51 protein-coding genes and 1 other RNA gene (2 of these 52 cut by a window edge) are annotated in these 57,671 nt (G+C 42.0%); 23 read left to right on the forward strand and 29 right to left on the reverse strand.

The window, feature by feature from the left end; all coding sequences use genetic code 11:
• Positions 1–1,085: the 5' portion of a LysM peptidoglycan-binding domain-containing protein gene (locus tag QTA56_RS10630; protein WP_267980930.1), read on the reverse strand. Its footprint begins 2,191 nt before the window's first position; only the first 1,085 of its 3,276 coding nucleotides appear in the window; it begins with the start codon at positions 1,083–1,085; the stop codon falls past the left edge of the window.
• Positions 1,086–1,404: 319 nt separating this feature from the next.
• Between QTA56_RS10630 and dnaQ the strand changes: the two genes are divergently transcribed.
• The 3 genes from dnaQ (at position 1,405) to nudC (ending at position 5,293) form a co-directional block, all read left to right on the forward strand.
• A complete protein-coding gene (dnaQ, locus tag QTA56_RS10635; protein ID WP_267980931.1) occupies positions 1,405–2,763 on the forward strand; it encodes a DNA polymerase III subunit epsilon in 1,359 nt (452 codons plus the stop codon).
• A gap of 128 nt (positions 2,764–2,891) precedes the next feature.
• Positions 2,892–4,538 (forward strand): chemotaxis protein, encoded by a 1,647-nt coding sequence (locus QTA56_RS10640; RefSeq protein ID WP_267980932.1) that lies wholly within the window; start codon positions 2,892–2,894, stop codon positions 4,536–4,538.
• Positions 4,538–5,293 (forward strand): NAD(+) diphosphatase, encoded by a 756-nt coding sequence (nudC, locus tag QTA56_RS10645; protein WP_267980933.1) that lies wholly within the window; start codon positions 4,538–4,540, stop codon positions 5,291–5,293. The genes QTA56_RS10640 and nudC overlap by 1 nt, the downstream gene beginning before the upstream one ends.
• An 18-nt stretch (positions 5,294–5,311) precedes the next feature.
• Here the strand turns inward: nudC and QTA56_RS10650 are convergent, their stop codons facing one another.
• The 4 genes from QTA56_RS10650 to QTA56_RS10665 all read right to left on the reverse strand — a co-directional run bounded on the left by QTA56_RS10650 (position 5,312) and on the right by QTA56_RS10665 (position 8,317).
• Complete coding sequence (locus QTA56_RS10650; RefSeq protein WP_267980934.1) at positions 5,312–6,184, reverse strand: alpha/beta hydrolase; 873 nt, start codon at positions 6,182–6,184, stop codon at positions 5,312–5,314.
• Between the two features lie 3 nt (positions 6,185–6,187).
• Complete coding sequence (locus QTA56_RS10655) at positions 6,188–6,877, reverse strand: BON domain-containing protein (protein WP_411956101.1); 690 nt, start codon at positions 6,875–6,877, stop codon at positions 6,188–6,190.
• 87 nt (positions 6,878–6,964) lie between these two features.
• A complete protein-coding gene (locus QTA56_RS10660; RefSeq protein WP_004678091.1) occupies positions 6,965–7,369 on the reverse strand; it encodes a YraN family protein in 405 nt (134 codons plus the stop codon).
• A gap of 12 nt (positions 7,370–7,381) precedes the next feature.
• Positions 7,382–8,317, reverse strand: a complete 936-nt coding sequence (locus tag QTA56_RS10665; protein WP_267980936.1) for a penicillin-binding protein activator — start codon at positions 8,315–8,317, stop codon at positions 7,382–7,384.
• Between the two features lie 16 nt (positions 8,318–8,333).
• Here QTA56_RS10665 and rsmI point away from each other — a divergent pair, with 16 nt between their 5' ends.
• Positions 8,334–9,176, forward strand: a complete 843-nt coding sequence (gene rsmI, locus QTA56_RS10670) for a 16S rRNA (cytidine(1402)-2'-O)-methyltransferase (protein ID WP_267980937.1) — start codon at positions 8,334–8,336, stop codon at positions 9,174–9,176.
• A 64-nt stretch (positions 9,177–9,240) separates the two neighbouring features.
• Here the strand turns inward: rsmI and QTA56_RS10675 are convergent, their stop codons facing one another.
• Positions 9,241–9,882 carry a cation efflux transmembrane domain-containing protein gene (locus tag QTA56_RS10675; RefSeq protein ID WP_267980938.1) on the reverse strand — a complete coding sequence of 214 codons (642 nt, stop codon included), beginning with the start codon at positions 9,880–9,882 and terminating at the stop codon, positions 9,241–9,243.
• Positions 9,883–9,943: 61 nt separating this feature from the next.
• Here QTA56_RS10675 and QTA56_RS10680 point away from each other — a divergent pair, with 61 nt between their 5' ends.
• Positions 9,944–10,393, forward strand: coding sequence for a MerR family transcriptional regulator (locus QTA56_RS10680; RefSeq protein ID WP_267980939.1), 450 nt, complete (start codon positions 9,944–9,946; stop codon positions 10,391–10,393).
• A 24-nt stretch (positions 10,394–10,417) separates the two neighbouring features.
• Here QTA56_RS10680 and QTA56_RS10685 read toward each other — a convergent pair whose 3' ends face one another.
• The 6 genes from QTA56_RS10685 to QTA56_RS10710 form a co-directional block, all read right to left on the reverse strand.
• On the reverse strand, positions 10,418–10,666 hold the full coding sequence (locus tag QTA56_RS10685; protein WP_004652618.1) for a hypothetical protein: 249 nt from the start codon (positions 10,664–10,666) through the stop codon (positions 10,418–10,420).
• A 173-nt stretch (positions 10,667–10,839) separates the two neighbouring features.
• Positions 10,840–12,072, reverse strand: coding sequence for an FAD-dependent monooxygenase (locus QTA56_RS10690; RefSeq protein WP_267980940.1), 1,233 nt, complete (start codon positions 12,070–12,072; stop codon positions 10,840–10,842).
• Positions 12,069–13,280 (reverse strand): 2-octaprenyl-6-methoxyphenyl hydroxylase, encoded by a 1,212-nt coding sequence (ubiH, locus tag QTA56_RS10695; RefSeq protein ID WP_267980941.1) that lies wholly within the window; start codon positions 13,278–13,280, stop codon positions 12,069–12,071. Before ubiH ends, QTA56_RS10690 begins: the two co-directional genes overlap by 4 nt.
• 111 nt (positions 13,281–13,391) lie before the next feature.
• Positions 13,392–13,865 carry a hypothetical protein gene (locus QTA56_RS10700; protein WP_267980942.1) on the reverse strand — a complete coding sequence of 158 codons (474 nt, stop codon included), beginning with the start codon at positions 13,863–13,865 and terminating at the stop codon, positions 13,392–13,394.
• Positions 13,866–13,921: 56 nt separating this feature from the next.
• Entirely contained in the window at positions 13,922–15,244 is a 1,323-nt protein-coding gene (gene pepP, locus QTA56_RS10705; RefSeq protein ID WP_267980943.1) for a Xaa-Pro aminopeptidase, read from the reverse strand.
• A gap of 69 nt (positions 15,245–15,313) precedes the next feature.
• On the reverse strand, positions 15,314–15,946 hold the full coding sequence (locus QTA56_RS10710; protein ID WP_267980944.1) for a UPF0149 family protein: 633 nt from the start codon (positions 15,944–15,946) through the stop codon (positions 15,314–15,316).
• Between the two features lie 66 nt (positions 15,947–16,012).
• On the opposite strand from QTA56_RS10710, the gene QTA56_RS10715 reads away from it, so the two are divergent.
• From QTA56_RS10715 to ssrS, 3 genes are all read left to right on the forward strand, one after another.
• Positions 16,013–16,567 (forward strand): hypothetical protein, encoded by a 555-nt coding sequence (locus tag QTA56_RS10715; protein WP_267980945.1) that lies wholly within the window; start codon positions 16,013–16,015, stop codon positions 16,565–16,567.
• 2 nt (positions 16,568–16,569) lie between these two features.
• Positions 16,570–16,854, forward strand: a complete 285-nt coding sequence (locus tag QTA56_RS10720; RefSeq protein WP_267980946.1) for a cell division protein ZapA — start codon at positions 16,570–16,572, stop codon at positions 16,852–16,854.
• A 113-nt stretch (positions 16,855–16,967) separates the two neighbouring features.
• Positions 16,968–17,149: non-coding RNA, 6S RNA (gene ssrS / locus QTA56_RS10725), on the forward strand.
• 15 nt (positions 17,150–17,164) lie between these two features.
• Here ssrS and QTA56_RS10730 read toward each other — a convergent pair.
• The 3 genes from QTA56_RS10730 to QTA56_RS10740 all read right to left on the reverse strand — a co-directional run bounded on the left by QTA56_RS10730 (position 17,165) and on the right by QTA56_RS10740 (position 22,118).
• A complete protein-coding gene (locus QTA56_RS10730) occupies positions 17,165–17,914 on the reverse strand; it encodes an NAD-dependent epimerase/dehydratase family protein (protein WP_267980947.1) in 750 nt (249 codons plus the stop codon).
• Positions 17,915–17,999: 85 nt separating this feature from the next.
• Positions 18,000–19,238 carry a putative solute-binding protein gene (locus tag QTA56_RS10735; protein ID WP_267980948.1) on the reverse strand — a complete coding sequence of 413 codons (1,239 nt, stop codon included), beginning with the start codon at positions 19,236–19,238 and terminating at the stop codon, positions 18,000–18,002.
• A 156-nt stretch (positions 19,239–19,394) separates the two neighbouring features.
• The gene (locus QTA56_RS10740; RefSeq protein WP_267980949.1) at positions 19,395–22,118 is read right to left on the reverse strand and encodes a heavy metal translocating P-type ATPase; all 2,724 of its coding nucleotides are present in this window, start codon (positions 22,116–22,118) and stop codon (positions 19,395–19,397) included.
• Positions 22,119–22,217: 99 nt separating this feature from the next.
• Between QTA56_RS10740 and QTA56_RS10745 the strand changes: the two genes are divergently transcribed.
• Together QTA56_RS10745 and QTA56_RS10750 are read left to right on the forward strand one after the other, a co-directional pair.
• Positions 22,218–22,601: a MerR family transcriptional regulator gene (locus QTA56_RS10745; protein ID WP_267980950.1), complete on the forward strand. Its 384-nt coding sequence runs from the start codon at positions 22,218–22,220 to the stop codon at positions 22,599–22,601.
• Between the two features lie 91 nt (positions 22,602–22,692).
• On the forward strand, positions 22,693–24,312 hold the full coding sequence (locus tag QTA56_RS10750; RefSeq protein ID WP_267980951.1) for a hypothetical protein: 1,620 nt from the start codon (positions 22,693–22,695) through the stop codon (positions 24,310–24,312).
• Positions 24,313–24,369: 57 nt separating this feature from the next.
• Here the strand turns inward: QTA56_RS10750 and QTA56_RS10755 are convergent, their stop codons facing one another.
• From QTA56_RS10755 to QTA56_RS10780, 6 genes are all read right to left on the reverse strand, one after another.
• Positions 24,370–24,570 carry a hypothetical protein gene (locus QTA56_RS10755; RefSeq protein ID WP_267980952.1) on the reverse strand — a complete coding sequence of 67 codons (201 nt, stop codon included), beginning with the start codon at positions 24,568–24,570 and terminating at the stop codon, positions 24,370–24,372.
• A gap of 250 nt (positions 24,571–24,820) precedes the next feature.
• Positions 24,821–26,968 carry a hypothetical protein gene (locus QTA56_RS10760; protein WP_267980953.1) on the reverse strand — a complete coding sequence of 716 codons (2,148 nt, stop codon included), beginning with the start codon at positions 26,966–26,968 and terminating at the stop codon, positions 24,821–24,823.
• Positions 26,965–28,101, reverse strand: a complete 1,137-nt coding sequence (locus QTA56_RS10765; protein ID WP_267980954.1) for a VWA domain-containing protein — start codon at positions 28,099–28,101, stop codon at positions 26,965–26,967. The genes QTA56_RS10760 and QTA56_RS10765 overlap by 4 nt, the downstream gene beginning before the upstream one ends.
• Complete coding sequence (locus QTA56_RS10770) at positions 28,101–30,596, reverse strand: DUF5682 family protein (RefSeq protein WP_267980955.1); 2,496 nt, start codon at positions 30,594–30,596, stop codon at positions 28,101–28,103. The genes QTA56_RS10765 and QTA56_RS10770 overlap by 1 nt, the downstream gene beginning before the upstream one ends.
• The gene (locus QTA56_RS10775) at positions 30,593–31,684 is read right to left on the reverse strand and encodes an ATP-binding protein (protein WP_267981088.1); all 1,092 of its coding nucleotides are present in this window, start codon (positions 31,682–31,684) and stop codon (positions 30,593–30,595) included. Before QTA56_RS10775 ends, QTA56_RS10770 begins: the two co-directional genes overlap by 4 nt.
• 14 nt (positions 31,685–31,698) lie before the next feature.
• The gene (locus QTA56_RS10780) at positions 31,699–35,469 is read right to left on the reverse strand and encodes a DUF4132 domain-containing protein (RefSeq protein WP_267980956.1); all 3,771 of its coding nucleotides are present in this window, start codon (positions 35,467–35,469) and stop codon (positions 31,699–31,701) included.
• 387 nt (positions 35,470–35,856) lie between these two features.
• Here QTA56_RS10780 and QTA56_RS10785 point away from each other — a divergent pair, with 387 nt between their 5' ends.
• The 5 genes from QTA56_RS10785 to QTA56_RS10805 all read left to right on the forward strand — a co-directional run bounded on the left by QTA56_RS10785 (position 35,857) and on the right by QTA56_RS10805 (position 41,972).
• Positions 35,857–36,444: a 5-formyltetrahydrofolate cyclo-ligase gene (locus tag QTA56_RS10785; protein ID WP_267980957.1), complete on the forward strand. Its 588-nt coding sequence runs from the start codon at positions 35,857–35,859 to the stop codon at positions 36,442–36,444.
• Positions 36,445–36,589: 145 nt separating this feature from the next.
• Positions 36,590–39,019: an endopeptidase La gene (gene lon, locus QTA56_RS10790; RefSeq protein ID WP_267980958.1), complete on the forward strand. Its 2,430-nt coding sequence runs from the start codon at positions 36,590–36,592 to the stop codon at positions 39,017–39,019.
• Between the two features lie 317 nt (positions 39,020–39,336).
• Entirely contained in the window at positions 39,337–39,816 is a 480-nt protein-coding gene (gene rlmH, locus QTA56_RS10795; RefSeq protein WP_267980959.1) for a 23S rRNA (pseudouridine(1915)-N(3))-methyltransferase RlmH, read from the forward strand.
• A gap of 106 nt (positions 39,817–39,922) precedes the next feature.
• The gene (locus QTA56_RS10800) at positions 39,923–40,696 is read left to right on the forward strand and encodes a DODA-type extradiol aromatic ring-opening family dioxygenase (protein ID WP_267980960.1); all 774 of its coding nucleotides are present in this window, start codon (positions 39,923–39,925) and stop codon (positions 40,694–40,696) included.
• Positions 40,697–40,868: 172 nt separating this feature from the next.
• Positions 40,869–41,972: an META and DUF4377 domain-containing protein gene (locus tag QTA56_RS10805; RefSeq protein WP_267980961.1), complete on the forward strand. Its 1,104-nt coding sequence runs from the start codon at positions 40,869–40,871 to the stop codon at positions 41,970–41,972.
• A gap of 81 nt (positions 41,973–42,053) precedes the next feature.
• Here the strand turns inward: QTA56_RS10805 and gdhA are convergent, their stop codons facing one another.
• A complete protein-coding gene (gene gdhA, locus QTA56_RS10810; RefSeq protein WP_392389552.1) occupies positions 42,054–43,421 on the reverse strand; it encodes an NADP-specific glutamate dehydrogenase in 1,368 nt (455 codons plus the stop codon).
• A gap of 382 nt (positions 43,422–43,803) precedes the next feature.
• Here gdhA and QTA56_RS10815 point away from each other — a divergent pair, with 382 nt between their 5' ends.
• Together QTA56_RS10815 and nth are read left to right on the forward strand one after the other, a co-directional pair.
• Positions 43,804–44,601 carry an RnfABCDGE type electron transport complex subunit B gene (locus QTA56_RS10815; RefSeq protein WP_411956099.1) on the forward strand — a complete coding sequence of 266 codons (798 nt, stop codon included), beginning with the start codon at positions 43,804–43,806 and terminating at the stop codon, positions 44,599–44,601.
• On the forward strand, positions 44,602–45,288 hold the full coding sequence (nth, locus tag QTA56_RS10820; protein WP_267980962.1) for an endonuclease III: 687 nt from the start codon (positions 44,602–44,604) through the stop codon (positions 45,286–45,288). It begins immediately after the preceding gene.
• Here nth and QTA56_RS10825 read toward each other — a convergent pair.
• The 4 genes from QTA56_RS10825 to QTA56_RS10840 all read right to left on the reverse strand — a co-directional run bounded on the left by QTA56_RS10825 (position 45,285) and on the right by QTA56_RS10840 (position 48,156).
• The gene (locus QTA56_RS10825) at positions 45,285–45,467 is read right to left on the reverse strand and encodes a hypothetical protein (RefSeq protein ID WP_004681311.1); all 183 of its coding nucleotides are present in this window, start codon (positions 45,465–45,467) and stop codon (positions 45,285–45,287) included. The two genes, nth and QTA56_RS10825, sit on opposite strands and share 4 nt — an antisense overlap.
• Positions 45,468–45,527: 60 nt before the next feature.
• Complete coding sequence (adk, locus tag QTA56_RS10830; RefSeq protein WP_267980963.1) at positions 45,528–46,181, reverse strand: adenylate kinase; 654 nt, start codon at positions 46,179–46,181, stop codon at positions 45,528–45,530.
• 82 nt (positions 46,182–46,263) lie between these two features.
• Positions 46,264–47,577: a DUF445 domain-containing protein gene (locus QTA56_RS10835; RefSeq protein ID WP_267980964.1), complete on the reverse strand. Its 1,314-nt coding sequence runs from the start codon at positions 47,575–47,577 to the stop codon at positions 46,264–46,266.
• A gap of 60 nt (positions 47,578–47,637) precedes the next feature.
• Positions 47,638–48,156 (reverse strand): hypothetical protein, encoded by a 519-nt coding sequence (locus QTA56_RS10840; protein WP_267980965.1) that lies wholly within the window; start codon positions 48,154–48,156, stop codon positions 47,638–47,640.
• Positions 48,157–48,385: 229 nt separating this feature from the next.
• Between QTA56_RS10840 and mrdA the strand changes: the two genes are divergently transcribed.
• Positions 48,386–50,410, forward strand: a complete 2,025-nt coding sequence (mrdA, locus tag QTA56_RS10845) for a penicillin-binding protein 2 (RefSeq protein WP_267980966.1) — start codon at positions 48,386–48,388, stop codon at positions 50,408–50,410.
• A complete protein-coding gene (rsmD, locus tag QTA56_RS10850) occupies positions 50,410–50,958 on the forward strand; it encodes a 16S rRNA (guanine(966)-N(2))-methyltransferase RsmD (RefSeq protein ID WP_267980967.1) in 549 nt (182 codons plus the stop codon). The genes mrdA and rsmD overlap by 1 nt, the downstream gene beginning before the upstream one ends.
• Here rsmD and QTA56_RS10855 read toward each other — a convergent pair.
• Positions 50,955–51,362, reverse strand: coding sequence for a hypothetical protein (locus QTA56_RS10855; protein ID WP_267980968.1), 408 nt, complete (start codon positions 51,360–51,362; stop codon positions 50,955–50,957). The two genes, rsmD and QTA56_RS10855, sit on opposite strands and share 4 nt — an antisense overlap.
• Positions 51,363–51,429: 67 nt before the next feature.
• Positions 51,430–52,074: a GNAT family N-acetyltransferase gene (locus QTA56_RS10860; protein WP_267980969.1), complete on the reverse strand. Its 645-nt coding sequence runs from the start codon at positions 52,072–52,074 to the stop codon at positions 51,430–51,432.
• Between the two features lie 190 nt (positions 52,075–52,264).
• Between QTA56_RS10860 and QTA56_RS10865 the strand changes: the two genes are divergently transcribed.
• Both QTA56_RS10865 and QTA56_RS10870 read left to right on the forward strand, forming a co-directional pair.
• On the forward strand, positions 52,265–52,612 hold the full coding sequence (locus QTA56_RS10865; protein WP_267980970.1) for a hypothetical protein: 348 nt from the start codon (positions 52,265–52,267) through the stop codon (positions 52,610–52,612).
• Positions 52,613–52,653: 41 nt separating this feature from the next.
• Positions 52,654–53,289, forward strand: a complete 636-nt coding sequence (locus QTA56_RS10870) for a DUF2238 domain-containing protein (protein ID WP_267980971.1) — start codon at positions 52,654–52,656, stop codon at positions 53,287–53,289.
• Between the two features lie 32 nt (positions 53,290–53,321).
• Here QTA56_RS10870 and sohB read toward each other — a convergent pair whose 3' ends face one another.
• On the reverse strand, positions 53,322–54,284 hold the full coding sequence (gene sohB, locus QTA56_RS10875) for a protease SohB (RefSeq protein WP_004675876.1): 963 nt from the start codon (positions 54,282–54,284) through the stop codon (positions 53,322–53,324).
• 224 nt (positions 54,285–54,508) lie between these two features.
• Here sohB and QTA56_RS10880 point away from each other — a divergent pair, with 224 nt between their 5' ends.
• Positions 54,509–57,334, forward strand: coding sequence for a DUF6493 family protein (locus QTA56_RS10880; protein WP_267980972.1), 2,826 nt, complete (start codon positions 54,509–54,511; stop codon positions 57,332–57,334).
• Position 57,335: 1 nt separating this feature from the next.
• Positions 57,336–57,671, forward strand: partial view of an SWIM zinc finger family protein gene (locus QTA56_RS10885; RefSeq protein WP_267980973.1) — the 5' portion only. Its footprint extends 1,002 nt past the window's final position; 336 of the gene's 1,338 nt are visible here — the first part of the coding sequence; the start codon lies at positions 57,336–57,338; the stop codon falls past the right edge of the window.

Genomic DNA, 57,671 nt, shown 5'->3' on the forward strand with positions numbered 1-57,671 from the left:
CTACTTGCCCAGAATCCACCAGAACCTGCCTTGCCAGAACGTAATTTTGCATCAATCGATGGACTTAAATCCGCAGGAATCAAGATGCGCATTGGACTCATCGGGTCAACCATCTCACCACGGTAGGCGGGGTTCAATGTATACAGTTCAGCACGGCTTAGCCCCGTAATTGAAGCAATCTGGTTTAACTCAAGCGGCGCGGACAAGGCAACTTCACGAAAGTGAGGTCGGTTGGCAATTGGAGGTAATGCCACACCATAAGCGCCTGGATTTTTAATAATTTGTGCAACTGCCAGAAAACGCGGAACATAGTTCATGGTTTCCTGTGGCAATTTCAAGGACCAGTAGTCGGTTGGCAACCCTGCCGCCTTATTACGGTTAATTGCCTGCTGGATTCGGCCTGGCCCTGCATTATAGGCAGCCAGTGCCAGTTCCCATGAACCAAATTGATTATATAAGCTGCCTAAAAACTCATAAGCGGCACGTGTGGACTCGACCACATCACGGCGGCCATCATATAAACTGGTTTGCTGCAAACCGTAGATACGTCCCGTACTTGGAATAAACTGCCACAAACCCGCGGCTGCCGCACTACTGGTTGCCGCTGGGTCATAAGAGCTTTCAATTACGGGCAAAAGTGCCAATTCAGTCGGCATACCACGGCGTTCAGCCTCTTTTACAGTGTGGTATAAATAACGGCTGGCACGCGCACTTAAACGGTCCAGATAAGGTTGACGGGAAATAAACCAGCTACGCTGTGCCTCGATACGCGAATCCCAATGGTTTAAGTCCATCTTGAAACCCACAGTCATCCGTTTCCAGACATCACCATGTTTCAAGACTAAAAGACGGTCACCCTCCACCGCACGCATATCGGTTGCGGAAAGCAGGTCTTCCAGAGAATCCAGACTGCTTGCATCCAAAAAGCCTGAACCCACTTGTTTTGAAGATGAAACCTTGCTTGTCTGAGGGGTTGATGAACAACCTGTGGTAATTCCCAACGCGGCTAGAGCGGAAGTGAGTACAGTAATTTTGAATAATGATGTTGCAGATGTTTGCCACACCAATGTGCTCGATTTATACATAAAAACTTCCAGTCAACTCACGCTAGTTCTTTTTCAATTAGCCATTGTAGTAAAGCATGCCGCTTAGACAAGGCAATAATTTAGCGTGATTTGCATGGAAATGTTACAAGAAATTAAAAAATATGTGTTTTGTAACGTCCAGAGGAAGCATTTCACCTTACAATACAAGAAATAGGATGGAAATGCTAAAATCTTCCATCCATACGGGCAAACTATAGTGTTGCTCCAATTCCTCAAGGTCACAGCAGAATATTTGTCTAACCCGATTTAGATGGCAATGCTGGAAACTTTTTATTCCATTTATGATTTAGGTTCAAATATGTCACAAACAATCACACTCTATGTTGATGGCGCATGCAAGGGCAACCCAGGTTTAGGGGGTTGGGGTGCATACATCATTACCGAACAGGGTGAACACAAGCTGTGTGGTGGCGAACCAGAAACAACCAATAACCGCATGGAACTGACTGCTGCAATTGAGGGAATTGCCTTTTGCCCAACTGATGCACGCCTGATCATCTGGACAGACTCCAATTATGTCAAGCAAGGCATCACTGAATGGATTCATGGCTGGAAAAAGAAAAACTGGAAAGATGTCAAGAATCCAGACCTCTGGCAAAAACTTGATGCAACCTGTGTTAACCGTGAGATTGAGTGGAACTGGATCAAGGGCCATGCAGGTCATGCTGGCAATGAGATGGCGGATCAACTGGCCAATCTGGGTGCGGAACAGACTGCCAAGCAACTAAAATCCACAACACAGGCTAACGCTGATACAAAAAAGCCTGAACCAGATTGGCTTCTGGATGACCCTTTTGGTTTGGATATGATGGCAGATCAGGATGAAACCGAGGAAGAACTTGAAATAGAACTAAACGTTCAGGACAGTACGACTGAAATGAAGATATTGCCCGACACCTCAGCAACACCAGCAGGCAGGCTACATCCACAGATTGTTGTGACTGAAGCCAAGTTAAGTCTTCAAGGTCCCCGCCAGTTGATTCTGGATACCGAAACCACAGGTTTTTATTATCAGGATGGCGACCGCATTATTGAGGTGGGCGCGATTGAAATGATTAACCGCAAACTGACAGGCAGCTCGATTCATATTTATATCAATCCTGAAAAACCTGTTGGTGACTCAGAGGCAATCCACGGCATCACCGACGATTTTCTACAAGACAAGCCCAAATATGCAGAAATTGCCGATACGCTGTTTGATTATTTAAAAGGTGCCGAGATCATTGCACACAATGCAACTTTCGATATGAACTTCCTCGATATGGAGTTCAAGCGTGCTGGCCTGCCCTTACTTTCCGACGTGTGTGAAGTGACCGACACATTGGCACTGGCAAAAAATAAGCATCCTGGCCAGAAGAACTCTTTGGATGCCTTGGTGAGGCGTTACGAAATTCCTGCGCGGGACCGTACTTTCCACGGTGCGTTACTGGATGCCGAGATTCTGGCAGATGTCTACCTTGCCATGACAGGTGGACAGGTTTCCTTTGATATGGATGCCCTGTCACAAACGGAACAAAGTCAAAATAAAACCACCCGTCAACGTGTCCAAATTGAGCTTCCTGTCATTTATGCATCAGGCGATGAATTGGCTCAACATGAGACATGGGTCAAACAATTTGAACAGAAACATGGAAAGCCTTGCTTTTTTGCAAAATAAATTTGCTGATCAATGTTATTTTTTGTATTTCAAGCTTTCAAAGTTACGCTATATTAGCCTATAGAAGATTTAAACCTCCTGTTGCAGGAGGTTCATGGATATAACAACTCAGGAAAGGTGTAGGTCATATGTCTTACCAAACCTCGATTCATTTCGACCCAACGGCATTACTAATAATAAAAAATGAAATCGACAATTCGATTAAATTGGTGGAGACAGCGGTTAATACGCTTGCTGAAGAACAAGCCTTACCTTTTGGTATTGATGACGCACTCAATCAGTTTGAGCAATGCACACAGGTGCTTGCCCTGATTGATATGCCGCATTTGTCACAGATCACCCAGTATTCAGCTGAGTTGATGCGCAAGATCATGGCTCAACCGCAGCAAATCAAGACCAGTGATGTGGTTGCCCTCAGTGAAGGCACCACCATGCTGAAGCGCTATATTGAGTTTATCTGCCTGCGTGAAGTCAAGGTTCCCCAGTTCCTGCTTGATACCCTGAACCGTTTGGAAAAAGCGCTGGGCAAACCAATCACCAAAGAAGGCCAGACCATTCAGCCTTTGCTGGACTGCATCACACCAAACTTTAACCTGCCACAGGCGCCAAGTCTGGAACAATCCCAATATATTCACCAGCTTTACAAGCTATGCCTAAACAAACTGATCAAGCAGGCGGAAACGCCGCTGGACTTGCAGGGCATCAAGCTTGTTGGTGTCTACCTTGCGGGCATGGCTTCAAATCTTCCAAGTCAGCAATACTGGCAACTGGTCAATGTTGGTTTAAGCCACATTGAAGAACTGCTGATCACCGAAGCGCGTTTACGCACCCTGATTCAGGTTGAAACCAATATTGGCAAATTCCTGGCACAGCAGTCTGCCTACCAAAGCAACCTGAGCGATCTTGCAGATATTCTCAGCATCTGCATTAGTCAGGAAGATGATGTTTCCCAGCATATCCGTGAACAACTCAACATTGGCGATGAGTTATTAAGCGATACCCAGTTGCAGGTGCTCAGCCGTCATTTGTATGGCCCTGACTATGAAACCATTCATACCATCAGCCAGTTGATGACCAATGAAATGGCGCAGATTCGTAATGAAATTGAATACAATCATCAAAATATGTCAACTGAGAAAACTCAGGAGCTACAACTGAAGCTGAACCAGCTTGCGAATGTGTTCAAGGTGCTTAACCTGAATGAGGCGGCAAAAGAGCTGATCCAGCAGGCTGAAAAACTCAGTCAATCCAATACACTAACGGATGTGGCTTCAGTACAGCAGTTGATGAACAGTATTTTAGCGTCGATGAACTCAATCGGCATTTTGGAGCGTAACTACACCTCTAGCCGTTTGCAGTTGCGTGTCAACAACATGCATATCTCACTAGACCGTTTAGATGAAGCACATAAGGCGTTGTTGACTGAGACAAAAACACTGATTGAGACACTGACCCAAACCCTAAGCCTGTATGTTCAGGATCCAGCCGCACATAGTCTGGAGGCATTGCCAGAGTATCTTAAGGAGCTATCTGGCGCTGCCCTGTTCCTTGGCAGTTCTGCTCAACAGACAGCATTGTTGACTGCGGCGAACTTTGCCCAGAATCGCTTAAACCAGAATCTGGCTTTGGACGCAGAGCAGGTGAACTGCATTTTAAATGTGGTTGCAGGTCTGGATTTACTGGTGGATAACCTTAAGAATAAACAACCTGTATTGCAATCCATGTTTGATGTGGCATTATCAAGCAGTCAGCAATTACAAAGCATCGCCGCATAATGACTCAGCTCTCACTTGCTTATATTTTTCAACACCAGAAACTGTTAGTTGATGAAAACCTGCAACTGCCAAAGGTTGAAAAGTTAGCAAGTGACCTTCCCATCCATCACAATGATCATGTCATTGCACGTGATCTGCTTGAACATGAATCTGTTCCCGATGGCTATCAACTGATTCCAATTCGGGAACTGATCCAGTTATGGTCCACAACAGAATTCCTACAGGCCAGCCGTGCGGTGCAACTGCTTGAATGGCGGCGTAACCATAAATTCTGTAGCCACTGTGGACATGCCACGGAAATCCATCCCAAAGAATATGCTATGGTTTGCCCTGCCTGTGGCTATCATCAATACCCACGTGTGCAGCCCTGTGTCATTACCATTATCACCAAAGGCAATGATGAAGTGTTGCTGGCAAAATCAGCGCATAAGCATTATGGCAATATGTATGGATTGATTGCGGGATTTGTTGAGGTTGGTGAAACACTGGAGGAGGCGGTGCAACGGGAAACGTTGGAGGAAGTTGGTGTCAAGCTTAAAAATATCCGCTATATGTCAAGTCAGCCGTGGCCATTTCCAAGCAACCTGATGATCGCCTTTCATGCAGAATATGATTCAGGTGACATTCAGCTCCAGCTTGAAGAAATTAGTGACGCACAATTCTTTAAGTTTGACCAATTGCCTGAAATTCCTTTTAAAGGCAGTATTGCCCACAGTATGATCATGCAGGTCATAGAAAGTAAAAAAGCATCCTAAAAGATGCTTTTTTAGTCTTTAGGGTTCTAAAGCTTCTTCGAGAAAATGCAGAATGGTACGCTTGGTCTTGAAATAATGACTCATCAGACTGGCAAGTGTTGCCACAATGGTAATATGACCTGTCTTTGGAATCACGGCGATATGGCTGTGGTTGCCCTTTTGTCTCAAGGCAATATCCAGATCAAGTGTATTTTTTCTTTCCACCAACTGATCCTGTTCCGCCACAAGCAAATAATGCTTGATTCGATTCGGTTCAATAAAGTAATAAGGCATCACCTGCTGATAGGAAATCTTGTGGTCAAAGGCATGTTCGGATAAAGGATCGCCCACATAGTCAAAATGGTAAGGTCCAGCCAGACCCACAATTGCCTTGATCTGGTCTTTATATTTGAAGTTTTGTGACTGGGCTGAATAGACAACCGACATCACGTTAAAGGCCCCTGCCGAATGTCCCATCAGAATCATGTTGTCAGTTGAGATATTCAGCTTGTTTTGATTTTGGGTCAAATAATGAATGGCCTGCGCAAGGTCATCAATAAAGGCTGGAAAGATATGTTCAGGCGCAAGATGATAGTTGATCACCGCAACATCATAGCCCTCACGTGCGAATGTCTCACCAATAAACAAATAATCACGTTTATTGCCATGCTGCCATGAACCGCCATGTACAAAGACAATCAATGGCCTTTGCTTTTTGGCATTTTTACTGCGATATAAATCCAGACGCTGTCTTGCTTTTAAACCGTAAGCCAAATGCTCTTCTTTTTCAAAAGTGTCCTTTGGCGTCAAATAATTGATTGAATAGCTGGCAAAATCATACAGGCGAAATTCCTGATATAAGTTTTTCGCCCGTATCACGTTTTCTTGTACTTGCTGAATAAGTTGCTTCATAAATTAAGGTGCGGTTGGTGTCGTCGTCACGGGTTCATCTTGATCAGGATCAATTGCAACTGGTGTTTCAACTAAAGGCTGTGTTGTCGCTGCACCGACCATTGGCGTGGCAGCAGATGAGTTCATCGTCCCTGAAGATTGATCAATGTTGTCAATCATCGTGACAATTTTACTCACATTACCCACTTTTTGTAAGACATCATCCAAATCTTTCACTTCAGCGGTATTAAGGCGCCCCATCACATACAGCACACCATTTTCAGTATGCACCAGTACCTTACTGTCAGAAACAACAGGCGCTTTCATCAATAAGCCACGCGTGTTCGCCGTTACTGTTGCATCCTGCATGATGGTGCTATAGCTTACTTTATCTCCTACAGTAATGTAGTTATGAACCGCCTTAACATCGCTCATGGCGCGCAGGTTATCTTCCGCCAACTGTTTTAAGTAAGGATCAGGAACCTGGCCAGTCAACAAAACATTACTGTGGAAACTTTCAATATTGATACGTGACTGCTTAAAGCGGTGGTCTAATTTGTATAGGTTAATATTTGCAGTACGCTTGATTGAAGAATCAATAAAAACCTGCCCTAAACTACGTTCACCACTGCTTGTACCAACAGGCGCCGATCCTGTTCCACCAGAAATAAAGCTCGCACATCCCGATAAACTTGCAACGCAAACCAACGTCATCGTTAAACGTTTCAACACTTGGCAAGACTCCCTATCCACTAACTTGTTCAATCTACTGCACTTGTCTTGAAATGACTCAACCGTATCTCAATCCAAAGTAAACGCGTGTTTAATCCATTGCTGATCATACTGCAATTTTGAAAAATCTGGTTGTACTGTTTTTGCAAGTTTCTGTGGAAAATCAAAACAGATCACATCAAAACGACAGTCAAAATTGTAATAATTGGGGTATCTTTGTAAAAAGAACTGCGCCGTCTTAATAATCTTACGTTGCTGTGAATACGAAATCACTTCACAGGCCTCTGCATAACTGCCTGCGGAACGGGCTTTCACCTCCACAAAAACCAGCTCATTGTCGCGTTTGACAATCAGGTCAATTTCTCCAAAACGTGAATGGTAATTTTTATTGACATATTGATACTGCTGGGACTGTAAAAATAGCAATGCCGTTTGTTCTGCCCACTGTCCCAAAAGATGTTTCTGCTGTTCCATTGTGCCCATATCTTATTTTAAAATTTCAATGCTATTTTTTTGCTGCCTGTAACAATAAGGCTGCCTAGAGATTTTATGGTCTTTTAGCTCAATTGCACCTGTGCGTCCAACAAAAGAGAACTGCATCTGTCCAGTTTGCTCCAAGAACTGTTGGCTTATGCTCCATGCATCCCCCCCAAAAGCCAGCAAACGTTGAAATGCCATATTTTCAGGCTGTTCCTTGTAGGCTTCAATCAAGTCTGCCCATTGACCATTATATAGTGCGGGGACATCGCAGAAACTCAGTCCCAAAGGTATGGACTGCCCCTGTTCAATACTCAGGGGTGTCGCATAAATATTTTTCTCAGGTAATGATCCCAGTTGCTCCATCCATTGATGGTCACCCAATAGCAACACGCCCTCTTTTCTGGAGATTTTTTTCGGTAACTGATTGACCATTTCAATATCTGAACCAAACTCAGCCATCAATGCCACTAAAAAAAGCTCAGTGGCTGACTCAGTTCCTGTCTGGCGTAAAACAAATAGTTTTTTCACCCCATCTTTTTTCAGCAGTTGGTTGAGGGCAACCGCATCATCCTGCTTAGCCAGACTATATTGCCAGACGTTGGCTGACTGTGTGTTGACATCATTGAGGGCCAGTACGGGAATTTTGGGACTAAGCTGTATAACGTTTTCAATTTCAGGTCTTGCCAATGGCCCAACAATCAGTCTGGTCTTATTGGTGACTTTTTTCTTAAAAATTGAGTCGATGCTATTTTTTGCGGAATCTACAAAAATAATTTTTTCTTTACTGCCAGATGCTGTATAAGCACTCAGGAAACCACGTTTGATGCTCTGGCCTGCTCGCGCCATCGTGCCAGATTCAGGTAAAATCACCAGTACGTCCGCATAGGCTGGACTCATACATGCTGCCAAACAAAGTAGCAGCCAATATTTTTTGTAAGACATGAGGGAGTTACCTTTTATGAGTGCTCAATTATTTGTTGTAGCAACCCCGATTGGGCACTTAGATGACATGACCTTTCGTGCAATTGATATTTTAAAGTCTGTATCGGTGGTTGCAGCAGAAGACACTCGTCAATCTGCTCAATTATTCAAGCACTATAATATCTCAACTCCGCTAACAGCGTGTCATGATCACAACGAAAGTAACAAAATTGATCAACTTCTCCAAAAAATGCTAAATGGTGAAAATGTTGCCTTAATTAGCGATGCTGGTACGCCCCTGATTAGTGACCCAGGTTTTAAACTGGTTCGTGCCGCTCAAGAACATGGCATCCGTGTGATTCCAGTGCCTGGTGCTTGTGCAGCAATCGCGGCATTGAGTGCCGTTGGCCTGCCAAGTGATCGTTTTAGTTTTGAGGGATTTTTACCTTCAAAATCATCGCAACGAATCAGCCAGCTTGAAAAATTGAAAGATGAAACGCAAACACTGATTTTCTACGAAGCACCACATCGTATTCTAGCGAGCATCCAAGATATGGCTCAGGTTTTTGGTGAAGACCGACCTGTTGGCTTCGCCCGTGAAATTACCAAGACCTTTGAGACCATTAAGAAGATGACCTTAAAGGAATTAGTTACTTTTATCGAAAATGATCACAATCAAGAAAAGGGTGAAATTGTGGTCGTGGTTGGTGGTGCATCTGCGGAAAAAGATATGGAACAGGATAAATTGGATGAGTTGTTAAAACGCTTATTACAGGATTTATCGGTAAAAGTAGCATCACAATTGGCTGCTGATTTGACGGGTATTAAAAAGAAAGTGGCTTATCAACGCGCTTTGGAATTGACTCAACACGATGAATAAAACCTAAGGGGAGATTTTTTTAATCTCCCCTTATCATCTCAAGATGAAATAACAACAATGTATCTTAGGCCTTAGTCATGATATTCGCTTGATCTAGTTTTCGTTCCGTTCTCGCCTGCTTAATCACAACCAAACCAGAAGAAACACCAAGATAAGCAATCACAAAAGCCACCAATAAATCAGGGAACATGGTTCCTGTTCCAAATACTCCTACCGCAGCAATGATGACGGCGATATTGGCGATTGCATCATTGCGGCTACAAAGCCACACAGAACGCATATTGGCATCACCATCACGGAATGCATACAGCATCAATGCCACAACCACATTAACCGCAAGCGCAAGCACACCAATTGCCCCCATAAGCATTGGTTCTGGGGTTACCCCTAGCCACCATGACCAAAATACTTTAACAATCACAAAAATACCAAATGCAGCCATGGTGATTCCTTTGACTAAGGCTGCGGTCGCTCGCCAGTATAGGGTCATGGACAATACAGCCAAAGAGATGGCATAGTTTGCAGCATCACCCGCAAAGTCCAAGGCATCCGCCCAGAGCGACACAGAACGTGCATGTGATCCCCCGATAATTTCGACAAAGAACATCAATGCATTTAAAACTAAAGCAATCCATAAAGCCTTTCTAAACTTTGGACTAATTTTTTGTGTTGGCGAACACGTTGTGTTGCATCCACATCCTGCCATGACTTTTCTCACATAATCTTTTATAGTGATTTAAAACCCTAGAGTAACTCCAGAGTCAAGCATGATCAGTTTTAGCATTGGACAATTGGCAAAAAAATCAGGTGTATCTGTGGATACCATTCGGTATTACGAAAAAATTGGGTTGCTGGACAAAGCCCAACGAACGGCAGGAAATTACCGTCATTATTCGGAACAAATGCTTTCAGAATTGTTATTTTTAAAACACTGCCGAGAACTGGGCATCACCATACAAGATATTCAAAAGCTTAAGGGTCTAGCCGAAGATCCGAATCAAACCTGCATGGAAGTCGATCATCTGATTGATCAATATCTTGCCGAGGTTTCACAGAAGATTAAAAATCTGGAACATCTCAAACAAGATCTGAGCCATCTAAAGCAGCAATGCTCTCAGCATCGCACCATTGAACAATGTGGCATTCTAAAAGAACTGCATCAGCCACTTGAATGTAGCCATGAGTCGCATCAACACAAAAAAGCACCACAATCGTGATGCTTTTTCTATGTCATAACTGACTTAATCTTGATGCTCACCTGGCGGAACTTCAGTAATACGTCCACCACGAGCAAGAAACGCGGCAACCTCATCTTCTAAAGCTTGGCGTTGTTTCTGCTTCGCAGTCACGGTTAAAGTTTCAGCTTCGGCTAGATCAGCGTCATTGGCGCTCGATTCTTCACTCTCTGCACCACTTTCTGCCGCTTTCGCCTCTTCGTCGTCTACAGCAGCGTCTTCTGTATTTTCGTCGTAATCATTCATTTCCGTCATCTTCATCTCCCCACAATGACTCAACTCTCATCATCGCTATTTGGCCATCAGAACTAGGTGGAATTTAGCAAGCTCTTCACATTTAGCAAAGTACAATATTTGTTGAAACGTACTTTTTATGACCAAATTCACTCTGATTTATAAATGATTGTTTAAAAAATATCTACTATTTTTTAACACGCATATTGTGTGTGTTTCAACGCACCTAATCCATTGGCTTGTTGCATAAAACGATCTTTAAACCAATCGAACTGTTCAACCTGTTTCAGACCAAAATTTCTTGCCCAAACAAAGGGAAATAATTCTGAACTTTCAATCCATCCAATCGCAGACATGCTATGCATCATTGCATCATTCTGACCTTTCCGTAAGTGTTCATAACGCAATAAGGTCTGCCCATTCGCCCATGCACCACGTTTTAGATCGTGCAGTAATACATCGCATAATACAGCAGCATCTAAACAACCAATATTCACACCTTGCCCAGCCAAAGGATGAATCACGTGTGCGGCATCACCAATCAGTGCTAAGCCTGATTTGATATAACGCTGAGCGGCACGTGCTTTTAATGGGAATTGTGCTCTGGAACGGACCTCGACCACGTCCCCCAGCATGTGTAGGCTTTCTTGCGTCAATAGTTGCATAAACGCTTGATCGCTGAGTGCTGAATATTCATCCGCACAATCATCTGGTAAAGTCCAAACAATCGACTGCCAATAGCCATTCTCTTGTGAATCAAGACTCGCCATCGGCAAATAAGCCAGTGGACCCGTTGGTAGGAAAATCTGTCGTGCCACATATTGATTTGGTCGTGTGGTTTTAATCGCACAACTGATCGCGGCTTGCTTATAATCCAATACATCTAGATCAATATACGCCTGCTCACGTACAAAAGAATTCGCACCATCTGCACCAATGAGCAACTTGGTTTTTAGTGTTGTGCCATCCGCCAATTGAATTGACCAGCCTTGTGGAATCTGTTCAATCCGAATGACTTTGACTTGAGTTCGATAGTCTTTGAGTTGTTGCAGCATTTTTTGTTGAATCGCAACATTCAAAACACTAGGTTCGACCATTGAACCTAAAGCCTGATCTAGCTGAGGTTGCTGTTCAGAGCTATGTCCAAAATTGATTTCGCCATAGCCATTTTTATTCCAGACCTGCATGCCTGAATAGGGCATTTGACGCACTAAATCATCCCAGACATTGACTGTTTTGAGTAAGTGAATCGTTGCTTGACTGAGTGCCAATACTCGAGGATTCATGACTGCTAAAGTTTTGTCTTGATCAAGTACAGGTGCGGCATCCAATACCGTCGCTTGGACACCGCCTTGCGCGAGTAATAAAGCGGTCAGACCACCAACTAGACCACCGCCCACGATGACCACATCTAACAATTCACTCATGCTTTTAGTCCCATCGCATAATTGGCAACCAAAGGCTTAATTCCTGGAATTACATCAAATGCGATCAAACCTGTATTGCGTAATAATTTAAGAATTGGATTCTGATTACTAAAACCACGCACCACCGAATCACAGAACTTGATCACCCGTTGCTGATCCTTTAAACGTGCTTGCTCATAGGCTAGTAAATTTTCAGGCGCGCCAATATCATCTGATTTTGCCAGTTGTTCCATTAAGAAACGAACCAGTACATCTGCATCACGCAAGCACAGGTTAAAACCTTGCCCTGCGACTGGGTGAATGGTATGTGCTGCATTCCCCATCAGTACCACACGTCCAACGGCTTGCTTATCGGCCAAGACTTGCGACAATGGATAGCTAAAACGCTTACCCGTTTTTTCAAATTTACCAGCACGATCACCATAGGTATGCTGTAAAGCATCAAGGAAATGTTGATCATTGTCTTCACCTAACCATTCTGCTTCAGTGCCTTTTTTTACAGGCCAAACCACTGAGCGACGGTATTCACCCGGTAATGGTAACAATGCCAATGGTCCCAACGCACTAAAACGTTCAAAGCCGACGTGCTGGTGCGGCTTAGAGGTCTGCACTGTGGTCACAATCGCGACTTGGTCATAATCATATTCATCGACACCCACGCCAATGGCTTGGCGGCAGAAAGAGTCGCGACCATCGGCAGCAATCACTAACTTGGACTTTAAGGAATGAATATATTCGCCATTACGCATGGCTTCGATTTGTACCTGATCTGCATCTTGGGTCAGTGACGTTACTTGCACACCATCAATCAATTCAATCAGAGGCTGCTGACGAACTTGGGTCAGCAATACTCGACCTAACCAAGCATTTTCAATCACCTGCCCAAAGCTTTCTACTTTTTCTTGTTCTGCAACTAAACGCGCCTTACCAAAACTCCCTTGTTCTGTAATATGCACTTGCAGAATTGGGGTGGCATGTTGCTGTAAGGCTTCCCACAAACCTAACTTTTGGTAAATCTGTACGCTGCGGCGCGACAATGCGGTGTTCCGTGCATCAAAGCTGGAATGATAAGGCGCAACATTTTCATCGTCATAATTCGGATATTTCACAGCTTCTAATAGCTTTACTGCGATATTAGATTTTGCCAACATTAAAGCAAGGCTGAGTCCAACCATACCTCCACCGACAATGATGACTTGTTGCTGCATAATATTATTCCTTATCAGTTTTTCATGACTTGATGTTTGGAGACTATCTTACTCTAACTTAAATCAGCAATGGAATTTGTACTTTGTTTGGTCTATGTGGTTAAAATTACCCTACATTTTGGAAACATTACATTCTTTCTGTTGAATTTGTTCCAACCTTTTTGGATCAACAAGACTGGTCTGTTTTACTGCTGTAAAATAACCAAATACAGTAAAAGCAAGTACACCCACACACCAGATTAAAAAGAAATAACAACGCCAAGTCGCCCTAAAACCATACACATACTTTGTTTTATTCATTACTTTTTTATTGGGTAAAGGATATTGTTTTAATCTATAAATTTTTAACATATCCCTCCCTTGTATCAAAATACCAACGAGAAGCATAAATAGAGGGGCAAATACCCCCATTCCATACCAAAGCATATGCCAACCATATGGATGGCATAGAATCCAATTGCTTTCGTTTAGCCATGGAAAAAAGATTCGATCTAAAACCAGAAATAGAGGTATTGCCCATAAGCAATGTAAAGCAATAATTTTTATTCGTTCTTTAAATGTATACTGTGGTGCATACTTACTCATTTTATTATTCTCTTTATATTTCAAAAGGCTTAAATCCATTTAAGCCTTTTGATTTTTTATTCTGCCTGAGCCATTAATTGCTCAATTTCTTCAACCGTTTTCACTACATCCTTGGTCAGAACTAACGGTCCATTTTCAGTCACAACAATATCATCCTCGATACGAATTCCGATACCACGCCATTTTGCATCGACGGTTTCATCATCGGGTGCGACATATAAACCAGGCTCTACCGTCACAACCATCCCCGCTTCATAAGCACGCCAGTCTTCACCAATTTTATAGGCACCAACATCATGTACATCCATACCTAGCCAATGCCCTGTACCATGCATAAAGAATTGACGGAATGCTTCGCTTTCAACCAATTCATCCATATTACCGCTCAATAAACCGAGATCAACCAGACCTTGGGTTAAAATTTTAACAGCCACTTCATGCGGATATTTATAGTGATTGCCAATACGGGTTGCATCAATTGCAGCAAGTTGTGCTTCAAGAACCACGTTATATAACGCTTTTTGCTCAGGGTTGAATTTGCCATTGACAGGAAAAGTTCGAGTAATATCCGACGCATAGAACTCATATTCACACGCCGCATCAATCAGGACTAAATCACCATCTTTTAGCGGCTTGTTATTTTCAACATAATGAAGAATACAGGCATTTTCACCACCACCAACAATACTGTTATACGATGGAACACAGCCATTTTTACCAAAGATATAATTCAGTTCCGCTTCAAGCGCGTATTCCATCATCTCTGGTTTTACGCTTTGCATGGCACGGGTATGCGCTTCAGCACTGATATTGGAAGCAATCTGCATCAGCTCAATTTCTTGCGCCGATTTTTTTAAACGCATCTCATCAACAATACGATCCAATTGAACCACTTCTGCGGGTGCAGCGCCACCACGACGTTGTTGTGCATCCGCTTTTTGAATCCACTGGCTTACACGCGCATCAAATTCAGCATTCTGCCCAATACGATAATAAAGACGCTGTTTATTTAAAAGCTTGTCGATGATTTCTTCATCCAACAAATCAATTGCATAAGCCTCATCTGCATCATAAATTTCAATCGCACCATCCATACCCGCACGATAACCATTCCAGATTTCCATCTCACGATTACGTTCGCGGCAGAATAAGCTATAGCTATATTCCTCTCCCTCCGCAAAGGTTTCGATCACAGCAACGGCTTCTGGTTCTGCAAATCCAGTCAGATAATAAAAACTACTGTCTGCACGATATTTATAATCCGCATCGCGGTTACGATACATTTCTGCTCGCGTTGCAATAATGGCAATGCTATTGCTGCCTATGTGTTGAGCAAGAAGATCACGGCGTTGTTTAAAATCGGCTTGACTTAATTTCATATTGTCCTTCTGATGAAGATGAATGACTGTAAGTATCTTTATTTATAAGCTGTTAAGGCACCGCCCGAGTTAACTCGGACGATGTGGGGTAAACATTTCAACGACATTTTGTGCGTCGCCAATATCACCCTGATTCTTACTTTTTGCATGGAAGTTTTGTAGTAATGAGCTTTCGGCTACAGCAATCTTTTTACGGCCAATCGACAGACTCACAGGAATCAGGCGTACAAACTCATACAGTTCCTGATAGCTTTCCTCACCCTCTTCATCATTGTCTGAATCTTCAAACTCAACAGCTGCAACATCTTGTAAATGTTCAATCAGCTCTTGTTCTTCTGCACGAATATGACCAGAAGCCAGACCAAAACCAAGAACCACACCAGCACACCAATCCGCCAATGCCTGAACACGGTCTGCAAGCAAATGAGTGTCGTCTGGCAATAATGGTAGATAATCCAGTTCATCATCCGATAAAGCATGGGAAACATCTTCCGCTTCATCTGTCAGGCTTTCCAGCGCCTCTGGCTGTAAAGCAGGCACATTCAGGGTGTTTAATATTTGTGACCATTCATCGGAGGTCGGCGCCTGTGTCACACAAACTATACCTGTGAGTAAACCATGTAACTCACTTGGGCTTGAAATTTCCTCAATCCCATCAAAATGGGTATTCCATTCCGTCCAACCTGAAATATCGTCTTGCATTCGTTTATCCAATCTCTATACTGCTGTATATATTACCTTTGATTGCAACTCTGTGCGACCTTCGTTATGTTAGAACAATTACAGCGTCTACAAGCGCATATTGGTGTTTTAAAAACACGCTTACATCATTTAGAGCGAGAAAATGTATCGCTCACTGAAGCCAAGCAACTCGCTGAAACTGATCATCATGCACAAGTTGTGCAGAAAAATAGCATCATCACGCAAAAGCAGGAAGAAGTTGATAACTTAACTGAACAACTGACTCAGTTACAAGATCAATTTAAACAACTGAATACTGATGCAACAACTTTGGCTGAACGCTACGGGCGTTTAGAGAAAAGTACCACTGATCTTAAAAATCGCTTTCAGGAAATTCTTGCGGAACGTAATGATCTACGTGTCACCAAGGAAAAACTACAGGCACAGCAACGTCATAGCCAACAAGAAATTCAGGACTTGCAGCAGGACCGTGATCGTTTGTTGCAGAAAAATGAGTTGGCAAAGTCTAAAGTTGAGGCGATTATCCAGCGCCTAGCTGTTCTTGGTACAGCCCAGGATCAACATGCACAAGAAATCCAGCAACTTGCCCACCCAAATGCTGAAACACAAGAGGAGACCTGATCATGAGTGAACCGATTGTTGTCGAACTTCGCCTAATTGAACAGACATTTCGGCTGAACACGACTGAAGAAAAGCGTGAGGAACTGGAGCGTGCTGCTGAATTACTGAACCAGAAATTTCATGATATGCGCCGTAATGCCCCACGTGTTGAACATAACAAACTTGTGATTATGGTTGCGCTGCAAATGGCTCAGGAAGTGTTTAGCCTGAATAAGTCTTTGCAGGAATATGCACATTGTGAACATCTACTTCAGACCATTTTGGAAGATGTGGAACAGACTGTGTAGAAAAATATCTAAATGTTAAGATTATTTGCACAAAGCCCCATCAATTGGTAAGTATCTTTACAGATAATTGATCTGCAAGGATTGTCATCGTGTAAAGATCAGTTATACTAAAACTGTCTCTAGGGTGTTCGCCAGTACGTCTAGTCCCCTGCCGATACTTAAATTTATGGATGTGTTCTGTGTATTTTGAGTGTATGCCTGCCTTGAGTAGGAAACCCATTAAGTATACGTCACCTCCACCTTGAACTCATCGGGTTCAGGGTAACGACCATGCAGCGGCACCTCTGGAGCATTTTATTTTTAAATAAAATTATAATTTAAACCGATAGTCTGGATTAAAACCCAGTTCCTGTTTGGCTTTTATATTTCGATAAATTAAATCATCTTCAACAACTTGATAAATCCCTTGCCCATTTTCAATTGCCAGATATGCAGCATAGGCAGCCGCATCCACATGAATCCTACACGATTCAGCGGCCAAACAACCTGTCGCATTTCCATAGAGTTTTCCATATCTCAAAATGACGGCATCCACATCACTTTGCATGACCTGTTGTTCCAATGCATAAATACCCTCTGCATTTAGCTTTAGTACAGGATGACTGGAATTCAAGTCAAGCGCTGAACTTTCATCATAAAATGGCTGATCGGGAACATAGGCAAATGCGATACTTTGCGCGATAAATCGGCATTGAAGTTTACTTAAGGCTTGAAGCAGATGACGTGTACCGAGTTTACGAATCCTTGCATTATTCAATCTTGCCTGTTCCATTAAAGCGGGATTCAGGCCATAAGGTAGGTCAGTCAGTTGATGGATCACCACATCTGGAGCAATTTTTTCTATAATTTCCTTAATCTGCTGATCATTAAAAATATCAGCAATTACGGGTATAACCCCGATAGCCTCCAGAAATTGTGCTTTCTCAATTGAACGGGTCATACCATAAACAACATAACCCTTTTGTTTCAGGATTAGGCAAAGTTTATAACCTATGGCACCTGTAGCTCCAGCAATAAAAATAATCGGCTGTTTATCGAATGGCTGAGTCGGTTTTTTCATCATCATATCCACATAAAAAAGCGATAGATTAAGTCCGTATTAAAACTATTATTCTATCGCTGATGTTTCTAATCCAGATTATCTATTATTCATCACTTGTTGCACATTCATAATTGCTTGGCTCTTGTGAGCAACGTACCTGCTTCAGCAACTTCATCATATCCTTGTCGTAAAAACCCTCTTTGGTCATTTGAATACGTGCTTCACGCATCAATCTGACATAGCCAGGCTTATCACTCTCATTCAGGCTTAGCCAATATTGATTAGGAATGTCTGCTTCGATCTTATCGACAAATTGAAACGCTGGTGTGAGCTGTTTAGAGATAATTTCCCGTGCAATACTGCCCATGCCTGCTGGAAACTTGTTACGCTGCATAATAAGCGTGCCTGTCACCTGAATCACAGGAAACCTGATAATTCCACCGACCACCTTGCCTGATTTATCGGTCATGCCTTTCCTGAGTTCAAGCGGTTCAAACAAAATGGCTGGCCCTGCCATAATATCCACTTCTTTATTATTAAATTTCCCACCCACACTGATTAAATCCACAGATACAGGCTGCGCCCCGACATTTTGTACCAGTTTCTTTTGTGTTTCATCGAATTGGAAAACGGCAACTTTCTTGCCCGCCGCCTTAGCCAAGGTATTGATATTACGGTCAGTTACGATGATATAGGCCGCACCAAGTGGAACAATACCCACCACCTCATAATCCTTGTTTATCATCTTGTCATCAAATTTTGGATTGGCCAAAACCTGAATCACGGCACTGAGCTGCTTATAGGTTTGCAACGCACCAATTGCATCAATACTGCCTACAAACTTGTTGAACTGTTTGGCGCGTAAATTACTGATTCCTGCGCCATCACAGCGTTTGCTACGGAAATCTTCGGTGAGTACCGCCTCATTGGTATAAACTTTTAAATTCACTAAAGTTGAAGCTGACTTTTTAAGCTTTGGATAATCAAAATCCAGCTTGAATTGCAGATGCGATGGTCGAGTCACATTCATATTCACGCCAAACTGCTTGGCTACGCGGACCATTCTCGGAATTTCAGTAATATAGCTGGTGGCCTGCTCGAAAGCCTCACTGTGCTCACCATTGGGCGAAAATACACATAAGGTGACCTGTTGTGGAATCTGTTGCCATGTTTTTGGATCATTTAACAGTTGCTTGATTTTATTTTGTGAGTGCGCTGAAAGGGTTAAGTCCAGTTTTCCCTCAGGGGCAGCATGGCTGCTATTCATCATCAATGGTGAAAATACCATCACATTTGAGATGAGAAATGATTTCATAAACTTGGTGAATTTATTGTTTTGCATACGTTCCATCCTTAGCTATTTCCCAATAGTTTTATTCAAGTTACGGTTAAAGCATAAAAATAGAATTGACTGTATTTATTTGGATGATGTCAGTTGAGTCAAAAATAAAACCCTATTCTCAGCTTATGAGAATAGGGTTTTATTTAAGGGAATTGACTAAGATTTATTTAATCGTAGCGCATTGACCACCACAGACAATGAGCTGAGTGACATCGCCACGGCTGCAAACATTGGCGTAAGTAATAAACCCGTCAGTGGATAGAATAATCCTGCTGCGACAGGTACACCCAATCCATTATAGACAAAGGAGAAAGCAAGGTTCTGCTTCATATTCTTCACGCCCAGTTTGGCCATATGAACAGCTTGGGCAATGCCCTGAATATCACCTTTAACCAAAGTCACCTGCGCCGTTTGTTTAGCAATATCTGTGCCCGTACCCATAGCAATGCCCACATTGGCCTGTGCCAGTGCGGGTGCATCATTAATACCGTCACCCGCCATTGCCACAATCCTACCCTGAGCCTGTGCCTGTTTCACAATCTCAAGTTTTTGTTTTGGATCAAGGTTGCCATAGACCTTTTTGATACCTAATACTTCCGCCACCATCTGCGCATTTTTTTCATGGTCACCTGTTGCCATGATCACATCAATTCCATCAGCATGTAGTTGGTCAATCACAGCTTTGGCATTGTCCTTAATTGCATCATGAATCGAAACATAGGCAATCACCTCTTGCTCTGACATCAGGAAGCTAATGACATCACCTTGTGAACGTTTTTGATCAAGCTGCTTACTTAAGGCATCACCTAATATTAAGCCTAACTGCTCAATCAGTTTCTGACTGCCAATATATAAGGTCTTGCCCTCAATATTGCCTTTCACACCAAAACCTGTGACATCTCCAAAATCAGTAACATTCAATAACTGGCTTGCATCCACCAACTTGGTCAGGGTCTGTGCAATCGGATGCGTCGAATACTGCTCAATGGAGGCAATCCACAACTCAATTTGCGTCTGGGTAAAGGTTTGAGAGAGTGGCTGAATTTCTTTCAGGCTTGGCTTGCCCTCAGTCAGTGTTCCTGTCTTATCAATAATCAGGGTATTGACCTTACTTAAAGCTTCGATCGCTTCCGCATCTTTAAACAACACCCCTTTCTGTGCCGCACGGCCTGTGGTCGCCATCACTGACATTGGCGTTGCCAAGCCTAGAGCACATGGACAAGCAATGATCAGCACCGCAACCGCACACATCAACGCCAGATCAAACTGTGCCTGGCCAAAAACCATCCATGCAATAAAAGTCAGAGCACTAATACTGAGTACCGCAATCACAAAATACTTTGCTACCACATCAGCAATCCGTTGTAATGGTGCCTTGGAACGCTGTGCATCGGCAACCGTCTGAATCATTTTTGCCAATGTGGTATTGGTCCCCACCGCAGTGGTCTGGATACGGATAGAACCTTGTTGATTAATGGTTCCACCAATCACTCGGTCATCCTTTTCCTTTTTCACAGGAACTGGCTCACCTGTCATCATGGACTCATCGACATAGGTTTTTCCATCCACCACCACGCCATCAAGGGGAATTTGCTCACCCGATGAAATTTGTAAAATATCACCTTGTTTGACCATGGCAATATCGACATCCACGACCTGATCATGTTGAACCAACTTAGCCTTGCTTGGCTGTAAACGTAACAAGGCTTTTAGGGAATTGGCAGTTTGTGAACGTGCTTTCAGTTCCAGAATCTGTCCCAACAAACTCAGCGAAACAATCATACAGGCTGCTTCAAAATACACTGCCACGCCATGCCCTGTTTTGGCTTCAACAGGAATCAGTGACGGGAAAATGGTTGCAATCACACTATAAATAAATGCGGCAAGCACCCCAACCCCGATTAGACTCCACATATTCAGATGGCCTGTTTTATAGGACACCAAACAACGTTGTAGAATTGGATAACCCGCCCATAGCACCACAGGCAGGCTTAACACCAGTTCAATCCAGGGCTGGATATGTGGTGAGATAAAGGCATGGATATGCGAACCCATTGCCAGAATCATCACCAATAAACTAAGTGGCAAGGTTGTCCAGAAACGCTTGCTAAAATCCACCAGTTCAGGGTTTGGTCCCTCATCCAAAGTGGGTTGCATCGGTTCAAGTGCCATGCCGCAGATTGGGCAAGTGCCTGGGCCTTTTTGTACAATCTCAGGGTCCATCGGACAGGTATAATCCATATCCATTGCTCCCTCGGGAACTGGACGCTGATCAGCGGGAGTTAAATAAAATTCAGGGTCATGTTTAAATTTATCCAGACAGGATGGATTACAGAAATAATAGGTTTTCCCTTGATAGTCTGTTTTTAAATCAGTTGTAGTTTTAACTGACATCCCACACACAGGGTCAATCTCGGTTTGAAGATTATCTGCTTCATGCTGGTGTTGATGCTGCCCTCCACCACAGCATGAGGAATTTTTTACCTCTTCTTTAACAGGTGATATTTCTGGTTTAGCACCGCAACATGAATTACTTTTTTGCTCAGTCAGTTTTGGTGCACAACAGGATAAGTTTTCGACAGGCTCATCTTTCTGTTCCAATTCAGTTCCACCACAACACGACGTTTGCTTGACTGGCTTTTCCTTGGAACAACATGATGAAGCTGCCTGCTGCTCTTTTTTGAGGCTTAGATAATTTTCAGGCTGCGTACTAAACTTTTGCTGACAGCCCGCTGAACAAAATAAATAACGAATATCCTGATAATCAAAATAATGCTTCGACGTTTCAGCCACCTGCATTCCACATACAGGATCAGTATATTCATAAACAATTGCTGTTTTCTGACCTGAACAGCATGATGAAGCTTGTTGCTGAGTCATCACTACACCTATCTTTTATTTTTTGATGGTTATAGGATAAAGTCTGTACCCAGGTACAGAGTCAAGCATTTTTTCAGGCTATTTTTAAGGAACAGGCACATGAACCTGACCATTGGTAAACTGGCAAAGTCCTGCAACATCAACATCGAAACCATTCGTTATTATCAGCGTATAGGTTTAATGCGTGTACCTGAGAGCACACACAGCTATCGTTACTACCATCAACAGGATGTGGAAACCTTAAGCTTTATTCAGAAAGCCAAAGATGCTGGCCTACAACTGAATGAAATTAAGGAGTTACTGACCTTAAATCTGGAAGACCGTATTCAGGTAAGGCATGTGGTTGAACAACGCTTAAGCAAGATAGATGAGCGGATACAGGAATTACAGGGATTGAAACAAAGGCTTTCAAGCTGGCTAGATGAGTGTAAAACCACAGAAAATGATTGCTGCCCGATATTGATGGAATTGAAACAGAAATAAAATATATATTTTCGGCATCCAGCATTTAACTATTTGAATATTATTATTTTCATAGTATTTTATCAAAATTTCCATCGCGATGATAATTAAAATGACTTCTTCTTTAATTGTAAAAAAATTAGAAAACCTCAATTCGACTGAGTTTATGCAGAGTTACCGTACACGCTTTAAATCAGCAGACCGAAATCAACATTTTTACATTGCCTCTGCCCTGGATACTGTCAACTTTGATGGCAGTTTTGAATCCTTTCAACGTCTGGATCAAATGCTCTATGCATTTCGCCAAAAGGTGGGTGTACCAGATTTAGATTTTTTAAATCATCAAAATAATTTGAATACTATTATGCTAATTGCCAGTTATATTGGACAATTTATTTGTCTTAAGACTGGGTATGATGAATTATGGCTGGATTATGATGAAATAGTTGAAAATATTTCTAGTTTTCATCCACAAATTCCAGATTTTATTCATAGTTTTGGTATTTCATGTAATACGCAAATTTTTCTACCTATTCAGTTGATTGCAAAATATTTATTTTCTCCCGAAACCCCAGGTATAAAACTCAGTCAAGAAATCGAAGCTAAAATCCTTGATTTACGCTTTGAAAAATATAATGAGGAAGCACAATTCAGCGAAGCCATGCACACATTACAGCATGTCTATCAGTACCAATATCCTTTGACTCGCGGTGCAGCATTTCAGGATTTGGTGAAAATCTCTGATTTAGACTATAGTCTTAAAAGTCTAGATCGTTTTGATGATCTCATGCGAGAAATCCGCCAAAATTATATTCATGACCCACAAAGTTTTTTGAATAACCATCAGGATGAGGCTCCTATTAACTTTATGCTTTTTCTTGGAGGATATTTGGGCCGAGTGATTGCACAAGAATTAGGCACATCTTTACGCTGGTTTCATCCAAAACAAGTCAGCCAAATGCTCAATCAAGATATTCCTAACAATAATATTGGTATGATTCGGATTGCACAGATTAATTCTGGCTTTGCCTTTATCATGCAACATATTACGGAGTTTTTATTTGCCCCGACTATTCAAATCACATCTAAACAATATGTTGAAAAAGCAATTCAGGAAATACAACCACGATGCACAAAAATACATCTAGTAGAAAAAGCATCATCCTCTCATCAAAAATCACCATTTTATGATGCCTTACATCAAGCAGGTACTTTAGCTGGTTATTTATTTCAACATATTCATGGTGTCATACCACGTTCAAGACCCGATGAAAATATACCAGCCATGACTTTACATGATACTTTGTTTCACAGTTATATGGATGGTCATGAGTCTGCATTAAAAGCATTGGATTTTAATATTTATAATGCACCTAATATGGTTGCAGGTTATGAAATGTATGCTTGTTTACCACATTTACGAGTAGATGCGCTTTCAATCCATGTGCGTAATTATGGGGAACATCACCTCAACCTACATTTAGTTATTCCTTTTTATCAGATATTTGACCATCGTGGTTTTTGTATTTTACAACCTTATTTTTCAGCTTCTGACGAAAAAACACTACAACAAATAGCATTGGTTAAACAATCAATGGGCGCTTTTTTTCAGGGAGTAGAAAATTTTGAACAGCCAATTCCAGATGAACGGAAAGTTTGGACAAAACATTATCAACCGCATCGACATCCATACCCTAGAACTTTTTATAAAGAATCTATTCGGATGAGTTAAGATTTAGAATATTGCTGGAGCAGGTAATCCTACTCGCTCCAGCGCTATTAAACAAAATTAAACAAACGACCAAACTACATTTTCATCCCGCTGTTTGAGCAGGAAACTGGTCTGTTGATCATCCTCTACTACGATATGTTGATTCGAAATCATTTTTACCTTAAGTAGGGTATCATTTTCATAGACCAAGTCATTTTTGCCCTCTTTGGTTAGGACAAGCATTTGATCAAGCACAATTAGATTTTTAGATTCCAACATCGTTTTCCCTCTACAATTGTTTAGCAAATTCTGAGTATTTTTATAAAGTCGATAATTTTATATCCTCTCGAATCGTCTATTTATAAGAACTATTCGCACTTCAAAACACTCATTTTAATTATATAAATACATGAAACTGACATCTTATGATGCTATTTCACGCTGGGCATTTTAGCCTATTTTTTAAGCAAGTAAATGTTTTTTGTCGGACATTTGACAAAAAATGTCATTTTGTGCAAAAAAAGGCAGTTCAAATTAATGCTTTAATATCAATATTTAATTGTATTGGCAAAAAAACCTGCATTCTTAAAACCAAGTCACACACATAGACCAAACGTAAAAGCAGCGCTGAATTTAGTTGAGAAGTATCTAAAATTAAGCTGATTTGCTTGACTAAAAGATTCATTCCCGCATCCTGCGCCAACTGTCGTTGCTGCTGTAGCATCTCAATCTGTGATGCACTCAGCAACATACGTCCTGAACAACTGAGACTGAGCAATACCTCCAAAATTGGTTCACACACTTTCTGGCTCAAACTCATCTGGGTAGAAACAAGTTTAGCTTGCTGCTGTTTTTTCTTTGCCAACAGTTGCTCAATACGTCCAATGATACTTTCTTTTAAGGTCCTTTTTGGTTCAGCCAGTTGGTCAAAATCAAGGTTAAACAGTCGAGTCTTGCCATTTTGAGTGATCAACAAACTCATGGGTGATAAAACCAGTTGATGCCCTTTAATTTGGCAGTACGCAAAAATAGAGTGGACCTGTACCATTTGGGTACATAAGCGTTCAAGCTGACGAATTTTCTCTAAGTCTTGTGTTTTCCAGTCCAAACGCAAATGCAATGTTGATCGGTTTTGGTCATAAACCGTCCACCACAAGCATTGTTCAATTTCATCTACTTGAGGACTATCATAAGCAGAGATATTGAGCAGTATAGTTTGATTAATTCCGTCTATAGTCTGTAACTGTTGCTGCCAATGCTGCTGTAATGTCCGCCAATCATTGAATCCGATCTGTTGGTAGAAACTAAAGTCTTCAAGCTTACTTAGGCTATTTAAAGGCAAGGCACGACTTGTTCCTGAGGCAGATAACCGTCCATCTTCACCAAATCGCGGTTGTTGTAAACGTACTTTTTTCTGCATCAGTTGTTGGGCTGTCAGCATCCAGATACTCTGCTGTGACCATGCATTATGGCGGGTAAAGTTTGGGTCATTATTTTCAGCACGCGCCAAGGTGACTTCAAAAGTTTTAGCATTTTCCAATTCTGAAAAATACAGGCTTATTCCGCGTGCTCCCCCAAGCGTCCGCCACCAACGTGCGCCTAAAGGCAAAAGCTCCAAATCAGTTTGCTCATCATTGAACTGATAATGCTGTCGCAGCTTCCCTCTCAATTTTAGTAGCTGTTCACCTTGTGCATGTTCCAACCGATAGAGATAAGCACCCATCTGTGCCAAATACAGTAGCGTATCATGTTCTGAACTGTGCTCATCACGATTTAACAGTCGGCCCACCTGCCCGCTGAGTTGTCTTAGCATTGCAGCTAGACGTGGCAATGATTCACTACGGGCTGACATATTGAGTAAATGCAGTTGACGTGCAGTCATCTCATTGACATGGGATAGACCAAATTCAAGCAATTGCGCCAGATCATCTTTTAATTCAACAATAAACTGGCGTTCACTCTCACTTAAAATCGCAGGGTTCTCTGCTTCACTCAGTTCCAGTTCAGCCCACAATTTTCCTTGCAGACGCTGAACTTCACTTAAAGCAGCCAGATAGTAGGCAGGTTGATCTTTTTCCAGATTGGACAACATACCTGCAAAACCAGCTCCCGCGACATAGATGATGTCCTCAGCCAAACTCTTGATCCGAATTTTTAAGCGGTAGCCCTCTTCCAACAATTCCGTTTGCTGTTCTTGCTGCCAAAGACGAGCCAATTTAATCGCTTTTTGGGTTTGGGCTTTGCCTATTTTCCTGGCAAGTTGACTTAAATCGAATGCCAGAATCTCTTTAATTAGATTGGGTTTATTTAAACTTACTTGAGGCTGTTCACTAGATGGAACAACCGAAATCTCAACCGATTCAGGTGTATTTTGGATCTGATTTTCAGTATTTTCCTGAACTGAATTTTTTAAATGTTTTTGCAGATATAGAACCGCAGCGACAATATGCTTACATGCACCTGTTGCAGGGCAAGTACATGATGCGTTGATCAAGCCTGTAGCCGATAAACACACTTGCTGGCCATCACTCTCAATCATGATCTGTTCAGCTTGCTCAGCCTGTAAAGTGACCTTTTGCGCTTCAATATCCTTTAAGGCACGGCGTACCAAGCCAGCATTGGCATAGGTTGCAAGGCTGTCTTGATCATAAGCCAAATATTGTTGTTGCCAGCTCATTGCATCACCTCGGCCATCCATTCCGCAAAATGTTCAGGTGTTAAAGCTGCCACAGACATGCCTCGTTCATTGAGTTTTTGTGCCATTTGAATGTCATACACTGGATTTGCCTGTTCATCTAAAGCGGCCAAGCCCAGTAATTTTACCTGCTGGCTTTGCAAACGACTGATCGCATTCAGCAAATGCGCCACTGAACCGCCCTCTTCAAAATCACTAATCAAGGTAAAAATAGTCCGATTGGGTTGAGTCACAAAACGTTCACAATAATTCACTGCTTTGGCAATGTCTGTTCCACCACCCAACTGCACCGTTAGCAATACCTCAACAGGGTCATGCGCCATATATGATAAATCCACGATATTGGTATCAAATAACACCAGATGAACTTTAACGGCAGGTAAGCTCGCCAGGATACTGGCACAAATTGCGCTATACATCACCGAGTTCATCATCGAACCACTTTGATCGACACACAACACTACAGTCCAAGGTAAATGACGCTGCACCCGTGCATTAAAAAATGGCTGTTGAATAATCAGTTTATTTAAATCGTGATTATAATGTTTTAAATTTTCCCGAATGGTACGCCGCCAATCAAAGTTCTGACTATTGGCAATCAATGAACGACGAAAACGGTTACGCCGACCATGAATTGCATTGATAAAATTCGGTTTTAAGCGTGCAACAATCTGCTCAACCACTGTTTTAATGATCTCTCGAACAGCCTCACGGGTTTGAGCATTCATTCGCCCACGCATAGTCAATAAAGCCTTTGCCAATTGCGGCGTCGGTTCCAGACTTTTTAAACTTTGCGGATCTTTGAGTAAGGCATCTAACTGATACCGTTCAACCGCTTGGGTTTGTACACGCTCAAAGGTACTTTGTGGAAATAGTTTGCGTGCCTGATTGAGCCAGTTAATTGCAGTGAGTTGTGAATCATCAAGTGAACCATGACGTGATTCTCCTGCTAAATGTCCGCGCTGTTCATACTCTCGGTTATATAAATAATCGAGGGTGCGTTCCAAGCGTAATTGTTCTGCATCGAGTTGTACCTGATTTAATGCTCGATCGCTATAGCGACCTAAAACTAAACGCCAACGGGCTGCAAGGTCTCTAGAATTTGAATCATCCATTACGCTAACCAACCCTGTAAATTTTGCTCAACTAAAAACTGCTGTAGTTGTTGATTTAACTGCACGCCTTGCAACATTTCAGCCTGTGATACCTCACTGATATATTGAGAAATATCCAGACTTGAAACATCATTAAGCTGTGCGATCTGTTCCGCAAAAACTGCGGTTTCTTTTGGTTTAAAATGGGTAAATGCTTGGCGTAGATCAGGCAAAATAGCGACAAAAGCAGCTTCATCCCACTGCAACAAAAGCTGATTCAGTAATTTCGCCATAGCAGGATAACGCAATAATAATTCAGGGGCACTTTGCATCATGCCAGACAGATATGCCACTGCATGTTCAGGGCTTGCACCGATGCCAAAATGTTGCTGAATAGATTGTTGTAGGTTTTGCTCGCTTAAATCACCATCAATAAAACGTAATGCATCCACTGCACCAGCCAACACATCTAGCTTTTGCCAATCGGTATGTAAACGCGCCAGGGTTTGATAGAACTGCGCCAACAAATCAGCCTCACCACCAACCACGCGCTGAATCTGTTTAGACAAATTGCGTAACTGCAACACTTGATTGAGAATCTGCTGCTGTTGATCTGCGGGCGGCGTTGCCAATTGTGAAAGCAAGAACAATGCGCTTGGAATCACCTGTTGCAACAACGCTTTTAGTTCAGGCTGCTGTTGGAAAGCCAGAAAATCCTTACCTGTCCATAAATTTAATAGTTTTTGCCCACATTGAATGACCGAGTCCAAATCAGGATCATTGGGTAAATATTGTTGAACTTCCGCAAAAAGAATTGAAATTTGTTTATGTAATCCCATCAATGCCGCACGGATTAAAAGCTGTACTGCAAGATGTGAAGATCGCCCTTGTCCAGACTGAGCAAAAGTCTCTTTGAGTTGCAGTAACTTATATATTGCAATGGTATTGAGATCACTTCCTAATTCTGACAACTCAATCAATCGAGCTTCAACATGTGGTGTCCATGCATAGTCCCATTCTTCAAAGAGCAAATGTAAACGCCCACCACCGAGAAAATCAGGACCACTGACTGATTTGGCAAAACCGACTTGTAAAAATTCCAGCAAATGTAAAAATCGACTGCGCAAACGATGTTTCTGATTACGGAATACATCCAGTTTCGCGCGTTTGCTGATGGTTTCATCCAGCTTGAAACGATGGATTTTGGCCAACTCATAGACTTGTGCTAAAAGTGGCGGCGTTTGAGTAGATTGAACCACCTGCCCTAAACGAGCCCCACTTAAAATCTGGTGCAGTAAATGCTGAAATGCTTGCTGCCCCTCATCTAAACTGCCTTTGACAAAACTACTTTGGCAAGCATCAATCAAGTCAAAACGGCTAATTAAGTGATGCTCTCTTAAACTGGCTAACCTCATCGCCTGTTCAGTGGCATTTTTAACTGTAATAAAACTACTGTCTAAAATCTGTTGTTCACGCAATTGCCTAGAAAAATCAGCAAGTAACTCAACAGTTAGGGTTTGCCTTTGTTCAACTTCATTTGCAGAATCATCTATCATTTGCTGCCAACAACGTTGGTAAAATGCAGGTGATGGCATCCCTGAAGCATAACCATTTAAAGCATCCAAACGATCAAAACTATAACGAATCAGCCAAGCTTGATCCTCCTGATCAGCTGACTTTATTTTTTTGATTTTCTTTGGTTTTGTCGTGAGAATTTGTGCTGCCAATTCCTCAATTAACGCCAAGGTATGGAAGCCCCCTGTAATAATGCAGATTGTGCCCTTATTATTCTCATAGCACTCTAAAATGCTCTGCAACATGCATTGTTCACGAATCAGCGAGGCATCAGCTTCCAAGACACTGTCTTCATAGTCCAGACGAGACATGGCACACCAAACCAAAACTTCATGGAAAAAGTTTTGCCAGTCGTTCATTTCCTGTTTGGGCTTTAACTCAAATAGATGATCCCAAAGTTCATCATGGTTACGGCAATGCAACTTGTGTGCTAAAGCTTGTAAATACTGACTATGCGCTAAATAGCGCTCTTGCTGCAAACTTCGGCTTTGCCATGTTTGTTCAGCAAAAGCCTGTAACTCATGTTCAACCTGACTGCTCCATGCCAAATCAATAAACTCAACCTTGGCATTAATTTCTGGCGCATAACGTAACGCGACCCATTCAGGTGAATAATCACAAAATGGATAATAGGCAGTACGGGTTTGTTTCTGCTCAGCGACTTCCTCGTCCCCAGTATTATTATTTGCTTCTATGATCTCAGTTTGGCACAACACGGCCAAGGGCGGCTGACTGTCTGGATGTTGTAAATCCGCAATTAAACGGTTAAATGAACGCGGTGCTTCAATCAGCACATGCGTAGCTTGCAACTGCTGTAATGCCTGTAACGTAGCGTATGCACAGGCTGGACTATGATGGCGAATCGGTAAAAAATGAATGCCTTTTTCAGCCAAAGCCTTTTGCCATGCTAGGACTTGTTGTAAGCGTTGAGGTATCGTCATTGCCAAAACATTTTCCCAACATCAAAAAAGGCTTTCCAGGTTACATCCTGTTTCGCCCGTTCACGTGCCACATTATCCATATAAAAACGCATACGCTTGGCATCATCCGCATTATCTTTTAGCACTACGCCAATCAACTGCCGCGCAATCGCTGCGCCATTCAAGGATTGATCACCCAGATAATAGCCCTCCAAAGCCGCTGCATAAGCAATATTCACCGCTTCCGCTGTTGACATCACCGCATCAGGCGTTTTAATTGATGTACCATCTTTGGTTGTGCCTTGGCGTAATTCTTGGAAAACTGTGACCAGTAGATCGACTACAGATTCAGGCATTTGAATCTGATCAGATAAATCTCCTAACTCACGTTTTAACTGAGTCAATACTAATTCACGCTCAAACACAGGATCAGCAATCGGGCGAACGGTTTCAAAATTAAAACGACGTTTCAATGCCGAGGACATCTCATGCACACCACGATCCCGTAAGTTCGCAGTGGCAATAATATTAAATCCAGCCTTGGCATACACTCGACCTTGCTCACCCAACTCAGGAATCATCATGGTCTTTTCAGACATGAGGGATACCAGCACATCCTGAATTTCAGGTGGACAACGGGTAATTTCCTCAAAACGAATAATCTTGCCCTGTTGCATCGCTTGATACACAGGAGACGGCACCAAAGATTTTTCATTTGGACCCTCTGCAAGTAATAAGGCATAATTCCAGGAGTATTTTAAATGGTCTTCGGTTGTTCCCGCAGTCCCTTGAATGGTCAGTCCAGAATCACCGCTAATCGCAGCTGCCAACAACTCAGAAAGCATGGATTTTGCTGTACCAGGCTCGCCCACCAACATCAAACCTTGTTTTCCCAATAAAGTGACAATGGCTCGATCTACCAAGGCATCATCACCATAAAATTTACGGCTGATGGCAAGTTTTTCATCACCTAAAATGAATTGACGCACTGCACGTGGTGAACGTAACCAACCTTGTGGTTTGGGTGCATGGTCATGCTCAGTTAATGTGGATAGTTCTTCTGCAAAGCGTTGTTCAGCACTGAGTTTAATAATGTCTTGTTGATTCATATCTTTACCATTTTCTACCAAGGTGTTTTCTTCTGCCATTCAGGATCAAAACCAGCACATGCCTCAGCAACTTTTAAATAATCAGCATAGGTCTCAGCCAACAACACAGGCGGAACATCTGTCAGATTCATTCCACTGTCACGCCAGGAACGCACATTTTTTTTCTCAAAACTGAGATCGTACAAGACTGCTGCAAGATTTTCTTCAGGCACATAGCTACCACTAAAACGAATCACCGCAGATAAACCGATTTGACTAAATGGCTTAAAGTAACTATCAAATGAGCCACCATCTTCAATCGAAGCACGTTGATAACCTAACTTGGTGACTACACCACGTAAGGTGAAAGTATCGGTCAACCAGCCTTTACGATCTTCAATCAGTTCAGCCTGCGCTTCAAAAACTGGAAGCTGGTGTGTCATTTGTTCAAACAGAAACTTCACTTTATAGTCTTTAAAATGCGCTTGCCATGCCTCAGCATCTTCAGCACTGATCAGAACCACATGCGCAATTTTGATCTGGCTATCTGCCGACAATTCAATTTCATCATCTTCCAGATTTAACAAACTGCCATCATCACTTGGGCGGAAGCTTTGTAAAACCTCACCATCAATAGAAATTTCCAACCAAACCAAACGTTGAATCAAACGCTTCATAATCGGATGTGCAAACAGGTATTCCTGCCAGTCTGCACTGCTCCAGACACGTTCACTACACATCGCTTCGTATAAACGTTGTGTCTGCAAATCAATGACCTGCTTAAATTCTTTCTTACTGCTGCTAAATAATGATTTCGCTTCTTTAATTAAGCCCTCATCATCACCTTGTCGTGCAGCAGGCAGACTTTTGATGATCTTGTCATCTTCATTTTTCAGTACAAATTTGTCTTTATCATCCACATAAGCTGTCAGAACCCGTGAGCCATATTCCAGAGTCAGTACACCTGCATCATCCAAGCCCGCCGTTGGAATAGTACGATCTGCCAACTCATCACTGCTCCATTGATTACGCTCAGCAATTTGCTCAACCAGTTGTTTTGCCAGATTCTGAACCGATGCGGTACGGTAACGACGTGAAAGGCTGAGCAGCAATTGAATCATGAGTGGATCATCACTGACTGAAAAACTACTCAACATTGCTTCAATCTGCGCACGACGTTGATAGTGTTGCTTCATATAATCCTGCAACAATTTCACCGCAACACTGCCCTGTGTTTTAAAGGTGAGTGCCAACATACCTTTGCTTTTTATTACAGAGCCTAGATAGATCGCTAGACGTTCACGTTTAATTTCCTCAACCACTTCTTCCAGCGTGATGTGCTCATAACGCCCATAGTACTCTGGGTACTTTTGTCCCCAACGCTTAAATGAGTCCTGATAGGATGCCAACCGACTCGGTGCTTCTTTAGTTGCGGTCTCCATCGCCTCTTCTAAAGTTGGATTACGTGTATCCTGATAAATAAAGCTTTGTAGTAAATATAGCGAAAGTGTTTGCTGACTCTTTTCATTAAGCAACCCCATATAACGCTGCAACAAGGCATTTGGAATCGGATCTTTTAATTTATCCGCTAAAATCACCCACCACTGGATAATTTTAGGATCAACTTGGCTGCCATCCTGCCATTGCGCTTGGGGTAAATGCTGTAAATCAAACCAGATAAAGCTACTGGCAATTTTACCTTTTAAGCCCTTTTCAGCATCTTTGAGCAAGCTTTTAGGTGAAAGATAAGCACTGATATCCTCTCCTAATTGCTCCAAAGCAGTCAAAATTGCTGCAATAACAACTTCTTTTTTCTCTTTCTTAAGTAATTCATATAGGGCAGGAATCGCAGTCTGATGTTGTAAACGTGCCAACCATTCAATCGCGGTAATACGAATTTCCTGTTTACCATTTTCCAGTGCTTCAATCGCACGTAAATGGATATCAGGTAATTTTCTCAAAACTTCCTGAGCATCAAAGCGCAGACGTTTACCATCCCCCAGAGCAAACTCAAGTAAACGAGGAATAAACTGTTTTGGCAATTGCGGGAAGCGTTGCAATACACCAATTGCATGCAAAGGTTCAAAACTACGATAACGTGATTCACTTTTATCAGGTGATAAACCCAGTGCTTCGGCAATGAGTTCAATATGCTCAATAAAGAATGGGACAACCTTGTCATCATCTGCAATATAACTACTCAAGGTTTCATAGTAATAGTTTTCTAAATAACTCTCAGCGATCATTCGCGCAGGTTTTTCAAAACCAACCTGTTTCATCAACTGCTCAAGCTGACGTAACTCAAGATTTTCGTAATGATGTGGTTTCAGCAAACTATTGAATAAATCATTCCAGTTTATCCAGTTACGTCCGTGATAACTTAAACGTAGCGCATGTTCCAGACCATATTCAGGCAGGTTTTGCAGCTTATTCTGGTGGGTCATGATGTTATAGTGATGACCATGTATCTGGGTTCTTTTCTGACCATTAATTGTGGAAAACAACTGCTGGCTAATCTGCTCTATTTTGAGTTTTTGCAGGTCTTTGTAATTACTTTGTGCCCAGGTACTTTTATAGGATGCAGTCTTATTATCTTCTATTTCCTGCTCAGCACGCTGTCTGGCTTTTTCCAGTAATGCTTGATAATTTTCCCCAATGATTGGGATAAAACTTTCTGGAATCTCCTGCGTTTCGATGGCTTTAATTTCAGGTAAGGTGTAATCAACCTCAACCACCTGCTGCAAGCTTTCAAGACGTTGTAAAGCAGCAATAATCAACACTTGTACCGATTTTAATTTTTCACTGTCTGCGGCTTGTTGCAAAATGTCTCGATTTTGCTCACCCAAACGCGCCAGTAAATCTGCCGCAAAACTGCGCTGCTTGCTGTCACCATTCAACAAGAAATATTGCAAATATTGCTGGCTTTCAGTTTGGTTAAGCTGTGACAATAATACCGTTGCCTGTTCACGAACTGTTTTGCTTGAACTGAGCGCAAGGATAATAATCAGCTCAGTTTGTTGTTGTAACAAGTCTGGATGCTGGGCAATAAACTCTAAAAAAATCCCCTGCGCTGCCGCAGACAGTTGAGGTAAAATCTCCCGAATCTGTTGGGCGTGTTCAGTAAAAAACGCAACACTATCTGATAACTTAAATAAAACATTAAGCTGATCATGATGATAGTTATTGACGCCATCTCGCTCAAACAGTGTTGCAATAAACCCCTCACTGTTATTTTCAGGCTCAGATAAATAAAGTTGTTTTAATACTGCTAGTGTCCAAAGATCACGATGTGATTTTTTCTGGCGATCATCAAAAATTTGATGATTAAAACTACTTAATAAACCATCGACTAGAACATAGCTAAACCACACAGGAGTTTGTTTGGACAATTGAGAGTAATTTCGTTGTTGAGTGGCTGCTTCCAGGAATTTGCCATAACGAATCATTTGTTCGTTACTTAACTTTGAAAAAATATTGATATAAAGTTTATAACGCGCATTTTGAGAGGCTTTACACAATTTTTCCTGAGCTTTGGTCAATTCTGAAGAGGGCCAGAACCAGCCATAGGTGCCAGGACTGCCCAGCAATGCGCAGGCTTTATCTGTCGCTTGTTGTTGTAAGGTCAGTAAAACCTCAGGATTTTGTCCATTTACAACATAGTTTAAAACCTGATTGGGCAATGATGTATCTACCTCAACCAAAGGTTCGACAATCGTGCTGAGCAAAGCCAGAGTTTCTGACTCCAGCGCATTCTGCCCCTGTGGATTGATCAACTGATTCACTTTATTCTTGATACTTTCAAACATTGAATGGCCTCTTATTTTCCCCAATTATTTACTTAATTCTTGATTTCATTTAAAAATCAATTTTAGATTTCTTTTAATGCCCAAATTCTACAACAATACATAACAACCCACTGAATATATTTTTGATGTTTTTATTATAAGGAAAGAGAAAGCAAATACAGCCCAAGATACAGCCTAGTGCGACATTTTTTGTCGTTCATATTATTCTTACTAAGTTAAAAAAACTGCTACTTTAAAGTAGCAGTTTTTTGTTCAGGATGAATTACCAACTTATATTTGTTATGCCTACCCTGTGCATAAGGGTTTGATCAATTGTCCTTTCTTATATTTAAGAATTTCCCAAAAAATCGCGTATTATTCTTCAAAAGAAAACCATTTTTAAATGTTATGAACCAGCCTTTAAGTCCATTAAGAAAACAGCTTCGCCTAAGAAGAAGACTAGTTTCTCCTAGAGAGCATAAACAAGCTGAACAACAGGTTTTAAATCGACTCAGATATTTACCAGAGTTCAAGTCAGCCAAGGCAGTTGGCCTGTATTTACATGCCTTTGGTGAAGTGCATACCCGAAAAATCATCCAGTTCTGTTTTCAAAAAAACAAGCAGGTCTATCTGCCCATGATCTGTAATATGAACCAAAACCTGGTGTGGGTAAAAATCAGCTCCAATCAATATTTAAATAAACGTTTTTCACACCATCCTCTCGGTATGAAAGAACCAATGGCAACGCGTGGGCAGCATGTTTCCACCCTGGATTTACTGATTATGCCTTTATTGGCCTGTGACCAGCTTGGAACAAGAATCGGCATGGGAGGTGGATTTTATGACCGTACTTTGGCAACTGCCCCACATCGCCCTTTTCGACTGGGACTCGCCCATTCTTTTCAATATATAAATGAACCTTTATTCAGGCAAAAATGGGATCAACCTTTGGATGCCCTATTTACACCAACACAGAAATATTACTTCAAACGTTAAATGTATCATCTATATATGCTTTTGCCCAAATCCCAACCAATTTAGTCTTTTTTTTATATTTTCTAACTAAAAACCCTTGTAATTTTAAAAATGCACTTCACTATAAAAAACATGGCAACACCGTTGTCACTCATTAGGAGTGCCCATGTCTGAATATATTTTAAATAATGAAACAAGCTTAGAGCCACAGGTTCCAAGTGTATTACCACTATTAGCGCTACGTGATGTTGTGGTTTATCCGCACATGCAGATCGCGCTATTCGTGGGTCGTGAAAAATCGATCAATGCAGTGGATGTGGCTCGTAACGGTGACAATTTAGTATTTGTAGTTGCGCAAAAAGATTCGCTTACAGAAGAAATTGATCACGATAACCTCTATCAATATGGAACCGTGGCTAAAATCGTACAGGTCGTCAATCATGAAAATGATGAAAACTGCATTAAGGTACTGATCGAAGGCCTGCATCGTTCGAAACTGGAACACATTATTGATGGAGAAGAGTATTTAACAGCTGAACATCATTTAAGCCCGATTACCGTTCCTTTGGATCATGAAGCCCAGGAAACCCGCTTAAATGAATTGCGTACCCTGTTCGCACAATATGCGGAAGCGAAACTGCGTAATGCACGTGAACTGGTTGCAGCGGCAAATAAAATCGAAGACCTGTTACAACTGATGTTCTACGTTGCGACCCGTGTGCCTTTAAACATTGAAGTGAAACAAAAGTTTTTAGAACACGACGAGTTTGAAGCGCATTTGCAGGAACTGATGAGTTATTTGATGAATCAGTCTGCTGAACAGCAAATTGAACAAACCCTACATGACAGCGTTAAACGTCAAATGGAAAAGAACCAGCGTGAATACTTTCTAAATGAAAAAATGAAAGTTATTCAACGTGAGCTTTCCGACATGAATGGCGGTGCTGAGGATGATGTTGCGGAAATCGAGAAACGTCTTGCTGAAGCAGATTTGCCTGAGCACGTACGCAAAAAAGCTGAAGCTGAGTTCCGTAAACTTAAAGCCATGCAACCTGCATCCAGTGAAGCAGCCGTTGTTCGTAACTATCTGGAAGTGATTTTAGATACGCCTTGGAATAAGGCCAGCAAGGTCAGCATTAACCTGGCTAAAGCACAGGAAATCCTTGATACTGATCATTATGGCTTAGATGATGTTAAAGATCGTATTGTTGAATATCTTGCAGTTCAGTCACGTGTGAAAAAACTCAAAGGTCCGATCCTTTGTTTAGTTGGTCCTCCAGGTGTAGGTAAAACCTCTCTTGGTGAATCAGTTGCTAAGGCAACAGGTCGTGAGTTTGTCCGCATGGCCCTCGGTGGTGTACGTGACGAAGCTGAAATTCGTGGTCACCGTCGTACCTATATCGGTGCGATGCCAGGTAAAATTGTGCAGTCATTGACCAAAGTCGGCGTGAAGAACCCATTGTTCTTACTTGACGAAATCGACAAGATGGCACAGGACTACCGTGGTGACCCTGCTTCAGCATTGCTTGAGGTACTCGATCCATCACAGAACAGTAAGTTCAACGATCATTACCTTGATCTTGACCTAGACCTTTCGGAAGTGATGTTCATCTGTACAGCCAACAGTATGAATATTCCTGAGGCCTTGCTGGACCGTATGGAAGTGATTCGTCTTCCTGGTTATACAGAAGATGAAAAAGTGAACATTGCTGAACGTTACCTTGTTCCGAAAGCAATCAAGAACAATGGCCTACGTGCTAAAGAACTGACTGTTCATGAAGAGGCGATCCGTGACATCGTGCAACGTTACACCCGTGAAGCAGGTGTCCGTAGCCTAGAGCGTGAAGTGTCTAAAATTGCACGTAAAGTTGTGAAAGAGGCGGTGAGCAAGAAGTCTAAAAACCTACAGGTTGATGTGACTTCTGCAAATCTTCCAGAATATCTGGGTCCACACAAGTTTGACTTTGGTGTTGCTGAAGATGAAGCACAAGTCGGTCGTGTTAATGGCCTGGCTTGGACTTCAGTGGGTGGTGAGTTACTGACTATTGAAGTTGCAGCCGTAAAAGGTAAAGGTAAATTCATTACCACAGGTTCACTCGGTGATGTAATGAAAGAATCGATTACCGCAGCAATGACTGTTGTTCGTACACGTGCGGATGAACTGGGAATTGAATCATCTCGTTTCGATGAAACTGATGTCCACGTTCACTTACCTGAAGGTGCAACACCAAAAGATGGCCCATCGGCTGGTTTGGCACTGACCACTGCCCTTGTATCGGCATTTACAAGTATTCCGATTCGTCCAGACATTGCCATGACAGGTGAAACAAGTCTTGGTGGTCGTGCGATGCGTATTGGTGGCTTGAAAGAAAAACTTCTTGCGGCACACCGTGGTGGAATCAAGCTGGTCTTCATTCCACAGGATAATGTCCGTGACTTGGCTGAGATTCCAGACAATGTTAAGGAAGGCTTGGAAATCAAGGCTGTGAAAAGCATTGATGAAATCCTACCTTTAGCTTTGACGGATACACCAAAACCTTTGCCAAAAACACCGATTGTAAAACCAGTGGAAGAAGCAAAGGCTGCACGTCACTAATCCTTAAAAAAAATTAAAGAGAGCTTCGGCTCTCTTTTTTTGTTACATATTTTGGTTGAAAAACAACCAGTATATTGCATAATGAAATGGAGTCGATAAAACAAAGGCCAAACTTGACTCATGAACTCATTTTAGTGCCATCTGAACTCCAGACAGATGGCTCTTTGATCGCAGCTCATACGCATGTTGAGCTGCGTTTTTTATGGAGAGAATAATCTGCACTTTTGTATCTTTTATGACAAGATAAACTGTTTGCACCATCCCATGACAACCAGCAGCATTTATAATGTGCTGAATGTGTCGATTTAAACAATCCTATGAAAATTCGTATTCTCACCATTGGTCAAAAAATGCCTGCCTGGGTACTTACTGGATTTGAAGATTACTTCAAACGCATCCAGCCCTTTGTACAAACTCAGGTGATTGAGCTGCCTATGGCGAAACGTGGGAAAAATGACTCTGAGACAGATATCCTAAAATACTGTCAAATTGAGGGTGAGAGTATTTTGAATGCCCTCAGGCCAAATGAGACATTGATCGCTTTAGAAGTAGGCGGGCGCGAACTCAGCACTGAAAAGCTGGCAGACACCATGAAGCAATGGATGCTAGAGGGCAACGACATCGCACTTGCCATTGGTGGCCCAGATGGCCATTCCGAAGCGGTACGCAAGGCTGCGGCCTGGCACTGGTCATTGTCCAAACTCACCATGCCCCACCCTATGGTGCGTATTTTGCTTATTGAACAACTGTATCGTGCGATGAGCATTAACCACAACCATCCTTATCATCGGGCATAGCGCTATACTTGTTCTGATTTTAGAACAATATGTTGAAGTTTAGGTAGTGTCATTCCTTTAAAGAATTTGTCACGATAATCAGGTCTCTCCAATCAGGTGCGCTGTTATGAACTTGCAAACTTTACCAGGGTTATTTATCTCTCATGGTTCGCCAATGCTCGCAGTTGATCCTGAGCAGGTTGGTCCTGCCCTACACCGCCTAAGCACCAATCTTCCAAAGCCCAAGGCCATTGTGGTGATGTCAGCACATTGGGAAAGTCAGGCGCTGGAAGTCAGCACCTCCACTCGACCACAAACCTGGCACGACTTTCGTGGCTTCCCCCCTGAACTGTATCAGATTCATTACCCTGCGGCGGGCGCACCAAAGCTGGCCGAGGAAATACTGAGTCTATTTGCAGAGGCAGATATTGCGGCCCACGCAAACAGCACCCGTCCACGCGATCACGGCGTATGGATGCCGTTGTTACATATGTATCCAGATGCAGATATTCCTGTGGTTGAAATTTCCCTGCCTATTCACATGAATGCGGATGAAATTTATAAAATCGGGCAAACGCTTGCACCATTACGCGATCAGCAAATCCTGTTGATTGGTTCAGGCAGTATCACCCACAATCTGGCTGAGCTGTCATGGCACAACCCTACAGACGTGCCGACCTGGGCCAGTACATTCAGGAATGCAGTGGTGAGCAAATTGACACACCAGAACTATGATGCGGTGCTGGATTGGCCATCATTACCCTATGTCCAGCGCAACCATCCCACACTTGAACATTTTGCCCCACTATTTTTTGCTATGGGGACAGGCCATCGCTTTAATATTGTGCACAGCAGCTTTTCAATGGGTTCATTGGGCATGGATATTTATCGGTTTGATTAAAATTTCATATCATAAAAAGGGACGATCATCATCGTCCCGCCTATAAGGCCATAATTGCTGGAATATTACAAATAAATACATTTAGCAAACTGAATACCTAAACGTACTACATGCTCTTTTTTTAAGAATACTTTAAGCTTAAGACTGTTATTTATTTACTGTCGTTTTGAACATGAAAATCAAATATTTAGTTCTTGCCTTACTTCCACTTTCCCTAATGGCCTGCCAATCAGTACAAAATGTAACTGACAGCGTAATTACACAAATGAATACAACAGCCGTAAAAAACCTCACAGAATATAACTGGACTTATCAAGCATCCAAGGCTTCAAAACCATTGGTTTTAACTTTCAATGACAATCAACAACTGACAATTTTAACTGGCTGTAATGGTCAAGGCGGTACTTGGAAAGTTGAGGGTAACAGCATTGTGACCTCTCCACTGGTGTCCACCATGATGGCATGTGCTGATGACCTGATGCAGCAGGAACATTTATCTTCTGATATTTTCAGTGAAAAGCGTATTCCCTTTGAAATCAGTACGGTCAATGGGCAGGCCATCCTGACGGTCACTGATAGCAAAGGTCAAAAGCATATCTTCACGGGAAGCAAAATGACTGATCGCAACGTACTAACCAACTATACATGGTCATATCAGCCTGCTGATACCAAAAAACCGATCGTTCTTAGCTTTAGCAAAGACCGCTTATCTGTAGATTCAGGCTGTAACCGCCAAGGGACCACATGGAAAGTCGAAAATGATTTAATCATTACAGGTGATATGTTTTCTACTCAAATGGCATGCGAACCTGCATTGATGAAGCAGGAACAATTTGCCGCTGATCTGCTTCAAAAGCGTGAAATCTCGTTTGATGTAAATACCAGCAATCCTGATCAACCAAGTCTAGTGATTAGCGACACCAAAGGCCAGAAATACACGTTCATTGGCACAATGACACCTGAAGCGAAATACCAGTCTGAGGGTAAAACGGTTTTTCTGGAAATTTCACCTGAAACCAAGTCTTGTGTCGGGGTCGCGCCAATGACCTGCATGCAGGTTCGTGAAATTAAATATGATGACAAAGGCATCAAAACCTACGCGGACAAAGACTGGTCATTGTACTATGGTCAAATCGAGGGCTTTAAACACAATCCAGAGCAGCGTGTTATTGTACGTGTGAAGCGTTTTGAAATTAAAAACCCAGCCGCGGACCAGTCCAGTCAGGCAGATGTATTGGATATGGTGGTTGAGCAAGAGTTGGTGAAAAAACCATAAACCCATACCATAAATAAAAAATCCGATGCTTTTAACATCGGATTTTTTTATGGAAAGTCTTTCTTTATTAAAGAGGGATTTTTAATAAATGCCCTGACCTAGAATTGCGTCAGCCACTTTTACAAATCCTGCAATGTTGGCACCGTCCACATAATTAATGCTTCCATCTTCCTGCGTACCATATTTCACACAGTTGCGATGGATTTCTTTCATGATCGCATGCAGGCGCTCATCCACTTCCTCGAACGACCAACCCAAACGATTGGCATTCTGCGACATTTCTAGACCCGATGTTGCCACACCACCCGCGTTAGAGGCTTTACCTGGCGCATAGAGGATTTTTGCCTCAACAAACTTCTCCACCGCATCCAGTGTCGATGGCATATTCGCACCTTCAGCCACACAGATTACCCCATTGGCCAAAAGAATTTCAGCATCTTCGCCATTCAACTCATTTTGTGTCGCACATGGCAAGGCAATATCAGCACGAATGTGCCAAGGTGTTTTACCCTCAAAATATTCAAAACCGTGTTTAGAAGCAAACTCTGAAATACGACCACGTTTTACATTTTTCAGTTCCATCACTTCATCCAGAAGCGCCTTGCTAAAACCATTCTTCAAATAGACCGTACCATTGGAATCAGACAGGGTCACCACTTTTGCACCAAGGAACATGGCCTTTTCTGCTGCATATTGCGCCACATTGCCAGAACCAGAAATGGAAACCGTTTTACCCGCGAAACTGTCGCCACGAGTTTTCAGCATTTCCTCGGCAAAGTACACCGTACCATAACCTGTTGCCTCTGGACGCGCCAATGAACCACCAAACGAGATCCCCTTGCCCGTAAACACGCACGAGGTGTCATTGCTGAGTTTTTTCATCATGCCCGTCATATAGCCAACTTCGCGGCCACCCACACCAATATCTCCTGCTGGAATATCAGTGTTTGATCCTAAATGACGGTACAACTCAAGCATCAAGGCCTGGCAGAAACGCATAATCTCGGCATCAGACTTTCCTTTCGGGTCAAAGTCAGAGCCACCTTTGCCTCCGCCCATTGGCAGTGTGGTCAGTGCATTTTTAAAGGTTTGCTCAAAACCCAAAAACTTCAGGATAGACAGGTTCACTGAAGGGTGAAAACGCATTCCCCCTTTAAATGGCCCAATTGCCGAATTGTACTGCACACGAAACGCGCGGTTCACATGGGTTTCACCCTGATCATCCATCCATGAAACACGGAACTGAATCACCCGTTCAGGTTCAACCAAACGCTCTAATAGACCATATTGAGCGTACTTGGGGTTCTTCTCAATGAAAGGCCATAAACTCATCATTACCTCTTCCACAGCTTGCAGAAACTCTGGTTGATGTGGATCACGAGCTTTAACATAATCCAGGAAGTCGCTTAGGCTACTGTATTTCAATGTTTGACCCTCAAGTCGAATGATTCATAAAAGTGCAAAAAACGCACCAAAATAGTTTAACGCACCTATTTAATACTTATTTTTTTTAATTCACAATATTTTTTTCAATCATATTATTTTTAATTCCTACAAATCAAATATTTAAATAATAAAAATAACGAACATTCCTATAAAAAATACCATGTATCATTTTAGTGCATTATTTAATATATTAAAGAATTTCAATTAATTAAAAAAAACAAGAAAGATATGATTTTTTGCAGGATTGCTTGGTTAAAGTGCAATATTCGCACCATTTTTTATCAACATCCAACGCTTTAAGCCAACTGTTGTTTCCAGTTGTTCACCGCCAACACCATCTATTTTTTGTTATACTATTCCGTCCCATTTTGTTTCCCCTGTTGTTATGTCCCTGTCCCCACCACATTCCCTGATTGTCCAGATAGACCAGCTTTTACCACAGACACAGTGTGGTTTATGTGGGCATCGTGATGGATGTTTACCCTACGCACGATCCATTGCCGAGGGTGAAGATGCGAACAAATGTGTTCCAGGTGGACAGCCTGTTGCGGATGCGCTTGCCGCACTATTACAGCGCCCACAATTGACTGCCGAACCAAGTGTCTGGGAAATACAGGCAGATGGTCGCCCGCAGCAAATGAAAGCAGTGATCCGTGAAGATGAATGTATTGGCTGCACCAAATGTATCAGCGCATGTCCTGTAGATGCCATTATCGGCAGTGGCAAACTCATGCATACGGTGCTGGCAGATTTGTGTACAGGCTGTGAACTATGCATCCCACCTTGTCCAGTTGACTGTATTGATCTGGTGGCCGACATCAAGCCACTGCCAAACAGAGAACAGCGCGTTAAGGAACAGGATGAATTAAGGCATCGTTACTATGCCCATATCCAGCGTGAAGAAAAACGCCGCCTGAATCGTAAAGGCCCGATTGTACGGGCTGAAATTGATACCGAGTTGTTTGCCCAGTTCTCACAGGCACTCAATAATGTGCCTGTGATTACACTGGCGGACAAACCCAAAGAAAGTACCCCAGTTGATGCAAAAACCACGATTGAACTGGCTAAAATCCGCACCCAGATCAAGAAGCTGGAGAAACAGTTAAGCGTACGGGCCGATGAACAGAAACAGGTGCAGTTGCTTAGCCTACAACAACGTTTAAATGAATTGCAGGAAGTCTAAATGCCCGTTAAAAATATGACCAAAAAGCAAATTCAGGTTTTCTTTGAACGCTTACGTGAACAGCGCCCCGATCCCCGTACAGAGCTTAACTATTCATCACCATTTGAACTGCTGATTGCGGTGATGCTTTCGGCACAGGCAACCGATATCAGTGTAAACAAGGCAACCGATAAACTCTATCCTGTGGCAAATACAGCCCAGGCCATCCTTAATCTTGGTGTCGAGGGGCTCAAGGCATATATCAAGACCATTGGTCTCTATAATGCCAAGGCTGAAAATGTGATTAAAACCTGCCAGATTTTGGTTGATCAATATCAGGGACAAGTACCTGAAACACGTCAACAGCTTGAAGCGCTGCCAGGTGTGGGTCGCAAAACAGCAAATGTGGTGCTGAATACCGCATTTGGACAGCCGACTATGGCGGTGGACACCCATATTTTTCGAGTAGGAAACCGTACAGGTTTAGCCGTTGGAAAGAATGTGTTAGAGGTTGAGCATCGTCTGGTTAAGGTGATCCCGAAAGAGTTTATTCTGGATGCCCATCACTGGCTGATTCTACATGGCCGTTATTGCTGTATCGCCCGTAAGCCGAAATGTTTTGAATGTGTGGTTGCAGATGTCTGCAACTGGCCTGACCGCTTTGAGTTTGGTGCAAGCAAGGCCATTGCAACAAAAGACCTCAGTTAATCCTGAGGTTTTTTATCCTGTCGCAATTTTGGATGTAGCTGACGCGATTTTCCATTCTGCCGATTTTCCAGTGCCTGCTGTTTTTGCACATGGCGCAGCATTTTTTGGCTCTGGTACGCCAGAAACAAGAGTAAAGCCAAACTTAAGATCACAACCAAAATAAGAACCACTTTTAGCACAAGCTTTCTCCCAAATAAAAAGAGCCCTATTCAGAGCCCTTTCATCATTCGCAATTCAGGTTATTTATCCAGGATCGCAAACAGGTCTTTTTGTACATCATCAATGGCACGCAGACCATTCAACTTATCATAAGTCGGTGCATTCTCACCAGAAGCGGCACGCCCCTGATAGAAACCAACCAGTTGCTCAGTTTCGCTATGGTAAGACGCAAGACGCTTACGAATGGTCTCTTCCTGATCATCTGGACGCTGTACCAGCTCCTCACCTGTTTCGTCATCCTTACCTTCCACTTTTGGTGGATTGTAAACCAGGTGGTAAACACGACCAGACGCTGGGTGCTGACGGCGGCCAGAAAGACGCTGAACGATTTCTTCGTCAGGCACATCAATTTCGATCACATGGTCAATGCTGATACCCGCAGTTTCCAGAGCCTCAGCCTGTGGAATCGTACGTGGGAAACCGTCAAAAATACAACCATTTTCACAGTCAGGCTGGGCAATACGCTCCTTGACCAAACCAATAATCAATTCGTCTGAAACCAAACCACCTGACTCCATGACGCTTTTCGCCTTTAAGCCTAGTTCAGTACCTTCACGAATTGCAGCGCGGAGCATATCACCGGTTGAAATTTGTGGGACATTGTAGCGCTTACAGATCAACTGAGCTTGAGTACCTTTGCCTGCCCCAGGTGGTCCGAGTAAAATAATGCGCATAAAGAACATCCTCATTTAAAAACAATAAATCTTAAATTGAGCAATATCATACAGCCTTATTGCCCAACCAACATCAAATTAATTATAAGAAAGCAACAAATAAGTGAATTAAACCAGCAAAGAAACCAGTTACACCACCCAGTACAATCAAGATCCACTCATCTTCCTGAAACGCAGGACGCAATAAATTCTGGAATTCTTTCGGCGTTAGTTCACGGATACGGTCCCTAAACATTTGAAAGATTTTTTGTGCGCGGCTGGCGTTCAAGGCTGGGTCACATACAGGTCCCATGGTAATTTCAATTGAGCGATCAATCAAGTCGGTCTTGAGTCTAGCATATTCCCTAGGGCCAAGTGAAAGCTGCAATGATGTACGCACCAGTGGCGTTTCCATAATTTCATTGATATGACGCTTGACAATACGACGGGTCTTGTCCTTTTTACTGCCATACATCATTTCAGTCATGATGGATTTTAGGGTAATCAGGTCCTCGGTCACCACACTGGCAAACACATCAGAAACCTCTTCCTGACGCTTCATGAACGCACCCTGAACATTATAGGTGCCAATCTTCAACACAGGCACAATCCACGGGAACGTACGGTCTTTGGTTAAACGGAAAATCTGTGGATAGCGGATATAATGTGGTTCGATCGGATTGAACACCATCCAGATCGCAATCCAGTTGGTCAGGAAACCCCAGATGGCAGCCCAGAACGGAACAGTCCAGTGCCAAGGCACCACAAACCAGACAATCATCTGGAACACACCAAAAAACATCCCAATCAACGCACTGATATGCCAAATAAAGTTGATTTCCTTTTGCCCCACTTTCAGGAACATCCGCACCATCAAACGGCGGTCACCCTCCATCTGGCTCACCACCATTTCACGCATGTCAACCAGTGACTCAACGTTCATGGTCAGCTCAGTCACCAGTTCCCTTAATGTATTGGGTAACTGTTTATGTGCCTGTGCATAAATACGGCGCTTGATTGAATAAGGCAGGTTTTCCCACAACACCGCATTACGGTCAATCATGACCTCATCAATCAGGTGTTCAAGTTCAAAACCAACCTGCTCACCAATGATGTTTGCCATATCCTCAGGGTCCATCGCTTCCAGAAACTCTCGCAATGAACCTAATTTTGATAGGGTATTGTCAGTAATGATGCCTGAAATACGTCCTGCTTTACGCGGCACAATCCCTTGCCAACCTACAGGTAATGGTCCTAAATGGAATCCCCAGAAATTAATTGGGTAAAACACCATTTTCAAAGCCATCCACACGTGTGCCCATGTTACAAAGGCGGTCACTGGAATGATACTTAAGACTGCCAGATGGTCAGGTCGATTTAAGAAAATCTGCCACAATTCATTGACGTAATCAAACATGCATGACTCTCAAAGTTATTGATACATTATGGCTTATAAAAGATGAACGCCTGCCCTCTCCTACAAACCAAAACTTAAGGTGTATGAAAACTGAAGCACAGGTTCTGCTTTTTTAACAGTCTTCCCATCTGCCCCCTCCAATGGTTCACGTACGCCCGCACCAACACTGAATGTGCTAATCCGTTCATTATTCAACCACACAAAGGCCATATCAGCCCCCACACCCAAATTCGCCTTTACTTTTCCACCATAATTCTTGCTGTCCAGATGACCTGCATACACCCCAACGTAATATCCGTTTTTATCTGTGCCTGTCAGGTAATATGGATAACGGAAGCCAACCTGACCGCCCGCCTCATTGTCATCGTTTAAAAACGCACCCGCTTTCGCATAGGCAATCCCATATGGATTCACCCATTCAAGGTTGGCGTGTAATAATTTTTTGGTTACACCAGCCCCGATATTCCAGGTTGAAACTTTTGCATCCTTTAGTTTAGGTTCAGGCTTAAATGGATTTTCCTCAGCGTGAACCAAACCAGTAGATGTTAAAACCGCCAGCAAAAGGTAAATTCTTTTCATTATTTTCTCCACTTTCCCTAAGAGTGTGTCCTATTTCAAACAGTTTGTGACTTTAACAGAATTATTTTGCTTCTAATATACAAGACCATACAATTTTAATGTCTGCAAAGTCAAAAACTGTCGCACCACATTTGCATGAAGTACTGAAAATTCTACAGTATGATCATTCAACTTACGTTAAAATAGCCAACCGCTCCATTCTTTTATTTTGTAATTAAGTCGACACCGTATGAAACAGCACTTTCCTTTAAAAAACATGCAACAAGAAAAGCGCATTTACAAGGGTCGAATCTTTTTTGCAATCTTTATTGTCGTGACCTGTCTGCTCATCCTGATCTGCCGCTATGCCTATTTGCAGATTGTGCACTATGACGACTTCACCACCGCCTCCGACAAGAACCGAATCCGCCTGCAACCACTGGCCCCTGCCCGTGGTTATATTTATGACCGTAATGGCGTGCTTTTGGCCGACAACTATCCCGTGTTTACCGCCACGCTCAGCCGTGCAGATGTCAGCGATATAGATGACACAATCAACCGCCTGATTCCTGTGCTGGGCCTGACGGAAGAAGATGTGGAACGCTTTAAGAGTCGGGTGAAAACGGCGCGGAAAACTGAGCGGATTGCCATCAAGCTGAACCTGAATGAAGCGGATATTGCCAAATTCAGTGAAGTGAAATATGCCTTTCCTGGGGTAAAGATTGAAACGCAAATGACCCGCTATTACCCACATGGGGAGCTTTTCGCGCATGTGCTGGGTTATGTGGGCCGTATTAATGATAAAGAACTGAAATCTATTGACAAGGATTTATACGCAGGCACCAACCTGATTGGTAAAATCGGGGTGGAGAAAAGCTACGAAGAATTATTGCATGGCACGCCAGGCTATGAATCGGTAGAGGCCGATGCGCATGGCAATATTCTGCGTAATCTGGGACGACAGGCGCCGATTCGCGGCAATGACCTGTATTTGTCGATTGACTATGGCCTCCAGATGGTCGCGGCACAACAGTTGGCGGACCGTCGTGGTGCGATTGTTGCCATGGATCCACGTACGGGTGAAATTCTGGCACTGGTTTCCAGTCCCAGCTTCAATCCCAATTTATTCGTAACGGGCATTAGTTCGAAAGACTATAGTGGTTTACGCGATAATTTAGACCAACCGCTTTATAACCGTGCGGTTCAGGGTGCCTATCCTCCTGGTTCAACCATTAAACCAATGTTTGGACTGGGTGGGATTCATTATGGTCTGGTTGACTGGGGAACGGCGATTTCCGACCCAGGCTATTTCAACTTACCTGGTGACAGCCACCGCTTCCGTGACCATAAGAAAACGGGACATGGTGCGGTCAACCTGCATAAGGCCGAAGTGGTCTCCTGTGACACCTATTTCTATATCCTGTCCTACCGCATGGGCATTGAGAAAATGAATGACTGGATGCGCCAGTTTGGTTTCGGGGAAAAGACAGGTGTTGACCTGCCAAGTGAAAGCAGCGGCTTATATCCAAGCCCTGAATGGAAAATGCGTACCCGCAAATCCAAGTGGCTGAAAGGTGAAACCATTTCGGTCAGTATTGGTCAGGGTGCATTTACCGCAACACCATTACAACTAGCTATGGCGGTTGCCATTACCGCCAACAAGGGATCGCATGTAACTCCCCACGTGTTACGGGAAAATAAGGGTGCAAAAAAATTCACGGTGCACAATGCCCCTGATGGTAAAATTCAGTTCAATGGGACAGAACAAGACTGGCTGAATATGCATGCAGCCATGATTGACGTGATCCAAACAGGAACAGGTCGAGGCATTAAAGGCGGCCTACAGTATTCAATTGCTGGAAAAACAGGTACAGCTCAGGTCAAGAGTATCGCACAGGGCAAACGCTACAATGAAGCGGCCTTGTCCTCAAGACAGTGGGATCACGGTTTATTTGTCGGCTTTGCACCAGCGGACAACCCTGAGATTGCGATTGCCGTGGTGTGGGAAAATGGCAAGCATGGTGGTTCCGCGGCGCAACTGGCACGTCCAGTCTTCGATTACTGGCTGGTGACACGCAACAAGAATCCGCTGCGCCCTGCAAACCATCAGGTCAGTGGAGGCTTAATGACTGCAGGCATCAAGCCAGGCGAATTGCCAAGCGGCAATACCACTGCACCAACAACGGCGCAAACCTCACTGCCAATACCACCTACGGTGACACCTGCCCCAGCCGTTACACCGCCACCGCAGCCAGCCGATGGAATCACTGAATAATGAAGAACCAATTACGCATTATTGGGGGTGAATGGAAACGACGTTCCCTGCCCTTTGCCAGTATTGAGGGTTTAAGGCCAACGCCTGACCGTGTCCGTGAGACCTTGTTCAACTGGCTGATGTGGGATATCCAGAATGCACAGGTGCTGGACCTATGCAGTGGTTCGGGCGCCCTCGGTTTTGAGGCACTTTCACGTGGCGCTGCAAAAGTGGTGATGATTGAACCCAACCCAACTCAGGCACGTTTTTTAAAGGATAATATCCAGTTATTGAAAGCGGAAAATTGCCAGTTGATGATCTCAACCGCGCAGCAGGCATTAGTGAAATTACACAGCGGCTTTGACGTAGTGTTTCTTGATCCACCCTATAGCCTTGATTTGTGGCAAGAGCTTGCCGAGTTGACTGAACCATTGATTAGACCGAACGCCTATATTTATGTTGAGGCAGACCGTGACCTGTCACAGCTAAAACTTCCAGCCAGTTGGCAAAAAATCAAGGAAACCAAGGCGGGTATGGTACGTGCAGGTTTATATCAAAAGATGGCCTAAAATATTCGCAACCAGAAAAAGCGGACCAGTTGACCCCGATCAAATGGAAAGCTGGACAAGTATTCATAGCCAATTCGGTTGGTTGAATTGAGTTGGTAGATGATGCCATATCCCAATGAAACTGAAAAATCATCCAGAGATAAGTTACTGGTGTCACCTGTCAGCATTTTATGGTTGAACTGGTTGGTCTGATAGGCGGTATAGTTGTAAACACGCCAGCGCTCGCCCTGAAAAAACAGGTTATGCAGAATTGAATAATCTGTTTTCTCTTGTTGCGGATAGGCTGAGTCAAACATCTCTTCAGCATCATCATTGATCGCTGTAAAAAAATTATAATCCCCTGCATGACAGGCACAGGAGAAAAATAAGATAAAACAGGATAAAACTGCTGATTGAATACGCATAGCATGTTGAATTAATTCGATGAAAAATGAGCATAACCTGTTCCAGAAAGTTTAAGCAAATGGAACACTAGATTTTCCACTCCATACGCCGCCCATTGGGCACCCTGGCATTTTTTACCCCCTTGAACTGGTTTTCCTGTGCAACCTTAAACCCAATCCTTTCATATAGACTTTGTCCTCTAGGATTTTCACAAGACACATCCAAAGACAAAATCGAATGCCCCTGCTGTTGGGCAAGCATTTTTAGATGCGATAACAAGGACTGACCAATTCCCTGACTACGATATTCAGGATGCACACCAAAATTTGCAATATGCAAACTTGATACAACTGGCTTGGTCACTACAGAAGCTGAATGCAGCGCTCTTGCCAAAACACGAGGTGATCGAAACCGATACATGGCGAGAATATTTTTAACCGTACCGCTATCCATTTTTAGCAGGTCATCTTTTTCATAGCAGGCCACAGTGGCAATCACCTTGTTATCTTTCTCCACCACCCAGTGCAGTTTGTAGCTTGTATATCCATATTCTGATAAAAACTCTTTATGAATAAAGCTTTCAGCACTGATAGGGTCATGTTGATAAATATAGTCAAACAAGGGAATTCCCGCACTATAAATCAGCGGAACACACTCATTCACATCCGTTTTTTCCGCCCTGCGTATCTTCACATTCTGCTCCTCAAACTGATTGTTATATAAATTTTTCATTTTTGTTTTCCCAGTTATATTACATGATTAAAATCAAATATATAGATAAAAATATGCGTTTCATCTCAAAACTGGATTTTATACCGCACTATTTAAGTCATTTAATTGCTTATGTTAGACATAATTAATTTATTTCCAGAATAAATTCTATATACAATAACAATCTTTAAAAATTTTTATTCTAAATATCATGAAGATCTTATTCGTGCTGATTGTGATTGCCCAATTAACAGGATGTGTATTTGGACAATCAAGTGAAGTTAAACGTGCTGAAAAAATTTTGCAGCGTTTCCAGTGTAACAACGTGGAAACCAGTCAGCTTGCGACTTCTTCCATTACCAATTTTTATCAACAGACACTTGCCGCAAACAAAGACAAAGCCAGCACCTATATTGAACAGTATAAAAATGGTGAGGATCTGTTTGACATTCCACTCGATGAAGTTGTACAACAAAAGTACCAGCTCTATCTTCAGGCTTGTCAGGCGCTTGGCGGTGTTGCAGCATCACCTTTAATACCAGATTCAACTCAACAATGATAAATCACCCTGCCTGATGATTTTTTCTTCTCGGATGCGGCATGATTGAAAGACAACTTGGCTTAAAACATTATATTGCGCTTGGGATCATCGTACTTGCCGTAGGGATTGCCAGCATCCACCCGCTTGAGCTTGAGTCTTATTTACTGCATCAGGTGGGCACCGTGTTTATGCTGGTTGTACTGATCATCAGCATGAAAAAAATAGGCATCTGTTTTTCCAGTTTTTGTTTGTACCTGCTTTTTCTATTCATCCATATTGTTGCGGCCCATTATCTCTATTCCTATGTACCCTACAATGACTGGTTAAAGTCCCTGTTTCATTTTGACCTGAATCAAGTGATGGGCTGGTCCCGCAACATGTATGATCGACTGGTGCATTTTGCTTATGGATTATTGCTTTACCCATTTTTTCTCCGTTGTTTTCAGTTCTGGTTTCCCACCGCAAAACCACTGACATTATTCCTGCTGGTGATCCAGTTTGTGATGGCTTCCAGTATGGTCTATGAGTTGCTCGAATGGGGACTATCCATTGGCTTGTCGCCTGAAGATGCGGAAAACTATAATGGACAGCAGGGAGATATGTGGGATGCACATAAGGATATGTTGCTAGCAACCATTGGGGCCATCATTACGGGGTTGATCTATTTAGGCAAAAGCAAAAGAAAAGCACCTTAAACAGGTGCTTTTCTTTGATCAGGACAAATTGATTAAAACTTAGGGTCACGCATCTGAACCAACGTGCTGTTTGCCTTGGCGAGGCTATCAGCGATTTTACCCATCACCGTTGGAATCAGGGTCTCAGCCATTTGTGCCGCCTGCAAACCCAGTTTTTCACCAAATGTAGGGCGTTTACGGGTATTGATCACATAGACATCATGTTGTGATAAAAGACTCAGTAAATATTCATCCGAGGTCTGTAATTTATCCACCAGATTTAATTCACGTGCATCTTCACCATACCAGTGCTCACCTGTTGCAACCTTTTCAACGTTGAGTTGTGGACGGTATTTTTCAATAAAGTGCTTAAAAAGCACGTGGGTCTGCTGCAATTCCTCTTCAAACTTGGCCTTACCTTCAGCAGTATTTTCACCAAACATGGTTACGGTGCGTTTATATTGACCAGCGGTGTACAGTTCAAAGTCCACATTATGCTGTTTCAATAAACGGTTAAAGTTCGGTACCTGTGCAACCACGCCAATTGAACCCACCACGGCAAACGGTGCTGAAACAATTTCATTGGCAATACATGCCATCATGTAACCGCCACTGGCAGCAACCTTATCAACACAAATCGTCACATGAAAACCAGCATCACGTAAACGAACCAATTGAGCCGCAGCCAAACCATAGCCATGCACCATTCCACCTGGACTTTCCAGACGTACAATCACACGGTCATGCCCAGCTTTGGCAGTTGCCAAAATCAGGGTAATCTCTTCACGCAGGGTATCAACCGCGGAAGCCTGTATATCGCCCTTGAAGTCTAAAACGAAGATTTTCTGGTCATTTTTCTTACGAACCTTGGCTTCCTTGGCAAGCTGCTGAACCAGTTGTAATAATTCCAAACGGGATGCTGTTGTTTGCGCAATTTTTTTTCTTTGTTCATTCACACGCGCATTTAAATGGCTAATACGAATTTCAGCAGGAAATTTAGGTAAATGGAATAACATAAAGTAAGTGCTCTTGAGTTCGTCTTTATGCCTCTAAGATGTGGTCTGTTCAATAAAAATTCAATAGTCATAACGTATTTTTTACAACCTGAACCCAACTAAACGACAAAATTTGACGCTTTAAGTTTATGACCTATATACAAATATTCTTTTATTTTAGATACTAAAAATTGTTTAAAAGCAAAAATTTAAAAAAACATACCATACTTGGGGAAGCGACTTATATGACCATGACAACAGAACAGTTACATCTTGATAAAGAACAGATCACGAAAGAATTTTTAAAAATTATTTATCAAGGCAACATAGAGACTATTCTGCCTTTTCTAAAGCAATATCAGCAAGGTAATATTTCAATTTTAAGAGAAATTTTAAAACAAGCCAAACGTTATTGGTATGATAATAAAGACTATCCAAATAATACAGATTTTAATCCAGAGCATCGCTTTTCTGATGAATATTATCGTAGACCTCATCACCTAAATAGGATGATTATTTTAAGTTTATTGGGTTTTGCATTACTCAATTTCAGTGATGCTAACACCACATGGAGATTACTCAATTTCTATCTTGATGATATTATAAAACAAGATCATTTTTTTAATATTTTAAAACAAATTAAACCAAAATGGTTGACTGAATATTTAACAGTTCAAGTAAAAGACAAAGATTTTTCACATTTAAGTTATGCAGAATTACAAATTCTAGAACAACATCAATTGATTGAATTTAATCCTGAATTAATTGCTTTAACGATTTCCAATGTACGTTGGTTAGCACATGATTGTTCACATGCTACTCTACAACAATACACGACTGAACCGATAATTTATCAGCGAGATATTCCAACTTTATTTGATTATGAAACTCGTTTATTTGAGCAATGGCATGGCTCTTGGGAAAATCAAATATTCTTTTGGCATGAGGTATTTATCACATTAATTCATGAGAAAAAACTAGATCGTTTATTCTGCATACAAAAAATATTAGCAATCCAAAGTAAAGATTGGTATAGCCATGCCAAAGCCTTTTTTAAGAAAGTTTTTATGGCAATGAATGTCACAGAGGATGAGCTTTTAACAGTACAGGATTCTATATTTTTATTACTGCATAGTGAATATAGTGCGACCGTAAATTTTGCAGTTGAAACAGTTAAATCATTGGTTCAGCATCCTGATTTTCATATTGAGGAATATCTCACTTGGCTAACATCCATTATGCCAAGAAATGATGTAAAAAATGCAATTAAAATGACCCTACAACAAATGGATATGGTCTTAAAAAATAACAAACATCATCAGGAGGATATTTTAAGTTTAGTGACCGATACATTTTTACAAAATGATTTTAGTTTACAAGAACGTGCAGCAAATATTTTAGTCAAATACTTAAGACCTGAATATGAAACAGTGATTGATAAACTAAAAATGTATCAGGAAAATATGATCGGTGGCATTTCCAGTCAATTTAAATCTTATTTAATAGAACAAGAAGAAACCATTGATTTACCTACAACAGCACAAGAATATGTTTATCATAGACTACAGCCACAATATTTAAAACAAGAACAAAAAATTCAATTACCACAGAACTGGCAAGAACTCCTATTTTTTATTAGTGAGACTTTACAATCAGATAATCCTTTAGATCTTGATATTTTAATGTCAGCATGGCTATTGCTTAAACCACAGTTTCCAAAAGACCATCAAAAACAAATCAAACCGATCATTCAACAAATGGAAAAGAATTGGGCAGGATCAAGTCATAAACAATTTTTTAACATGTTTTTTGTGGAAATTTATCATACACCTGAAAAAGCACCCTCTCCTAAAAATAGCCGTTTATCATGGCATATCAAATTTCTTAGCAATTATTATTATCTTTTAGAAACCTTTGCCCAATTTTCTTATGAAACGCTTGCTGTTCCTTTATTGTCTTTACCCACTCATGCACCAAGCTATATCGATCCTGAAGTTTTGGTACAACGTTTACTGGAATACCAGCAAAAAGAAATCCAGTTTAATTTTGTTGACTTAGCAATTGCACTCTGTCGTACTCCACGAGAAAATATTGATGCAGCAATAAAAATATTACCACAATTACAACATCCACAATTACAACAACTCCTATACTTTGCCTTTGGACAATTAGAAATGTCTCCTGATCTCAGCAATCACGCTGATTTTAAAAAAATGTCTCTCACTGAACAAAGTGCATGGTGGGGATTGTGGGATACTGTCATCAAAACTCATGAACCACAAAAAGATTCTGATGAATATTTAGCCTATAAACTAATACCTTGTTGTGAAAATGTTTGGGTTGAACGAGATAAACCACCAATACAAATCGAATATAAAAAATATATTTCTTTCACTCTACCTAAATATGAGAAAAAACCTCATACTTATATATATCCAGCTTTATGTTTTGATTCACGCAATCATGGTACAGGCGGAAGTCATGATTTAGCCTTTTTCCAACATATTACACCTATCAATAAAACCTTTAATGATCTCGCTTATGCAGCTAATGGCTGTGATAGTGAGGAAATTTTGCATGAATCTATGGTTAACTTTTTCAATATTTTCGCCAAAGAGGATTATATTTTAAGTCCATATAGTTTATTTATTCTTGCAAGCCATAGTTTTAACAAAAACAAGGAAGATCGTTTAGCAATTATCGAAACCTTAATCAGTTGTTTTAATCAACAAAAAATCAATTTAAAAGTTCTAGCTCAACATTATGCAACTTTGATTGATGCAAATTATGCACCTTTAGCTCGTTTTATAGAATGTCTGACTCAAGTAAAAAATAGTTCAGATTTAAATAATTCAGCATTACTACAACTCATTGGCTTAATCTTAAAAACCGTAAAAATTCCAGAAAAATTACCGACCAATTTCAAAAAATTATTTGAGCTTTATTATGAATTAATTGCTCAAGATTACACTCCACTTGATCAAGACACTAAAGCAATTTTACAGGCATGGCAAACTCAATTTCCAACCTTAAAATCTGTTATTCAAAAAATATTAAAACAGGGAGTTTAAAATGTCTGCTACCGATTTAGAAATAGCATATACAACACACAGCCAAATTCAGGCTAAAAATGGTTTACAACAACTGGTTTTGGCTCATCATACCGAAATTGAAGAAGTACAAAATATCCCCTGCTTCTTTTGGGGTAGTATGGTTGAACCCTTAGTCGTAGCAAAATGTTTAGGAACAATTGCTAAAATCGTACGCTCCAGTTATACCCCCGTACCTGTAAAGTTATATGACCCGATTGTCAGCACAGGGACAGAACAAATCCGTTTTGAGGGTTTCTCCTCCTGCAATGGTATTTATGCACGTTTAGATTTATTGGAAAATGCGGTTGAAGGTGAA

Source organism: Acinetobacter thutiue (assembly GCF_030385805.1).
Lineage (GTDB): Bacteria > Pseudomonadota > Gammaproteobacteria > Pseudomonadales > Moraxellaceae > Acinetobacter > Acinetobacter corruptisaponis.

Coding starts and splice junctions, on each gene's coding strand:
- QTA56_RS10755 (WP_267980952.1), bottom strand. CDS start 24,570: ATGTTGGAATCTAAAAATCTAATTGTGCTTGATCAAATGCTTGTCCTA.
- adk (WP_267980963.1), bottom strand. CDS start 46,181: ATGCGCATTATTTTACTCGGACCACCTGGGGCAGGCAAAGGTACTCAA.
- QTA56_RS10865 (WP_267980970.1), top strand. CDS start 52,265: ATGAAGATCTTATTCGTGCTGATTGTGATTGCCCAATTAACAGGATGT.
- QTA56_RS10740 (WP_267980949.1), bottom strand. CDS start 22,118: ATGACTCAGCAACAAGCTTCATCATGCTGTTCAGGTCAGAAAACAGCA.
- sohB (WP_004675876.1), bottom strand. CDS start 54,284: ATGTTATTCCATTTACCTAAATTTCCTGCTGAAATTCGTATTAGCCAT.
- QTA56_RS10660 (WP_004678091.1), bottom strand. CDS start 7,369: ATGGAACAGCAGAAACATCTTTTGGGACAGTGGGCAGAACAAACGGCA.
- QTA56_RS10655 (WP_411956101.1), bottom strand. CDS start 6,877: ATGACGTTGGTTTGCGTTGCAAGTTTATCGGGATGTGCGAGCTTTATT.
- QTA56_RS10715 (WP_267980945.1), top strand. CDS start 16,013: ATGTTAGAACAATTACAGCGTCTACAAGCGCATATTGGTGTTTTAAAA.
- QTA56_RS10730 (WP_267980947.1), bottom strand. CDS start 17,914: ATGAAAAAACCGACTCAGCCATTCGATAAACAGCCGATTATTTTTATT.
- nth (WP_267980962.1), top strand. CDS start 44,602: ATGCCCGTTAAAAATATGACCAAAAAGCAAATTCAGGTTTTCTTTGAA.
- QTA56_RS10665 (WP_267980936.1), bottom strand. CDS start 8,317: ATGTCTTACAAAAAATATTGGCTGCTACTTTGTTTGGCAGCATGTATG.
- QTA56_RS10840 (WP_267980965.1), bottom strand. CDS start 48,156: ATGAAAAGAATTTACCTTTTGCTGGCGGTTTTAACATCTACTGGTTTG.
- QTA56_RS10775 (WP_267981088.1), bottom strand. CDS start 31,684: ATGAATCAACAAGACATTATTAAACTCAGTGCTGAACAACGCTTTGCA.
- QTA56_RS10680 (WP_267980939.1), top strand. CDS start 9,944: ATGATCAGTTTTAGCATTGGACAATTGGCAAAAAAATCAGGTGTATCT.
- lon (WP_267980958.1), top strand. CDS start 36,590: ATGTCTGAATATATTTTAAATAATGAAACAAGCTTAGAGCCACAGGTT.
- QTA56_RS10675 (WP_267980938.1), bottom strand. CDS start 9,882: ATGGCAGGATGTGGATGCAACACAACGTGTTCGCCAACACAAAAAATT.
- dnaQ (WP_267980931.1), top strand. CDS start 1,405: ATGTCACAAACAATCACACTCTATGTTGATGGCGCATGCAAGGGCAAC.
- ubiH (WP_267980941.1), bottom strand. CDS start 13,280: ATGCAGCAACAAGTCATCATTGTCGGTGGAGGTATGGTTGGACTCAGC.
- QTA56_RS10720 (WP_267980946.1), top strand. CDS start 16,570: ATGAGTGAACCGATTGTTGTCGAACTTCGCCTAATTGAACAGACATTT.
- QTA56_RS10880 (WP_267980972.1), top strand. CDS start 54,509: ATGACCATGACAACAGAACAGTTACATCTTGATAAAGAACAGATCACG.
- QTA56_RS10835 (WP_267980964.1), bottom strand. CDS start 47,577: ATGTTTGATTACGTCAATGAATTGTGGCAGATTTTCTTAAATCGACCT.
- rsmI (WP_267980937.1), top strand. CDS start 8,334: ATGAGTGCTCAATTATTTGTTGTAGCAACCCCGATTGGGCACTTAGAT.
- QTA56_RS10770 (WP_267980955.1), bottom strand. CDS start 30,596: ATGACGATACCTCAACGCTTACAACAAGTCCTAGCATGGCAAAAGGCT.
- QTA56_RS10690 (WP_267980940.1), bottom strand. CDS start 12,072: ATGAGTGAATTGTTAGATGTGGTCATCGTGGGCGGTGGTCTAGTTGGT.
- QTA56_RS10700 (WP_267980942.1), bottom strand. CDS start 13,865: ATGAGTAAGTATGCACCACAGTATACATTTAAAGAACGAATAAAAATT.
- mrdA (WP_267980966.1), top strand. CDS start 48,386: ATGAAACAGCACTTTCCTTTAAAAAACATGCAACAAGAAAAGCGCATT.
- QTA56_RS10640 (WP_267980932.1), top strand. CDS start 2,892: ATGTCTTACCAAACCTCGATTCATTTCGACCCAACGGCATTACTAATA.
- pepP (WP_267980943.1), bottom strand. CDS start 15,244: ATGAAATTAAGTCAAGCCGATTTTAAACAACGCCGTGATCTTCTTGCT.
- QTA56_RS10815 (WP_411956099.1), top strand. CDS start 43,804: ATGTCCCTGTCCCCACCACATTCCCTGATTGTCCAGATAGACCAGCTT.
- nudC (WP_267980933.1), top strand. CDS start 4,538: ATGACTCAGCTCTCACTTGCTTATATTTTTCAACACCAGAAACTGTTA.
- QTA56_RS10685 (WP_004652618.1), bottom strand. CDS start 10,666: ATGACGGAAATGAATGATTACGACGAAAATACAGAAGACGCTGCTGTA.
- QTA56_RS10760 (WP_267980953.1), bottom strand. CDS start 26,968: ATGAGCTGGCAACAACAATATTTGGCTTATGATCAAGACAGCCTTGCA.
- QTA56_RS10855 (WP_267980968.1), bottom strand. CDS start 51,362: ATGCGTATTCAATCAGCAGTTTTATCCTGTTTTATCTTATTTTTCTCC.
- rlmH (WP_267980959.1), top strand. CDS start 39,337: ATGAAAATTCGTATTCTCACCATTGGTCAAAAAATGCCTGCCTGGGTA.
- QTA56_RS10780 (WP_267980956.1), bottom strand. CDS start 35,469: ATGTTTGAAAGTATCAAGAATAAAGTGAATCAGTTGATCAATCCACAG.
- QTA56_RS10710 (WP_267980944.1), bottom strand. CDS start 15,946: ATGCAAGACGATATTTCAGGTTGGACGGAATGGAATACCCATTTTGAT.
- QTA56_RS10735 (WP_267980948.1), bottom strand. CDS start 19,238: ATGCAAAACAATAAATTCACCAAGTTTATGAAATCATTTCTCATCTCA.
- QTA56_RS10800 (WP_267980960.1), top strand. CDS start 39,923: ATGAACTTGCAAACTTTACCAGGGTTATTTATCTCTCATGGTTCGCCA.
- QTA56_RS10745 (WP_267980950.1), top strand. CDS start 22,218: ATGAACCTGACCATTGGTAAACTGGCAAAGTCCTGCAACATCAACATC.
- QTA56_RS10860 (WP_267980969.1), bottom strand. CDS start 52,074: ATGAAAAATTTATATAACAATCAGTTTGAGGAGCAGAATGTGAAGATA.
- QTA56_RS10805 (WP_267980961.1), top strand. CDS start 40,869: ATGAAAATCAAATATTTAGTTCTTGCCTTACTTCCACTTTCCCTAATG.
- QTA56_RS10650 (WP_267980934.1), bottom strand. CDS start 6,184: ATGAAGCAACTTATTCAGCAAGTACAAGAAAACGTGATACGGGCGAAA.
- QTA56_RS10870 (WP_267980971.1), top strand. CDS start 52,654: ATGATTGAAAGACAACTTGGCTTAAAACATTATATTGCGCTTGGGATC.
- QTA56_RS10785 (WP_267980957.1), top strand. CDS start 35,857: ATGAACCAGCCTTTAAGTCCATTAAGAAAACAGCTTCGCCTAAGAAGA.
- QTA56_RS10750 (WP_267980951.1), top strand. CDS start 22,693: ATGACTTCTTCTTTAATTGTAAAAAAATTAGAAAACCTCAATTCGACT.
- rsmD (WP_267980967.1), top strand. CDS start 50,410: ATGAAGAACCAATTACGCATTATTGGGGGTGAATGGAAACGACGTTCC.
- QTA56_RS10765 (WP_267980954.1), bottom strand. CDS start 28,101: ATGGATGATTCAAATTCTAGAGACCTTGCAGCCCGTTGGCGTTTAGTT.